The 57,671-nt window shown below is 31.0% G+C and carries 49 protein-coding genes, 9 tRNA genes and 1 rRNA gene (2 of these 59 cut by a window edge); 44 read left to right on the forward strand and 15 right to left on the reverse strand.

Features of this window, described 5'->3' with window-relative positions; translation table 4 throughout:
- Window positions 1–1,773: the 3' portion of an MIP family Ig-specific serine endopeptidase gene (locus tag ACWXVT_RS01135; protein WP_455967726.1), read on the forward strand. 132 nt of this gene lie to the left of the window's left edge; only the last 1,773 of its 1,905 coding nucleotides appear in the window; its start codon lies off the left edge, out of view; it ends in the stop codon at window positions 1,771–1,773.
- A gap of 34 nt (window positions 1,774–1,807) precedes the next feature.
- On the opposite strand, the gene ACWXVT_RS01140 is transcribed toward ACWXVT_RS01135, so the two are convergent.
- Genes ACWXVT_RS01140 through ACWXVT_RS01150 form a run of 3 tightly spaced genes read right to left on the reverse strand, consistent with a single transcriptional unit; the run spans window position 1,808 to window position 3,147 of the window.
- On the reverse strand, window positions 1,808–2,248 hold the full coding sequence (locus ACWXVT_RS01140; protein ID WP_438341388.1) for a hypothetical protein: 441 nt from the start codon (window positions 2,246–2,248) through the stop codon (window positions 1,808–1,810).
- The gene (locus tag ACWXVT_RS01145; RefSeq protein ID WP_455967728.1) at window positions 2,232–2,654 is read right to left on the reverse strand and encodes a hypothetical protein; all 423 of its coding nucleotides are present in this window, start codon (window positions 2,652–2,654) and stop codon (window positions 2,232–2,234) included. Before ACWXVT_RS01145 ends, ACWXVT_RS01140 begins: the two co-directional genes overlap by 17 nt.
- 7 nt (window positions 2,655–2,661) lie before the next feature.
- On the reverse strand, window positions 2,662–3,147 hold the full coding sequence (locus ACWXVT_RS01150; RefSeq protein ID WP_438341386.1) for a hypothetical protein: 486 nt from the start codon (window positions 3,145–3,147) through the stop codon (window positions 2,662–2,664).
- Window positions 3,148–3,238: 91 nt separating this feature from the next.
- Here ACWXVT_RS01150 and hrcA point away from each other — a divergent pair, with 91 nt between their 5' ends.
- From hrcA to ACWXVT_RS01170, 4 genes are all read left to right on the forward strand, one after another.
- Window positions 3,239–4,240 (forward strand): heat-inducible transcriptional repressor HrcA, encoded by a 1,002-nt coding sequence (gene hrcA / locus ACWXVT_RS01155; RefSeq protein ID WP_438341385.1) that lies wholly within the window; start codon window positions 3,239–3,241, stop codon window positions 4,238–4,240.
- A gap of 1 nt (window position 4,241) precedes the next feature.
- Entirely contained in the window at window positions 4,242–5,105 is an 864-nt protein-coding gene (gene grpE, locus ACWXVT_RS01160) for a nucleotide exchange factor GrpE (RefSeq protein WP_455967729.1), read from the forward strand.
- Window positions 5,106–5,243: 138 nt separating this feature from the next.
- Window positions 5,244–7,046, forward strand: a complete 1,803-nt coding sequence (gene dnaK / locus ACWXVT_RS01165; RefSeq protein WP_455967730.1) for a molecular chaperone DnaK — start codon at window positions 5,244–5,246, stop codon at window positions 7,044–7,046.
- A gap of 93 nt (window positions 7,047–7,139) precedes the next feature.
- A complete protein-coding gene (locus ACWXVT_RS01170) occupies window positions 7,140–8,009 on the forward strand; it encodes a Cof-type HAD-IIB family hydrolase (RefSeq protein WP_455967732.1) in 870 nt (289 codons plus the stop codon).
- A 168-nt stretch (window positions 8,010–8,177) separates the two neighbouring features.
- On the opposite strand, the gene ACWXVT_RS01175 is transcribed toward ACWXVT_RS01170, so the two are convergent.
- Window positions 8,178–9,542, reverse strand: a complete 1,365-nt coding sequence (locus ACWXVT_RS01175; protein WP_455967734.1) for a phosphotransferase — start codon at window positions 9,540–9,542, stop codon at window positions 8,178–8,180.
- Between the two features lie 101 nt (window positions 9,543–9,643).
- Complete coding sequence (locus ACWXVT_RS01180; RefSeq protein WP_455967735.1) at window positions 9,644–10,942, reverse strand: CNNM domain-containing protein; 1,299 nt, start codon at window positions 10,940–10,942, stop codon at window positions 9,644–9,646.
- Between the two features lie 205 nt (window positions 10,943–11,147).
- Between ACWXVT_RS01180 and ACWXVT_RS01185 the strand changes: the two genes are divergently transcribed.
- The 4 genes from ACWXVT_RS01185 (at window position 11,148) to ACWXVT_RS01200 (ending at window position 19,724) form a co-directional block, all read left to right on the forward strand.
- On the forward strand, window positions 11,148–13,100 hold the full coding sequence (locus tag ACWXVT_RS01185; protein WP_455967736.1) for a ribonuclease J: 1,953 nt from the start codon (window positions 11,148–11,150) through the stop codon (window positions 13,098–13,100).
- A 96-nt stretch (window positions 13,101–13,196) separates the two neighbouring features.
- A complete protein-coding gene (locus ACWXVT_RS01190; protein ID WP_455967738.1) occupies window positions 13,197–14,771 on the forward strand; it encodes a M28 family metallopeptidase in 1,575 nt (524 codons plus the stop codon).
- Between the two features lie 310 nt (window positions 14,772–15,081).
- The gene (locus ACWXVT_RS01195) at window positions 15,082–18,954 is read left to right on the forward strand and encodes a hypothetical protein (RefSeq protein ID WP_455967739.1); all 3,873 of its coding nucleotides are present in this window, start codon (window positions 15,082–15,084) and stop codon (window positions 18,952–18,954) included.
- A 17-nt stretch (window positions 18,955–18,971) separates the two neighbouring features.
- Window positions 18,972–19,724: a hypothetical protein gene (locus ACWXVT_RS01200; protein ID WP_455967741.1), complete on the forward strand. Its 753-nt coding sequence runs from the start codon at window positions 18,972–18,974 to the stop codon at window positions 19,722–19,724.
- Between the two features lie 137 nt (window positions 19,725–19,861).
- Here the strand turns inward: ACWXVT_RS01200 and ACWXVT_RS01205 are convergent, their stop codons facing one another.
- Window positions 19,862–21,055, reverse strand: coding sequence for a phosphopentomutase (locus ACWXVT_RS01205; RefSeq protein WP_455967743.1), 1,194 nt, complete (start codon window positions 21,053–21,055; stop codon window positions 19,862–19,864).
- A 111-nt stretch (window positions 21,056–21,166) separates the two neighbouring features.
- Here ACWXVT_RS01205 and pyk point away from each other — a divergent pair, with 111 nt between their 5' ends.
- A complete protein-coding gene (pyk, locus tag ACWXVT_RS01210; RefSeq protein ID WP_455967745.1) occupies window positions 21,167–22,549 on the forward strand; it encodes a pyruvate kinase in 1,383 nt (460 codons plus the stop codon).
- Window positions 22,550–22,749: 200 nt separating this feature from the next.
- Here pyk and ACWXVT_RS01215 read toward each other — a convergent pair whose 3' ends face one another.
- On the reverse strand, window positions 22,750–23,118 hold the full coding sequence (locus ACWXVT_RS01215; RefSeq protein ID WP_438341373.1) for a YigZ family protein: 369 nt from the start codon (window positions 23,116–23,118) through the stop codon (window positions 22,750–22,752).
- 53 nt (window positions 23,119–23,171) lie between these two features.
- Here ACWXVT_RS01215 and ACWXVT_RS01220 point away from each other — a divergent pair, with 53 nt between their 5' ends.
- From ACWXVT_RS01220 to ACWXVT_RS01265, 10 genes are all read left to right on the forward strand, one after another.
- Window positions 23,172–24,077 carry an RluA family pseudouridine synthase gene (locus ACWXVT_RS01220; protein WP_455967747.1) on the forward strand — a complete coding sequence of 302 codons (906 nt, stop codon included), beginning with the start codon at window positions 23,172–23,174 and terminating at the stop codon, window positions 24,075–24,077.
- Window positions 24,078–24,152: 75 nt separating this feature from the next.
- Entirely contained in the window at window positions 24,153–25,097 is a 945-nt protein-coding gene (locus ACWXVT_RS01225) for a hypothetical protein (protein WP_455967749.1), read from the forward strand.
- Entirely contained in the window at window positions 25,097–26,152 is a 1,056-nt protein-coding gene (locus tag ACWXVT_RS01230) for a hypothetical protein (protein ID WP_455967750.1), read from the forward strand. The genes ACWXVT_RS01225 and ACWXVT_RS01230 overlap by 1 nt, the downstream gene beginning before the upstream one ends.
- 148 nt (window positions 26,153–26,300) lie before the next feature.
- On the forward strand, window positions 26,301–26,720 hold the full coding sequence (gene rpsL, locus ACWXVT_RS01235) for a 30S ribosomal protein S12 (protein WP_438341369.1): 420 nt from the start codon (window positions 26,301–26,303) through the stop codon (window positions 26,718–26,720).
- 57 nt (window positions 26,721–26,777) lie between these two features.
- The gene (gene rpsG, locus ACWXVT_RS01240) at window positions 26,778–27,248 is read left to right on the forward strand and encodes a 30S ribosomal protein S7 (RefSeq protein ID WP_438341368.1); all 471 of its coding nucleotides are present in this window, start codon (window positions 26,778–26,780) and stop codon (window positions 27,246–27,248) included.
- A gap of 20 nt (window positions 27,249–27,268) precedes the next feature.
- Window positions 27,269–29,362 (forward strand): elongation factor G, encoded by a 2,094-nt coding sequence (gene fusA, locus ACWXVT_RS01245; RefSeq protein ID WP_455967752.1) that lies wholly within the window; start codon window positions 27,269–27,271, stop codon window positions 29,360–29,362.
- 68 nt (window positions 29,363–29,430) lie between these two features.
- On the forward strand, window positions 29,431–30,492 hold the full coding sequence (locus ACWXVT_RS01250) for a hypothetical protein (RefSeq protein WP_455967754.1): 1,062 nt from the start codon (window positions 29,431–29,433) through the stop codon (window positions 30,490–30,492).
- Window positions 30,493–30,636: 144 nt separating this feature from the next.
- A complete protein-coding gene (locus ACWXVT_RS01255; RefSeq protein ID WP_455967756.1) occupies window positions 30,637–31,671 on the forward strand; it encodes a hypothetical protein in 1,035 nt (344 codons plus the stop codon).
- Between the two features lie 2 nt (window positions 31,672–31,673).
- Window positions 31,674–32,537: an MAGa7180 family putative nuclease gene (locus ACWXVT_RS01260; RefSeq protein ID WP_455967758.1), complete on the forward strand. Its 864-nt coding sequence runs from the start codon at window positions 31,674–31,676 to the stop codon at window positions 32,535–32,537.
- Window positions 32,527–34,383 (forward strand): DUF2779 domain-containing protein, encoded by a 1,857-nt coding sequence (locus ACWXVT_RS01265; RefSeq protein WP_455967759.1) that lies wholly within the window; start codon window positions 32,527–32,529, stop codon window positions 34,381–34,383. The genes ACWXVT_RS01260 and ACWXVT_RS01265 overlap by 11 nt, the downstream gene beginning before the upstream one ends.
- A 54-nt stretch (window positions 34,384–34,437) precedes the next feature.
- Here the strand turns inward: ACWXVT_RS01265 and ACWXVT_RS01270 are convergent.
- From ACWXVT_RS01270 to ACWXVT_RS01280, 3 genes are all read right to left on the reverse strand, one after another.
- Window positions 34,438–34,513 (reverse strand) — tRNA-Lys (locus ACWXVT_RS01270).
- Between the two features lie 49 nt (window positions 34,514–34,562).
- Window positions 34,563–36,032, reverse strand: coding sequence for a cardiolipin synthase (gene cls, locus ACWXVT_RS01275; RefSeq protein WP_455967761.1), 1,470 nt, complete (start codon window positions 36,030–36,032; stop codon window positions 34,563–34,565).
- A 104-nt stretch (window positions 36,033–36,136) separates the two neighbouring features.
- Window positions 36,137–36,227, reverse strand: a tRNA-Ser gene (locus ACWXVT_RS01280).
- A 192-nt stretch (window positions 36,228–36,419) separates the two neighbouring features.
- Between ACWXVT_RS01280 and ACWXVT_RS01285 the strand changes: the two genes are divergently transcribed.
- The 10 genes from ACWXVT_RS01285 to ACWXVT_RS01330 all read left to right on the forward strand — a co-directional run bounded on the left by ACWXVT_RS01285 (window position 36,420) and on the right by ACWXVT_RS01330 (window position 40,406).
- Window positions 36,420–36,494: transfer RNA gene (locus ACWXVT_RS01285), tRNA-Asn, on the forward strand.
- A 3-nt stretch (window positions 36,495–36,497) separates the two neighbouring features.
- A tRNA-Glu gene (locus tag ACWXVT_RS01290) sits at window positions 36,498–36,573 on the forward strand.
- Window positions 36,574–36,582: 9 nt separating this feature from the next.
- Window positions 36,583–36,658 (forward strand) — tRNA-Val (locus tag ACWXVT_RS01295).
- 66 nt (window positions 36,659–36,724) lie between these two features.
- Window positions 36,725–37,168 (forward strand): GNAT family N-acetyltransferase, encoded by a 444-nt coding sequence (locus ACWXVT_RS01300; RefSeq protein ID WP_455967763.1) that lies wholly within the window; start codon window positions 36,725–36,727, stop codon window positions 37,166–37,168.
- A 53-nt stretch (window positions 37,169–37,221) separates the two neighbouring features.
- Window positions 37,222–37,297, forward strand: a tRNA-Thr gene (locus ACWXVT_RS01305).
- A gap of 3 nt (window positions 37,298–37,300) precedes the next feature.
- Window positions 37,301–37,385, forward strand: a tRNA-Leu gene (locus ACWXVT_RS01310).
- 101 nt (window positions 37,386–37,486) lie between these two features.
- Entirely contained in the window at window positions 37,487–38,323 is an 837-nt protein-coding gene (locus ACWXVT_RS01315) for a DNA adenine methylase (RefSeq protein WP_455967764.1), read from the forward strand.
- Window positions 38,316–39,587, forward strand: coding sequence for a type II restriction enzyme (locus ACWXVT_RS01320; protein WP_455967766.1), 1,272 nt, complete (start codon window positions 38,316–38,318; stop codon window positions 39,585–39,587). The genes ACWXVT_RS01315 and ACWXVT_RS01320 overlap by 8 nt, the downstream gene beginning before the upstream one ends.
- 128 nt (window positions 39,588–39,715) lie before the next feature.
- Window positions 39,716–40,186, forward strand: a complete 471-nt coding sequence (locus ACWXVT_RS01325) for a hypothetical protein (RefSeq protein ID WP_438341359.1) — start codon at window positions 39,716–39,718, stop codon at window positions 40,184–40,186.
- A 1-nt stretch (window position 40,187) separates the two neighbouring features.
- Window positions 40,188–40,406: an NINE protein gene (locus ACWXVT_RS01330; protein WP_438341358.1), complete on the forward strand. Its 219-nt coding sequence runs from the start codon at window positions 40,188–40,190 to the stop codon at window positions 40,404–40,406.
- Between the two features lie 43 nt (window positions 40,407–40,449).
- Here the strand turns inward: ACWXVT_RS01330 and rpmE are convergent, their stop codons facing one another.
- The 3 genes from rpmE to ACWXVT_RS01345 all read right to left on the reverse strand — a co-directional run bounded on the left by rpmE (window position 40,450) and on the right by ACWXVT_RS01345 (window position 41,717).
- Window positions 40,450–40,659, reverse strand: coding sequence for a 50S ribosomal protein L31 (rpmE, locus tag ACWXVT_RS01335; protein WP_438341357.1), 210 nt, complete (start codon window positions 40,657–40,659; stop codon window positions 40,450–40,452).
- Window positions 40,660–40,727: 68 nt separating this feature from the next.
- The gene (locus ACWXVT_RS01340; RefSeq protein WP_455967768.1) at window positions 40,728–41,366 is read right to left on the reverse strand and encodes a thermonuclease family protein; all 639 of its coding nucleotides are present in this window, start codon (window positions 41,364–41,366) and stop codon (window positions 40,728–40,730) included.
- 72 nt (window positions 41,367–41,438) lie between these two features.
- Window positions 41,439–41,717, reverse strand: a complete 279-nt coding sequence (locus tag ACWXVT_RS01345; protein ID WP_455967769.1) for a hypothetical protein — start codon at window positions 41,715–41,717, stop codon at window positions 41,439–41,441.
- Window positions 41,718–42,119: 402 nt separating this feature from the next.
- Here ACWXVT_RS01345 and arcA point away from each other — a divergent pair, with 402 nt between their 5' ends.
- Together arcA and ACWXVT_RS01355 are read left to right on the forward strand one after the other, a co-directional pair.
- Window positions 42,120–43,340, forward strand: coding sequence for an arginine deiminase (gene arcA / locus ACWXVT_RS01350; protein ID WP_438341354.1), 1,221 nt, complete (start codon window positions 42,120–42,122; stop codon window positions 43,338–43,340).
- Between the two features lie 160 nt (window positions 43,341–43,500).
- Window positions 43,501–45,291, forward strand: coding sequence for an APC family permease (locus ACWXVT_RS01355; RefSeq protein WP_455967770.1), 1,791 nt, complete (start codon window positions 43,501–43,503; stop codon window positions 45,289–45,291).
- 100 nt (window positions 45,292–45,391) lie between these two features.
- Here ACWXVT_RS01355 and plsY read toward each other — a convergent pair whose 3' ends face one another.
- Window positions 45,392–46,063, reverse strand: coding sequence for a glycerol-3-phosphate 1-O-acyltransferase PlsY (plsY, locus tag ACWXVT_RS01360; RefSeq protein ID WP_455967772.1), 672 nt, complete (start codon window positions 46,061–46,063; stop codon window positions 45,392–45,394).
- A gap of 120 nt (window positions 46,064–46,183) precedes the next feature.
- Between plsY and ACWXVT_RS01365 the strand changes: the two genes are divergently transcribed.
- The 10 genes from ACWXVT_RS01365 (at window position 46,184) to ACWXVT_RS01410 (ending at window position 56,809) form a co-directional block, all read left to right on the forward strand.
- Window positions 46,184–46,260, forward strand: a tRNA-Arg gene (locus tag ACWXVT_RS01365).
- Between the two features lie 235 nt (window positions 46,261–46,495).
- Window positions 46,496–46,978: a hypothetical protein gene (locus tag ACWXVT_RS01370; RefSeq protein WP_455967773.1), complete on the forward strand. Its 483-nt coding sequence runs from the start codon at window positions 46,496–46,498 to the stop codon at window positions 46,976–46,978.
- 69 nt (window positions 46,979–47,047) lie between these two features.
- Window positions 47,048–47,572: an adenine phosphoribosyltransferase gene (locus ACWXVT_RS01375; protein ID WP_455967774.1), complete on the forward strand. Its 525-nt coding sequence runs from the start codon at window positions 47,048–47,050 to the stop codon at window positions 47,570–47,572.
- Window positions 47,572–49,398: an oligoendopeptidase F gene (gene pepF / locus ACWXVT_RS01380; protein ID WP_455967775.1), complete on the forward strand. Its 1,827-nt coding sequence runs from the start codon at window positions 47,572–47,574 to the stop codon at window positions 49,396–49,398. Before ACWXVT_RS01375 ends, pepF begins: the two co-directional genes overlap by 1 nt.
- A gap of 60 nt (window positions 49,399–49,458) precedes the next feature.
- Entirely contained in the window at window positions 49,459–51,204 is a 1,746-nt protein-coding gene (locus ACWXVT_RS01385; protein WP_455967777.1) for a hypothetical protein, read from the forward strand.
- Window positions 51,194–52,888 carry a GIY-YIG nuclease family protein gene (locus tag ACWXVT_RS01390; RefSeq protein ID WP_438341347.1) on the forward strand — a complete coding sequence of 565 codons (1,695 nt, stop codon included), beginning with the start codon at window positions 51,194–51,196 and terminating at the stop codon, window positions 52,886–52,888. Before ACWXVT_RS01385 ends, ACWXVT_RS01390 begins: the two co-directional genes overlap by 11 nt.
- Before the next feature lie 189 nt (window positions 52,889–53,077).
- Window positions 53,078–54,874 (forward strand): translation elongation factor 4, encoded by a 1,797-nt coding sequence (gene lepA, locus ACWXVT_RS01395; protein ID WP_438341346.1) that lies wholly within the window; start codon window positions 53,078–53,080, stop codon window positions 54,872–54,874.
- An 8-nt stretch (window positions 54,875–54,882) separates the two neighbouring features.
- A complete protein-coding gene (locus ACWXVT_RS01400; protein ID WP_455967779.1) occupies window positions 54,883–55,830 on the forward strand; it encodes an MSC_0882 family membrane protein in 948 nt (315 codons plus the stop codon).
- A gap of 15 nt (window positions 55,831–55,845) precedes the next feature.
- Window positions 55,846–56,073 carry a YneF family protein gene (locus ACWXVT_RS01405; RefSeq protein ID WP_438341344.1) on the forward strand — a complete coding sequence of 76 codons (228 nt, stop codon included), beginning with the start codon at window positions 55,846–55,848 and terminating at the stop codon, window positions 56,071–56,073.
- Window positions 56,074–56,662: 589 nt separating this feature from the next.
- Entirely contained in the window at window positions 56,663–56,809 is a 147-nt protein-coding gene (locus ACWXVT_RS01410) for a hypothetical protein (protein ID WP_438341343.1), read from the forward strand.
- 34 nt (window positions 56,810–56,843) lie between these two features.
- Here the strand turns inward: ACWXVT_RS01410 and ACWXVT_RS01415 are convergent, their stop codons facing one another.
- On the reverse strand, window positions 56,844–57,395 hold the full coding sequence (locus ACWXVT_RS01415; RefSeq protein WP_438341342.1) for an NUDIX domain-containing protein: 552 nt from the start codon (window positions 57,393–57,395) through the stop codon (window positions 56,844–56,846).
- Between the two features lie 83 nt (window positions 57,396–57,478).
- Between ACWXVT_RS01415 and rrf the strand changes: the two genes are divergently transcribed.
- Window positions 57,479–57,583, forward strand: a 5S ribosomal RNA gene (gene rrf, locus ACWXVT_RS01420).
- Between the two features lie 46 nt (window positions 57,584–57,629).
- Window positions 57,630–57,671, forward strand: a tRNA-Ser gene (locus ACWXVT_RS01425) (it continues 48 nt past the right edge of the window).

Here is a 57,671-nt window from a genome sequence, read left to right on the forward strand (position 1 = left end):
CAATTAACTCAACAACTAAATAACAACAAAGATATAATTACACAACTAAATAAACAGAGCCAAGACCAACTTAGTCAAATTCAACAACTAACTCAGTCATTGAGTAGTGAAAAGACTGAAAAAGAGTCAGCACAAACACAACTAGAGCAAAAAATTAAAGAATTAAATGATACAAATAGTCAAATTCTTGCTCGCAACGAACAAATAAGTTCTTTAGAAAAACAGCTTAATTCTTTACAAGACTCATTAAAAACTCTTAGTCAAAACTATCAGGACATTCAAAAACAGAATCAAGATCTGACTAAAGCAGTCGAAGATATTCAAAAAGATAATGATGACTTAAAGCAAAGTAATGAAAAGTTGCTTAATGAATTTAAATACTACTCATTTGACAAAGATAAATACTATAGTCAAAACCCACAACTAACATCTTTTTCAACAACTACTGAGTCAAAAAATAGTCAGTTAGTAACAAATCAAGACTATTTAAATTCAATTGCTAATCGTACATTTTCATTCACTATTTACACTCCTTCAAAAGATCCAAACAAGATTACTGCTAATGTTGGAACTACTTGACTTTTAGATTATAAAAACATTGCCGAAAACAAATGGCGTTTATATCTTGCAACTAATTATCACGTTGCTTTGCTATTTAGTCAATTAGATAGAGATTTTGCTGAGTATAAACAACCTGATGTAACTAGACCAATAACAAGTATAAGTGTAAACTTCATAAACCCAGCAACTGGCAAAATAGTAGTAAACCAACTAGCTAAAAATGCTTGACCAAAAATATTTTATATGGCAAGAAACTTCATGGATAAATCAGCACTATCGTATCCTGATCCAGACAATGTTGATCACTATGCTGACTTTGCAGTTCTTGAATGAAACATTAACACTGACGAATTTCTAGATAATTGACTTTCGGATAATAAAAGATCTTTAAATGTCTTACTATTGAATCATATTCTTGATGCCAAGCAAGAATTTGATAGTTTAAAAAAATATGGACAAGAACATACTTTGACAAATATTAGTAAAGAATCAGCACCATATATGAACTTAGATTATGCAACAGTTCAAAGCATAGCTGATACGAATTTTTTAAACAGACAATACACAAAAGACAATATAACTTCAATCCAAAGAGCAAATGAGGCTTCGGAAGATGCAAAACAATATTTATCTTCTTGAACTAAATACACCGCCATTCCAAATGCAGTCTATTGAAATGGATTCTTTTTAGATAATAAGGCTAAGAATTTAGTTTCGCAAATTTACAACATCGATGACGAAAACTTGGAAGATATTGATTTTTCTAACTCGAAACCTGCCAACAAACTACTTTTTCAAGTAAAAAGTACTCTTAACAATCGCATTATCAGTGAAAAAACTTCATTCAATGGACGTGGCGGAGCAAGATATTACGGAATTCATTATCAAACCCAAGCCTTAAAAGGTTCAAGGGGTGGAACCAGCGGAACTATGGTAACTAATAGTGAGGGAATGACTATCGGCTTAGTGTTTGGCAACATGGTTGAACCTGTTTCATACACTGGTTCTGATGGCACTAAGTATGAACTAAAAAGCACACTTATCCAACCTCTGACAGTAACAAAACCAATTATTAAAGACAATATAAGAGTGGAAGCCTACAATTTAATTGATAATACTGATAAACAAAAATACCCTTATCAAAAAACTTCTTATCGTCAACAATTAATAGCGAAATATGGACCAAGCTACAAAACAGCATTATTTAGTTAACAAAAAAAATCAGCCAAATTTTACAGGCTGATTTTTAATTGTTGTCTTTTTTAGAAATATCGTAAATTTGATTAGCAACTTTTGAAACTTTGATACTTTCGGGATTTGCAATGTACTCATCTTTTAGTTTTTGCAAGTTTCTTAGTTTTGCCATTTCAACTTCTTTTGAACCTTTAAAGTCAAAGAATAATAAAATTGATTGCACGAATGCTACAATTGCACTAAGAATTGCTACTGCCAAAAACAAATCTTTCAAAAGTTGTGTTTCATTTCATCGAATAGCAAACAAGTTTAGAAGAATTTGCAGTGAAGAAATGATCATAATAACTAGTGAAATCATGATGTAAGTAAGACGCGAAATGATGTATTTTTTGCGGTAAATTAAGTAGTTAGTTTTGCTGTTTTTAAGAACTGATAAGTCTTTATTGTGTGGGTTTTCAACTATTCAATCTTCATTATTATTTTTCTTCTTCATATTTTATCTCCCAGCTCATACTGCAAATATCACACACATTTTTATAGAATTTCAAATCACGATCTTTTGAAAAATACTCACCTATTTTTTGTTCATAAAGTACTCATTGAACTTTTAATTTTTCAATCCGTGATTGATATTTAGAAATTTTTACTCGTAGGGCGAAAAATGACATGATTGAAGTACAAAAAGTGGTGATTGCTGTGATTGCATTAGTGTATAACAAATAATCATTTCAAGAATTAGGACCGAACAGCTTACTTCCTGAATAAATTTGTAAAGTACTTAATATTGACAGCACTAAAGCAACTAAAAGCACAATAATATTTAAAGAAACAAATCAAAAACTTCAAATAATGAGTCTTTTTTTCATTTTGCTTTCATAGTCTTTGATTATTTTTATCAATAGAGAATTATTCACCTTTTTCTCCCCTCAGTGTTTTAATAACTATATTTTTAACTCTTTCATTGCTTTTGTTTTTTTCTAATGCCATTATTTCTTCAATGTTGTATTGATATTGTTTTTGTTCAAAGTTAGCATCATAAATGTATACATTTTTCATAAACTCGATCGACTCATACATCTTTTTATATGTATAAGTTTTAGCATATGTTTTGTAAATACTTTGTACTATAGCAAGAATGAAAATCAAAATTGTGAAACTAGCAACAATAATTGAAATGGTTACATTAACTTCAGCTGCTTTATTAGTTTTAAGAATTTGTTGTCCTTTGTAAATTGCAAAAGAACAAATGGCAATAATTGTTAAGTTAATTAAAATTATTAAAAAGTTAAAAAAAGACTGAAAAAAACTCTGAAATTTGATTCTTTTTGAAATTTGTTTGATTTCACTATCAAAGTAAGCAATCAGTTTTTCATTGATTTCTGGTTTGTTCATGCCTTAATTATAACAACTAATAATTTAGCACTAAGCAATTTTGACTGCTAAAATGGTGCTATTTTTTGTTATAATAACTTTCAGAGGTTATATGAACAGGTTAAAAGAAACAGAAGAAAATATTTTCAAATACATTGTTGAAGCCTACATCGAAACTGGTCAACCGGTAGGTTCTAAATTTTTATGTGAAAGATATTCTCTAGATTGATCGCCAGCAACAATTAGAAATATCATGGCTAAGTTGGAGCAAATCAATTTCTTAGCAAAAAACCATACATCAAGTGGAAGAATTCCTTCAACTGAAGGTTTAGAATATTACGCCAAGTTTCTAGCCTACAATCCAGAAAAATATTTCAAAGATCATTTAGAAGATTTACTAGCAAAAAGAAGATTGTCAATCGATTGTACTGTTGAACAAGCAGCAAATGCAATTAGTGAGCTTGCAGGACTTACTTTAGTAACAGTATCAAACAATGCAAACGAAGTCTTGAAATCAATTCAGTTAACTGTTTTGAGCGAAAATAGTGCAATCATTGTTTTGGTAACATCAACAGGAAGAGTGGAATCGAAATTATTTAATTTTGATAACGAATTAATTGACATTAATGATGTTAGAGTAGCGGTGCGCTTATTTAAAGATCGTTTAATAGATGTACCTTTAATTGAGCTAAATCAAAGAGCAAAATTACTAGCACCAATCTTAGCGGAGCAAGTTAAAAATTACGAGCAATTGCTGCAACAATTTGTTCGCGAAGTCTTGACATTTGAAGAAACTATCAAATCGCGTGTTTACAACAAGAATCAAATTATCCTTTCGCGTGACATAAGTCGTGAACAAATTACTGAAATTTTTGATCTTATTGAAAATCACTCAATATGAGAAGCGCTAGAACGTGATTTAGACGAAGAAAATTCAATTAAATTCAATATCAATGACCAAAACGTAAGTGTTATATCAAAAAAAATTAATTTCAACAACAGCGAAAATATTCGTGAAATTTCTATTGTTGGTTCAAATAGAATGAATTATGGTGAAGCAATAGAGGCTATGACCTTAGTAGAAAAATTATTGATGTATAAAAAGGAAAAATAATATGGAAATGAAACAAAAAGAGCAAAAAATACACAAAAAATCACACGAAAAATTGCCTTTAGAAAAATTTGACTCTCTTAATGTTGAGTTTGAAGTTGAAACAACTAAGGATAAAAACATTGAAAAACATACCAAAACAATTGTTTTTGGTTTTTATGAATTAGGCCAAAAAGTTGAAGAATTACTGCAAAGAGAAGCAAAGCACATCAAGTTAGATAAAATTTATAAAACAGAAGAGGATAACAAGGAAACAAAATATAAATTAGTTGTAAAAAAAATTTACAAAGCCAATTCACACACTAAAAAAGATCGTGAGCAAATCGAACAATTACGTCAAGCCTTATTAAAAAAACATCAAGAATTAACCTTGGCGAATTTGCAAGTTTTAGAGCAAAAGAATATTAATGAAAAAAATGTTGAAGATTTTAAACGAAAAATAGAAGAATTTCAACAAAAAGCTAGTGAAGAATTAGTGGCTTTTAAAGCTAAAAATTATGATCATATGCAAAATGAAATGGCAGAAAATAAAAAATATGCTATTCAAGGCTTTGTTGAAGATATTCTATTACCTTTAGATAATATTGAAAAAGCGGCCTCAGCAGGATTAAATAGTCAAAATCCTGAAGTTCAAGCATACACGAAAGGTTTTGCAATGCTGCTAGGGCAAGTGGAAAATGTAATGCAAAATTATGGAATTAGTAAAATTATTCCACAAGTAGGTACTGATTTTGATCCTTATACACAACAAGTTTTTGAAACTCAAGATGCGGGACTGGAAAAAGAAAAAATCATCGCAGTTAAAAGCATTGGTTACAAACTACACGATAGAGTTATCAAGCCAGCATTAGTTGTTGTACAAAAATAATATCTATTCATTAGGCAAGGTTAATTTCTTGCCTAAAAATTTAAAAAAGAAAATTTAGCACTCTAATGTTGCAAGTGCTAAAAATATGGTAAAATATAGTTAGCTTATTGAATTAACAAAAAATTTAAGGAGTTTATTATGGCAAAAGAAATTATTTTAGGAATTGACTTAGGAACTACAAACTCAGTTGCAGCAATTATTGAAAACAAACAACCTAAAGTTTTAGAAAATCCTAATGGAAAAAGAACTACACCTTCAGTAGTAAGTTTTAAAAACGATGAAATTATTGTAGGAGAAGTGGCAAAAAGACAACTTGAAACTAACCCTAATGCAATTGCTTCTATTAAAAGATTAATGGGAACAAGTCAAAAAGTAAAAGCAAATGGAAAAGAATACACACCAGAACAAATTAGTGCAATGATTTTAAGTTACATTAAAGACTATGCAGAAAAAAAAGCTGGACAAACAATTAAAAAAGCAATTATTACTGTTCCCGCATACTTTGACAACGCACAACGTGAAGCAACTAAAAACGCAGGAAAAATTGCTGGTTTAGACGTTATCCGTATCATTAACGAACCAACTGCAGCAGCCTTAGCTTTCGGTCTTGATAAAGATAAACAAGAAAATCAAAAAGTTTTAGTATTCGACCTTGGAGGTGGAACATTTGACGTTAGTGTTCTAGAAATGGAAGAAGGAACATTTGAAGTTCTTTCAACATCAGGAGACAACCACTTAGGGGGAGACGATTGAGACCACAAAATTGTTAATTGAATGGTTGAAAAAATCAAATCAGAATACAACTATGATCCTTCAAATGACAAAATGGCTATGGCCCGCTTGAAAGAAGAAGCTGAAAAAGCAAAAATCACATTATCAGCATCACTAGTTGCTAACATCTCATTACCATTTTTAGCAGTTACATCAGAAGGGCCAATCAACGTTGAATTAGAACTAAGTAGATCAGAATTTGAAAAAATGACTCAAGATCTACTAGATAGAGTAAAAAAACCTATTTTAGATGCTCTAAAAGAAGCAAAAATTGAAGCCAAGGATCTTGATGAAGTTCTTTTAGTTGGTGGTTCAACTAGAATGCCAGCTGTGCAAGAATTAGTTGAAAGAGTTTTAGGCAAAAAACCTAATCATTCAGTTAACCCAGATGAAGTTGTTGCAATGGGTGCAGCAATCCAAGGTGGAGTTCTAGCTGGAGACATTGATGACATTCTATTATTAGATGTTACTCCGCTAACTTTAGGAATTGAAACCGAAGGTGGAATTGTTGCTCCTTTAATCCCACGTAACTCAAAAATTCCTGTTACAAAATCACAAGTTTTCTCAACTGCATCAGACAATCAAACTGCTGTTTCTATTGTTATCGTGCAAGGTGAAAGACAAATGGCTTATGACAACAAGATTTTAGGGCAATTTAATCTTGAGGGTATTGACCCAGCTCCTCGTGGAGTTCCGCAAATCGAAGTAAGCTTTACAATTGATGTTAATGGAATTACCACTGTTACTGCTAAAGATAAGAAAACTAATAAAGAACAAACTATTACTATTCAAAATGCAAGTCAATTATCAAACGATGAAGTTGAAAAAATGGTTAAAGATGCTGAAGAACATCGTGAAGCTGACCAAAAACGTCGTGAAGAAGTTGAAACAAAAGTCCGTGCTGAATCAATGATTAATCAATTAGAAAAATCATTAGCAGAACAAGGTGACAAATTAAATAGTGATCAAAAAATCAAAGCAGAAGCAGAACTAAAAGAATTAAAAGATTTATATGAAGCAGGAAAATGAGCAGAATTAAAATCAAAAATTGATTTATTTGAAACACAAATGCGTCACTTCCAAGAACAAATGCAAGCAAGTGGAATGAAACCAGAAGACTTGGAAAATATGATGAATAACCAAAACAATGAACCTAAGGAAGAAAACTAATCCTTCAAGTTTATTAAATTATCTAAATGTGGCACTTGCCACATTTTTTTCAACAAATAATGTTATAAAATAACTAATTAGTAAGGAGTAAAAATGAGTAAAATTATCAAACCAGTTATTTTTAGCGACATGGATGGAACTTTATATGGCAAAGATTTTGTAATAAGTAAGGATACAAAACAAGATATTAATTTTGCAATTCATAGCTCGGAAGAAAACCTTAACCCAGGAGACTTCAATCTGGCAACAGGAAATCCTTATTTTGAACGGGTAGCAGAAGTGTGCCAACAATTAGGAGTAAGGTTTGCAATATGTTCATCCGGAGCGCAGATTTTTGATGTTCAAAATCAAGAATTTGTGTCTGAAAGATACATAGATGTTGATAAAGTAAAACGAATTATCAATGTTATTAAAGAAAATAAGTGACCTACAACTTTTTTTAATTCTAACAAGTATTATTACTTGAATATATCGGATAATAATTTTCTTGATTATGTTACTGATTTTCACTTTACTAATAAAGAACAAAAAAGTATCATTTCAGAGTATAAAGATGAATCGCTAGAAGAGATTGTTAAAATTGAAATTTGAGCCGAAAGCGCTCAAGAACGTAACCAAATTGCTGAGTTATTGAGACCTATTTCTGAAGATGTAGTTGTTGGTAATTTTGTAGTAGAAGTAACACCAAATAATGTTTCAAAAGCTAGTGGTATTGAGTTTTTACAAAGCACCATTTATACGCAACATTCATTTGAAGATTTTATGGCTGTAGGCGACAGTGGAAACGATGTATCTATGCTTTCATTATGTGGTTTTTCTTATGCCATGGCGAATGGTGATAGTAAGATTAAAAAACTTGCTCATTTTCACACATCATCAGTTGAACAAAACGGACTTGGTGAAGCAATTATTGATTACTTGTACCGTTTTGATAACATAGTTAAAAAATTCTTACTCCACTAAAATAAAGCAATTTGACATCTGTAAGAGAATATTTTCTCTTGCTTTTTTTATATAAAAAATGCAGTTTTACTTAATGTTTGACGCATAAAACACTCTTTTCGGGAAAATTACAAGTCGTTAAGACAATATAAAAATCTACTCAGCCATTGACTGAGTAGTCTGCAATTTTTATTTTAAATATTCTTTATATTTATTTATATTGTTGATATTAACACACAAATTGAATTCATCATTGATATCAAGAGATCACAATAAACCGTAGAAATTAACTAAACATTTCAATCGATAGTATTCACTTCAATCAGTTACTTCTTCATAACAAGACAGTAAATATTTTTCTTGTTCGTCAGTCAAAAAAGCGTTGCTTGAAAAATATGCAAGGTCGAAATATTTTGTGTTAAAACACACATATTCTAAATCAATAAATTTTATTATTTCATCTTTTGTATAAATAATGTTTAAAGGATTTAGATCATTGTGGCTTACAACATTGCTATCAAGTAAATGAAAATTTTCTAATAATTTTTTCTTTAAGTTTTCATCTAATTCTTCAATTTTGGGATGATAATGATACTCGTGAAACCAAGTTTCAACCCTATCTGACACATTGTTATGTTCAACATTGATATTCGAGTAATGCATTTGTTTTAAAGCTAAGGCTATCTTTTTCAATATCGTTGGACTGCTAATTTCAAAGATGGTATTTTTTATGAAATCACGAACTACAATTTTGTCATCTTCATAGACAACACTTACGTTTCAAGGTTGATTGTTAAAAATCATATGATTGTTAAGATGATTGTATCCGTTGTATTTTTTAAACTGAATGAATTTATCATTTAGAACATAACTTTCGTTTGTTAGTCCGCCTTTTATCTGTTTTAAATTCGCATTGTTTTGTAACAAATTAACATATGTTTGTTTGTAAGCATAAAATCTAAACTGCTCACATAAATACTCGAAATCAGTGAAATATTCTTCACTCATTCCAAAGCTTTCTTTTAAAAGTTCTTTGTCAAAACCATTTTGATACAAACTTAGTACATCAAAAGCTTCATTACATTTGCGCACTCATTCAAAATCCAGTAACACTATTTCATTGTTGTTTGTTAGCAAAATATTTTTGAGCGCAAGGTCACCATGTGATGTAACAAGTGTTTGGTCTTGATATTTTTTAACCAATCTTTTATATTTAGGATCTTCAATGTGATACACATCTCAGTCAAAAGCAGCAACATCAATGTTTTTGGTGTGAAATTGTTTGACTTTTTCAATTACCTTTTGTTGAATTTCAGTTGTTACTCTTACTTTGTCTAGCGTTTTACCTTCATATCATTTTTTTATTAGTATTCCTTCGTTGTAGTACAAAACGTCTTCCAGTTGACTGAAAACTTTGTTTTCATTTTCTCAATTAACAAAATCATTGCTAGGAATTCTTAACTGTACTGTTTGTCCGTTAAATATTGCTTTAAATGTTACATTATGAAAGCCTTGATAGAAAAATTCAATATTGTCTAATTGCCTTTTATTCATGAATTGTTTGAGAATTCCTTGATATTTAGGTGCTATTTGATACTCATTCAATAAATTATCCATGTAATAATTTTAACAACAAAAAAGTTGCTGCCGCAACTTTATAAAATGTATACCTCTATCAATCCTGGACTCTTTTCACTCTTTGATGTTTCCAATACTTTGAAGCTTACGTATTCTTCTCATTCATATCTATCATTTTTTCTAAGCTTGTGTTCTAATTTTGTTTCTAGTCACTGTTCTAATGAAAGATTCAGTTCATCATCCGACATTTCGTTGTCAATTTCCAATTGTTTGAACAGTTGTTTCATTGTGATGTTTGCTTTAGCTCGAGAACGCTGTAAAGAAATTTCATAAATGTCTTCATCGTTGTCATACTCATCATATATTTCTCCAACTAATTCTTCCAAGATATCTTCTATTGTGATGATTCCTATCACTTCACTTGATGAATTGTTGGCAGTAACAAAGGCCATTTGTGCTCTATTTAGACGCATTTTTTCAAGCGCACTTGACAGCGACATGTTAGCAGTAACATTAGGCACTATTTTTAGATAATTAATTACTTTTCCACTTTTTTTATTGAAAATATCTTTTAAGTGAACAATTCCAATTAATTCACCATTTTTAACTACTGGTAAACGTGAATACTGAGTTTCTGCAAATAATTCAAAAGCATCAACAAGTGAAGCACTTGATTTGATAGTTTGTACGTTTTTCAGTCTGATGTAGTGAGTCGAAACTTTAGTTGAATCCAAGTCAAGTGCTTTTTGAGTAAGAATTGATTCTTTAGTTTCTAAAACCCCTTCCTCGCTGGCAATATCTAAAATAGATTTAATTTCTTCTTCTGAATTTGTTATCAGTGCTTTTTTACCGATTTTAGAAATTAAGAAAGTTAGTGGATAAGAAATGATGTATAAAAATTCAATGAAATAACAGAATATTTTTAAGTATCCAATAGGGTGTGATTTAGCAACAATTTTTGGTGTTATTTCACTAAAAACGACAATTAATGGGGTCATAACAGCAGTAGAAATTACTGGAATTAAGTTATTACCTGCCCCCATTCATATTCCTAAAATGAATGAGGTTAGTGTTGAGGCGCCAATGTTAACAGCATTGTTAAATAATAACAAGGTACTCAATGTTTGGTTGAATTTATGATAGTGTTTTTGAATAATTTTTGCACCACGCACTTTCTTTTCCACTAACATATTAACTTTTGCTAAATTCAGTGATGTATAAGAAGTTTCTGCTCCTGAAATAATCCCTGAAATAGTCAACAATAATAACAAAATAACAAATAAAACGATTTGGATTGGTGTGGCAATAGTAGTACTTGTAGTAACACTTGTACTATTTGCTAAATTTACCAAAATCTGCTGGGAGTCTTCTAACATATATTTTCCTTTTTATATATAAATGTACTTAAAATTTTACTAAATTTCCTTTTAAATGTTTGAAGATAACTTACAAGAGATCCCACAATGATTTAAAGAAGCAAAAACTATGGGAAGAAAAATGCTTTTGAGTTATAATTGTATAAGTTTTTATTTTGAAAAATACTATAGATTCGCAAAAATAATGGACATTTAGGAGAAAAAAATGACACCGACTAAATTATGAGGGCTAGGTGGAATGCAAGAGATTGGAAAATCCACTTTAGCAATCGAACATGAAGATGTAATTTTCATTCTTGATTCAGGAATTAAATTCCATGATTCTTTCACTACAGGAATAAAGGGTTCAATTCCTGACTATACATATTTACACGATAACAACAAAAAAGTTCAAGGACTTTTCATTACCCATGGACATGAAGATCACATTGGGGGAGTTCCTTACTTAGTACAGCAAGTAGACGTTAAAAGAATTTTTGCACCAAGAATAGCTATTCAATACTTAAAACTAAAATTTAAAGATTTAAAACTAAAAGTAAACGTTGAATTCATTGAACTTACCGCAGATTTTGAATTAAAAATAGGCAATGTCAAAGTTGATACTTGAACAGCACAACACTCAATTCCAGATGCTTTCGGAATAAGATTTACTACCCCAAATGGTTCAATAATGTGTACTGGAGATTTCAGAATTGATTACACACCTATTGGTAATTTAACTGATTTCACTAAGCTGCATAAAATGGGTGCAGAAGGGCTAGACATTTTACTAAGTGACTCAACAAATGCAATGCGTCCAAATCACTCACCAAGTGAAAAAGACATTTTAAAAGACATTGAAGAGCATATGTTAAATGCAAAGAAAAAAATTATCGTTACTGCATTTGCTTCAAACCTAACAAGAATAAAAGCAATTATTGAATTAGGTTCGAAAATGAACAAAAAGGTTGTTGCTTTTGGACGCTCAATGGTTCAGGGTATTGATATCGGACGGCGTTTAGGTTATATAAATGCTCCTGATGAAGTTTTTATTGATAAAAAGAATATTTCGAAATATGATGATAATGAATTGTTGATTTTAACAACTGGATCACAAGGTGAAGAAATGGCAGGGCTTGCTAAAATGTCTTACCAAAAACACCCCCAAGTTACTATTAAAAATGGTGATGTAATTATTTTCTCTTCTTCACCAATTCCTGGAAATCGTTCAAAAATCGAGCTTTTGGTCAACCGTTTATATAAACTAGGAGCAATTATTAAAGAAAATGGTCCAGATGGTTACCTACATACATCAGGGCATGCTTACAAAGATGAACATAAAACCATTTTCAATATTGTCAAACCCAAATACTTTATGCCTTACCATGGTGAGTATCGGATGAGTGTAGTACATGGTCACACTGCTATTGAATGTGGAGTTAAGCCAGAAAATGTTGTAGTTGCTAAATTGGGTGAAGTTTATGAACTAGTTAATCATGAACTAAAACTAAGTGACCAACGCATTTATACTGGTCCTGTGTTTATTGATGGTGAAGTTGTTTCAAAAGTTAACACTCAAATTTTAAAAGAAAGAATGGAATTGGCAGCTAACGGATTTGTGCATGTGATTTTAGCTATTAATAAAGAAAAAAATATTATTTTAGGGCGTCCAAGAGTTGTGTCTCGTGGAGCTTTCTATGTTAAAAACTCTGCTGATTTAATTGAAGAAAGTAAAAGGTTAGTTCACAGTGCTGTTTTATACACAATTAGAAACAAAAAAGACTGAACTGTGCCTGAAATTAAACAGTTGATAAAAGATCGTTTGGAACCATTCTTCTACAAAGAAAAACGTCGTAATGTAGTGGTAATTTCAACAATTTTAATAGCTGATGAAACTGTAATGAAAGAAACGAAAAGTCCCGCTAAAAAACAAAGTAGTAAAAAAAGAGTTGAAGAAAAAATTGCTGTCAAAGCTAAAAGTTTAGAAAAAAAAGTGAAATTAGAAACCGTTAAACCGAGAACCAAAAAGCAATTAGCTATTAACCAAGAAACTCAAGACTCAAAAGCATCAACAAAAATTGAGTTGAAAAACCAAAAACCAAAAACCACGAGAAGACCACGCAAAACAAATCAACCAAACACCACTAAAATTGAAAAAAGTACTCAGGAACAGGCATAATTTGACCTGTTCCTTTACTTTTTATTTCTCTTGTTTATAATTTAATTAGGACACTTTTTAAAAGTTTGTCTAATAAACAAAATTTGTAAGGAAGAAATGAAAAAAACACATAAAATGATACTTTCAGGTTTGGCACTTGCGAGTATTTTAAGCCCACTTTCAGCAGTCATGCTGTCTTGCCAAAACATTGAAAAAAGTAAGGATGGTGTTGATATCAATAAATTTGTTACAACTAAAATTTTCAATGATCTTTTAGAACAAACTAAAGGACGTTGAGCTGGAAACAAAAGCAACATTACAAACTACAACAGTGAAACGTTTGCAATTGATCAAGAGCAGTTGACAAATAAAAACTTGAAAAGGTTGTATCCTTTGGGTGCTGATGTAAAAGAAGATAAAAACTATGGTAGTTTGCACGCTTATGAATACATCAAGCAACAAGTTATTAATCTAGGATACACTGACCATACTCCAGAATTTTCATACCCAAATCAAAGCGTAATTTCAGTTTCTAAAGATGAATCAACAAGCAAAGAAGTTGCAACTTGAACATTAGGTCAAGATACAAGTGAATCGCAACTATCTGACAAAACTTGAATTGTTTACAACAACTCTTTAGAGCAAAGAAATAGATATCATGATTTAATGAAAAAAGATGGATTAGTTTCACAAGGTTTCTTGTTCCACACTTCAAAGACATATAACAACCTTGGAACAAATCTTATTGTAACAGTTAACCCAAGTTCTAAAAACTTTGAAGCAGGAACTGAACCAAAAGATTTCTATATTGCTTCACACTATGACTCAACAGCTCAAGGACCTAACAAGAGTTCTTGAGGAGCGACTGATAATGCAACTTCAGTTGCAGTAAATTTAGCGCTTCTGAAATATTACTCAGATGAAAAAAATCGTGAAGACTTAGGAGTTAGATTGCACTTTGTTTTTGTCGATGCTGAGGAATTAGGAAAACTAGGTTCTTATGCATTTGTTAAACAATTTTTAAGTAGTTCAGATAACAACAAAAATAGTATGAAAGATAATTCCGTTGGAATGATAAATCTTGATACTGTTGCCGGTGGAGATGTATTGTATGTTCACTCACCAGATGCTAAAATGTTTTACTCAAATACAGATAGCACAATTAGAGATCAATTACATGCCATTTCAAGAGCAAAAAGCTTACTCGCTAATAGACCAGATTATCTATTAGAAATTCACCCATACTACACTGCAGGTGAATATAAACCAGGACAGACTGGTGATTGATCTGATCATGCTCCGTTTTGTACTGAAGTAGTTATCCCTGTCGCCTACATAGAAGCAACAAACTTCGCTATTAAATCAAATTATGGTTCTTTTGATGGATATTCGCAAGTAACTAATCCGAAAGCCTGAATTACTAAAGACGGAAAGAACATTGAGCTAGTAAAAAGTAAATTAAATGGTTCAATAGTTGATGTTTATGATCTACCAGAAGGAATAAAAAGAGAAGATATGGTAGTTGCTGGTAACATTTGACACTCAGACTTAGACCGTTTAGACTGAGTTCAAGCAAACATTGGTAACAAACTATACGAGCAAATGAATGTTGTTTATGAACTATTGATTGACTACTTTAAAATCATTAGTGTTAAAGATAATGAAGGTAAGGTTGTCAACTTACTAATTTAGCACCAAAATCACTCATGCTACTGACAAAAAATTAGTTAGTCAGCACTGAGTGTTTTTTTTTTTTTTTTAAAAAAAAGTTTCTTGTTCAAATTAATTGAAAGTTATTGTTTTGAGGATTTTTTTGACTTTTGCGTTTAAAAGTTTGTGCAAAAAATCGAGAATAAAAACAAAAAGACTTATTTATGAGAACAAAAAGGACTAAAAAAAAGGCCATATTGCAACTTTTTTGCACCAATTTGTTTTTTTTTTTTTTTTTTGATATACTTCAAAAACTTTTTTACACATCATTTCTAAAAGTCTAAGGAATTTAATGAAGAAAACTAAAAAAATGGCAATCATCCTATCGGTACTAAGCACACTAGTTATAGGAGGTTCTGTCGCTTATGTGATAGCATCACGTTCGCATCAAAAAACAAGTGCTTTAAACACAGAAAATTTAGATAAAACATTGCAAGAAGTTGCAATCTTTTTAACTGAAAATAACTCTAACAATGAATATCAAGAATTAAATCAAAAATATGAATCAGTAATCCAATCAAAGAATAGTTATACAAATCAAAGTCAGATTGAAAAAGATAACAATGATTTAACAGACTTACTAGCCAAGGCAAAAGAGAATCTAGCCTACAGAACAGAGCTAAAAGAAAAACAAAAGCAAACAGTTTTGCAACCTATTGAAGAAAACACAAAAGTAGTGACTGAAATTGACAATTTCATAAAAGATAATCAAAACAATCTTTCAGAAGAAGAAAAACAACAGCTAACTGATTTCATAACAAAAAATAAAAATGACATAGAAAAAGCCAGCGAAAATAATGACGCTGGCAAAATTCAGGAATTAACTAAAGAATTAAACGATAGATTATCCAATGTTAAGTTACAAGTGACTCAAAATAAAGAAGTTGCTAAAGAACAATCACGCAGTAAATCATTAAAAGCAAACGAATTGATTGAAAAATTAGATGAAAATCAAAAAGAACAATATTCTAACTCTATTGAGTCAAATACAGCTTCTGACAATGATAATTTAAAGACTATTATTGAAAAAAATAAAGATTTAGACAAAATTATCAATGACATTAACAATCAAATTATTGAAAATACTCAAACAAAAGAAGCAAACGATGCTTCTCAACAACAAGCAAAAAATTTATTAGAGTCATTATCTAACAACACTGATGTTGATACTCATTCACTAAAACAAAAACTACAAGAAGCTATCGAAAAAAATAATAGTGATTTTGTTAACTCGTCAACTACTGAAAATAAAAAACAAGCTACTAACAATTTAAACGCTGAGATTGAAAAAATTCAAAAAGAATTTGAAAGCTTGAAACATCGAAAAGCTGTTGATGATGCAAACAAACTTATTGATTCATTGAGTAATTCTGATACAGACTCAAATCTAAAGAATAAATTACAAGATATATTGAAAAATAATTCAGTTGCAAGCAATGGTTCAACAAGTAATTTAGAAGACATAACCAAGAAAATTAATAAAGCAATCGAAGAAATTAAAAACATTCAAAACCAAGAGTTACAAGAAGCTAAAAACAATTTAGAAAAGTCACTAGATAAGGCTCAAGAAACGCTTAAATTTTTAGAAGAACTTAATAACCAAAAACCAAGTAACGCACTGAGTGAAAACATCGAAAAACTGAAGAAAGCCTTGCAAGATCAAAACACAGTTGATGCAAAGAACAAGCAATCACTAACAACACTAAACAATGCTATTAATCAAGCTGTTGAAGATGCTAATAACGAAGTCAAAGACTTGCAACAACTAGCAAAATCTAACTATGATAAGCTCCTAACTAGCGTTAAAGAGTTAAGAAAAAATAGCACTGATGAAAATTTAAATGCATACCTAGACAAAGTAATTGAAGACAATTCAAATCTAAATAACCCAACTACATTGACATACAACAAGGCTATTGAAAATCTAGAAAATGCTAGTGCTAGAGCACAACAAGCTAAAGACTTTAATACTGAAAAAGACACCATTTTAGACTGAATTGATGCGAATAGCTCTAGTGTTGATCCTAAACTTATAACTGACCTAAAAGACAGATTAAAAGACATTAGTAAAAATTTTGATAACAATTTCAATAACCAAAACTCAAAAGCTAGTGATTTAAGTAATCAGGTTCAAGCATTAAAAGATGCACTTAACAAAGCAAAACTTGAGAACAAAAAGAATGAGCTGGATGATCTACAGTCAAAAGTAAACAATGAGTTAAAAGATAATGATAATGATCCAAAAATCAAAGCAATAAAAGACGAGTATGACAAGCTGTTAGAAAAAGTGAGAAATTTAAACACTGAGTCACAAATAAGTGATGAAACAGTTAAACAACTTGAAGAAACTACTGACAAATTAAAACAACAATTAGCCAAAAGTTTAGAACAACAAAAAGGTAGTGATCTGATTGCAAAAGCTCAACAACTACTTGATGGCAATAGTAGTCTAAATCAACCAAAAGCAAAAGAAGAACTAAGTCAAAAATTAGGTACTTTAAAACAAAAAATCGAAAACAACGAAATTAGTCAGGAAGACTTAGGAAAAGCAATTGAAGATCTTAATAAAGCCATTGATGATGCACAAAAAACTAACAGTGACTTAAATTTAAAAGACAAGATTGAAGAAACAAACAAAGTATTAGAAAATCTTCCTGAAGAATATAAAACAAAACTAAAAGAAAAAATAAAAGAAGTACAAAATGGTACAAAACTTGAAGATTTAGATAAAGATCAAATTGATAAGTTATTAAATGATTTAGATCAAAGTCTTAACAAAGCAAAAGTTGATAATAGTAAAGAAATTCTTGACAAAGAGTTAGAAAAAATCAACCAGCTGACTGAAAATAACACAGAATTAAATCAAAAAGCGAAAGAATTAGCAGACAAAGCTAAAAAAATGGCTTCACAAGATAGTATAAGCGATGCTGAAATTAAAAAGTTGGAAGAGGAAATAAAAGAATTAGATCACGACATTGATAAGCAAAAAGGCAAAGAACTAATCAAAGATATTGAAGACTTTGTCAACAGCCCTTCAAGTAACCAAAATCCTAAGAATGAAATGACTAAATTGCTAGATGAAGCAAAAAATTCTATTGAAAGTAGTAAAACTTCTCCTGAAGAATTGAAACAAAAACTTCAAGATTTAAAAAATGCATATACTAATGCTCAAAATGAGAATGCCAATATAAATCTAAAACAAAAAATTAGCGATGTTGAAGCGTGACTAAACACAAATTCTGTTGAAAACAATCGTTTAGTAAATAGTCCTTCTAATTCTTCTGGAATTCTAAAATCTTCACTAACTAGCTTAAACAACGCCCTATCGGATGCAAAGTTTAAAAGCAATTCGAACGAACTTAATAAAGATGACTTTGACACAATAACAGAAGATTTAGATGCTAAATTAAAGAGAGTAAGACTTGCAAAAATTACTGAAAGCATTAATGTAGAGAACAATGCTTCATTGAATAAATATGTAGAAAAAGCGAAACAACAAGGTTACTTGACTGAAGTATCTTCAATTTCAGAAAATTCAAAACAATTATTAAATGAAGCGCAAATAGATACATCACAAGTAGTAAATTTGGAAAACCGTTTGGACGCATATAACTTGAATATTGCTAAAGAAGGAATGAAATATTACTTAAATAAAGTACAAAATTTCGCAAATCAACCTTCGACAATGCAAGAAATTAAGTCAAAAGCTAATGCTTTGGTGCAAGAGTTAAACGATGCAATTGGTAAAGAAAATATCAATGTAAGTGAAGCTAAACAGTGAATAGGTGATGCAGATGCAAGACTAAATAATCTTGAAGATGAAAATAAGAACATATTAAAAAATAAGATAACTAACCTAGAAACTCAGGTAAGTAGCTGATTATCACAAAACGCTGCACAACAAAACTTAACAACAACACAAAAAGCACTCAAAGATCAGCTAAATTCTACTCAGTCTGCTAAGAACTCTAATTCAGCAGCAACAATGTTTGAATCACACCAAAATTTAAGTGAGAAATTTGAAGCAGCTAAGATTGAACTTATTAAAAACAATGCTACACTAGTAAAAACTAATTTGGAAACAACATTAAGCGAAACTAATTCGTTACTGGAAAAAGTTAATAATGATTTTGCGTCTCAAGATATACCAGAAAAACAAATCTAGCAAATATTAGAAATGAAGTGACTCAAGCAATAAGTGAAGCAAGTTACTTAATTAACTCAGATTCGCCTTCAAAAGAAAAAGTTGATGTACTAACAGCAAAAGCTAAAAATTTTGCAAATTCTAAACTAAAAGAAGAACAAAGATTAAACAATCGTTTATCGTTAAAAAACACTATTGCAAGTATAGATGGCCCAAATGATCCTAAACTGACTGAATTTGTAAACAATATGTCATCTAAATATACTGAAAAGCTAAATGATCCAAATATGCCTTTAAGCGAATTAAAAGACATAGCTAATAAGCTGAATAATATTAATAATATAGTTTCTGCTAAGAATACATACAATAAACAAGCTAATGCCATTTTATATTATGCAAATAAATATCCTGGTGCTGCTTATGTATCTGATGTTAAATGAATGTTAGCAAAATATAATCCTATGGCTAATGAACAACTAAGAGAAGACGGAAACCCTGGACTCATTTGATCGTACAAGAGCAAATTTTTCCATGCCTTGCCTGCTATAAATTGAGCGAATAAAGAGGGATTCTGAGTAGCAGACGCTTTATTATGAGAGCTAAGACAAAATGGATCACCATATACACAAGAATTAATTGAAGCCATTGAAAATGCAAACCACTTAGATGGAAAAGATATAAATGAAACTAATGTCAAAGAACCGGTAAACAAATTGCAAAGAGAAATCGAAAGAATCAGACAATTAGAACAAAAGCGACAGGAAAAATTGAAAACCAGCAAGCAAAGCTAGATAGCAAAAACATTCAAAAAAACAAATAAACTCTTTTTTACTCCACTAATGTGGAGTTTTTTTATGCTTTTGGCCAGTTTATAACTCTAAACAAGACACAAAAAAAGACAAGAAATTCTTGCCTTTCATTATGGAAATTAGATCAGTTGGTCAAAAATGTCTTCACCGGTTTCTAGTAATGGACAATCAAAGTTACGAGCAACAATGTTTCCGGCTGTTCCTAAACCCATCAGTGGTTGTTTGAAAGCATGTGGTTTTGTGAAAGATTTCGAAAATACTGTCAGTGGTAACGCTTCACGTGTATGATCACTTCCTGGTCAAGTAGGATCATTTCCATGGTCTGAAGTCATAATTAATAAGTCACCTTCTCGCATTGCATTTATTAGTTTTGTTAGTTTAATGTCAAGACGTGAAATGTTTTCACTGTATCCAATAGGATTGCGACGGTGTCCGTAGTGGCTATCAAATTGAACTAAGTTGACAAAAACAAATTGATTAGTCGAATCAGAAGAAGCAATGTCGATAGCGATATCCATATTTTCATCGTCACTTGCAGGTCCATAAATTGTTTGGATTCCTACTCCTGAAAAAATATCTTTAATTTTTCCAACTCCAATAGTTTCAACACCTTTTGCTTGTAAATCCTCTAGTAAAGTCCTCTTCGGTGGCACGTTAGCGTAGTCGTGGCGGTTAAATGTACGAGTAAAGTCACCATTTTGTCCGATGTATGGGCGGCTAATGACTCTTGCTACATTTCATTCTGGTCTAGATGAACAAATTTCTCTTGCTTTTTTAGCATATTCATTTAGTTTGTCTAGTCCTAATGCTTCTTCGTGCCCACAAATTTGCAATGTTGAGTCAGCTGATGTATAAACAATAATCTCTCCAGTTTCCATTGATCTTTGACCTAATTCTTTTAAAATTACTGTTCCACTTTCTGCTCTGTTACCAATAAGCTTACGATTATCTCAAGCTTTTGATAACGCTTCTAGCATTTCTTTTGGAAATCCATTTTCAAGAAACTGAGGACTTGGGGTTTTAGTCAAAATTCCCATCATTTCTCAGTGTCCTGTCAGTGTATCTTTTCCATTTGAAAGTTCATGGATTCTTCCAACATATGCTAGCGGTTTTTTATTTCTTGGCACGTGTCCTGCCATTTTTGCAACTTCAGTAATTCCTAGTTTATATCATGTAGGAATTTTGTAAGGTAAGACTTCTGAGGCGTGTAAAAATGAGTTAGCCCCCTTGTCTCCAAATTCTTCTTGACGTGGTTCAGGACCAATTCCTAGTCCATCAGTTACCAACATAAATATACGTTTAAATTTAGGCATTTTATCTCCTTTGTACTCCTTAATTTTATTACACATTTTTCACAATTATGATATATGGGGTAAAATTTTAATACTAAGCAAAAAGAATGAAATAAGGAGAAATTAAAGACAATGCAAAAAACCAAAATTGTAGCCACAATTGGCCCTTCAAGTGATAATTTAGAAACCATGAAATCGCTGCTTTCAAATGGTATAACTTGTGTCAGAGCAAACTTTAGCCATGGAAGCGGACAAGACCACAAACACAAATTTGATTTAGCTCGTCAAGCAAGTGATGAGTTAGGAGTCAACGTATCTTTAATGCTTGATACTAAAGGTCCTGAAATCAGAATAGGAAAAATGTTAGATGATATTCAACCTATTCAAAAAGATCAAACATTGGAACTTGTGTGTGACCCTAGTCAATACAAAGAAATGGTAGGAAACAGTCAAAGAGTTTGTGTCTCTTATGAAATGCATAAAGACTTAAAAGTGGGTGACACAGTTCTATTAGATGATGGTAAATTACAAACTAAAGTAATTAAAATTGAAAATAGTTCAGTATTTGTCAAAGCAAATAATAGCCACAATCTAAAAACTAACAAGAGAATCAACATTCCTGGAGTTGAATTTTCACTACCATTTATGTCACAAAAAGATCGTGATGACGTCTTATTTGGTATTGAGTATGGTGTTGACATTATCGCTGCAAGTTTTGTTAATAATAAAGAAAACTTGATTGAACTAAGAAATTACATGCACAAACATGGTGGAGATAATATTCAAATTTGTTCAAAAATTGAGTCTCAAAGTGGAGTTAACAACATCGATGAAATAATTGAACACAGTGATTCAATCATGGTTGCACGTGGAGACTTAGGATTAGAAATTCCTTTTTACGAAGTTCCTAGAGTTGAAAAAATGATTATTAAAAAATGTTTAAAAGCGAAAAAACCAGTTATTGTTGCTACTCAGATGCTAGACTCAATGGAAAAAAATCCATTACCTACAAGAGCTGAAGTAACAGATATTTATTGAGCTAATGAACTGGGTGCAGATTCAACAATGTTAAGTGGCGAAACTGCAAGTGGAAACTTTCCATTAGAAGCAGTGAAAGTAATGCATAAAGTAAATCAAACAGCAAATGAAGATATTTTGCACTGTCCTACTAAATTCAAAAATTACATTACTAAAATCTTTAACTATGCTGATGAATCTGAAAAATGAGCTTATGATATGGCTCTAGAACTATTTAACGATGAAAGTAAATACCTTGTTGTTTTCTTACAAAACGATATTAACAAGCTTAAAACCTTAGCTAAATATCGTCCAAAACAAGAAATGATTGTTTTTGTAAATGATGAAAAACTTAAAACAAGATTCGGAATTGATTACAACATCAACATTCAAAAACAACTTCTTTCGTACGATGAGTTCAAAAAGTCAGGATTTTCTTCAGAAAAACTAAAAAATTCAATTTTTACTGAAAAAAATAGCAAAATTTTAACTTTTTAGTTCTATAATGGTTTTATAAAAAAACAAATTAAGGAGCTAATATGGGATCATGCTGTAAAGAAAAAACAGCTTGCAAATGCAAATGTGAAAACAAAGAAACCCAATGCAATTGCAAAGTTGACCAAAAATGTAGCTGCAAAGAAAAATGCAACTGCTAATTGTAGTGAAATAGACAGGTTCTTGCCTGTCTATTTTTCTAATTACTTTTGTGTGTTTAAAAAAGTTTCAATTTCTTCTTTGGCAGCTTTAATATAAGCTCCTGGCAATTTTGAGCGACCTAACAATTTTCCACCAAAGTAACGAACAACAAAAACTGCCAAGTTTTCAACATTTTTAAGCTGTAATAAATTCAATAAAGGCAATCCTGCTGAGTTTTTTGGTTCGCCATCATCAAAACCTTTTTCGCTCATTGAACCATCATTGTTTTTAATTCGATATGCATAACAAACGTGACGACAACGTTTGTGTTCTTTATACAGTTGTGCATAATAGTTGTGAATTTGGTTTTCGTTACTAACAGAATAAACATATGCCAAAAAACGAGATTTTTTTATTTCAATTTCATACATACTCAATCTTTTTAATTATAAAGAAATCAACTTGCTAATTGTATAATTGAAGAATGTTAAAAATTGAAGTTAAATACAGCGACAGAATAGACAAATACATTACAAATAATAGTGAAATTACGCGTAACGATGCGCAAGCTTTAATCAATGAAGGTGCAGTTAGCGTCGATGGTCAAAAAGTGAACAAAAATAAATTCATTGTCAATGAAGGACAAGTAATTGAGATTGAAAAATTGATTGATAAACAGGTAAAAATTGAGCCCCAAAATATTGGGATCAATATTGTTTATGAAGATGACAAATTGTTAGTTATTAATAAAAAAAGTGGGATGGTAACTCACCCCGCACCAGGAAATTACAAAGATACTTTAGTTAATGCTTTAATGTATCATTTCAAAAATAATTTGAGTAATGAAAATGGTTTAAACCGCCTTGGGATTGTACACCGTTTAGATAAAGATACAAGTGGACTTTTGTTAGTTGCTAAGGATAATGAAACTCACCGTTTTTTAGCAAAACAACTAAAAGATCACAAAATAAATCGCCGTTATCTTGCGATTGTCGATGGAATTATTGAAAATAAAATCACAAATATTGATTTACCTATTGGAAGAGATCCTAAAAATCGCCAAAAAATGGCTGTAACCAAAATTAATTCCAAAGAAGCACAAACAAAAGTAACTGTTTTGGACTATGTGAAAATCAAAGATAAAGATAAAACTCTTATTGAATGTGAGCTAAAAACTGGAAGAACACACCAAATTAGAGTTCACCTTTCTTACATCGGACACCCAGTTTATGGTGATCCTGTTTATGGAAAGGATGTAGATGATTTCAAACAAAGATTACATGCCTACAAAATAAGCTTTACTCATCCTAATGGCAACTACATGGAATTTGAAATTGAAATGCCTTGAAAAATGGATAAAGATATTCGCTTAAAAGGATATGATCAGTAATTTAGCAATTTAAGCCTTAGAGTGCTAAATGTGCTATAATTTTATTAATTGATAGGGGGTAAAATGTTTCCACTAATGCCGAAACCACCAACCAAAGAAGAATTGATGCGTGATGAAAAAGCAAAATTCAGACCTTGATTCATTTGAACAGGGATATTGCTATTCTTCTTCTTAGCTTCGACCATTGCCAACTTTGTAATTTCAATCATTCGCAGAAATTTCTATGTAACTGCTTTTGTTAGTCTATTAAGACAAGCGAATGCTGATGCTGACCAAAGTAGAATAACTGCTACTGCAGTTCAAGAAGCAAATGTAATTATTATTTACCAAACTGTATTTTTATTAGTTACCTTAGCTCTATCAACAATATTTGTAATCAACTTTTTTAGAGCTTTAAAAGATAAGGATTATGGCAAATTTAATCCAACAATGATTAGCTATTCAATCCTAGTTATAGGTTTCATTTTCTTTAGTCAGTACTCAATGTATTCACGTTTACAGACTTTGGGATCACAAGACTGAGTAGCCATTATTTCAATTTGCGAAATTATTTACTTTGTTGCTTGATGAATATTCTTCTGAAGAAAATGTCTGAATGTGATTCGTCAATTCAAAATGTATGAATTATGACAAAAACAACAAGAACTACAAGAAACTATGTTGCAAGGAATGAAAAATCAAAATGGACAATTCCCATTTTTCCCATTTGCACCGTCACAAGACAATGGAGAATCTAAACAACCACAATTTGAAAATAACACTGAACCACACACAGTTGCTACTGAAAATAATATGTCAGTAACAATGGATGAAAAAGAAAAAGAAATTTTTGACAAATACCCACAAGTGAAAGATTCAAAATATTGATCTTCATTAAAATCATTAACACGTGAGCAAATGCTAACAATGGCTCACCGCTTAAATATTTTTGAACCAGAAAATTTGTCAGATCTAGAATTAAAAGCAAAAATTACTATGATTTACATTGAAAAAGAAACAACAAAAAGCGAGGCTAACTAATGCTGTTTTTAAGTGAAGAAACTGCTAATACAACTCAAGAAGTAGCAACTAAAGAAAACAATAACAATTTAGCACAATTAGTAGTAGTTTTAGCATTGATAATTTCTGCTTGAATGGCATTTAAAATTGTGTCGTATTTTAAAAAAAGCTTGCAAATTTATCAAGCTGTACAAGGTGAAAAATTAAGAATAAAACACACATATGGACTAAAGAAAAACTTTAATATGTGAGTTTCTCCTGTTATAGCTTTTGCATTATTATTAGCAATTTTCATAGCAGGAATTGTGTTCTTGGCAATCGAATTGACCAAAAAGGAGCATAATTCAACATTATTAATTCTTTATAGTGTGTGAGCAGTAGTTTCAGTTGGAATAATTCTGGCCACTTCGCTATCAATGTTATTAATTTATAGAAAAGTGTACAGTTCTGAACTTTACCAAAATAAAAATTGATCTTCAATATTGAAGGGCGACTTAACAAGAGCATATGGTAATAATGAATATGTTGAAATTACTTTAGATGAAGAAGGGTTGAAAACTAAAAATTCAATGCTTTACAAAGCTCTTAGTCAAAGAATAGATCAATATAGATTGCTAGGTTCTAAATCTGTTCTAGAACAGTACAAAACAGTATTAGACATCAATTTTGTCGCAGAGTATTTACCACACTATGTTTCTGAATACACACTTTATGGAAATGTATTTAACACAGCAAGTGTCGATGACGAACAAAACATAGAGCCGTCAACACAAGATCCAAGCATTAGAGAACAAATCGCGTGAATGAATGCAATTGACAATAAATTTAGTGCTAAGAAAGATTTTGAACAATCAAAAGCAAATTTAGTGTCTGAGCAACCAAGATCGTCGCAAACAAGAAAAATTCAAAAAGCTAATCTTTATTTCATTAATACCAATGAATTTATGTGACTATCGTCAGAACCGTTTACAAAAATTAACGTTTTAGTAAATAATGAAAGACAAGCATTAAGAGTGCATGAATTACTAAAATTAATTAGTACTAATGCTTGAATTAAACTTAAAAACAATCTTTAATTTCTAAGGCAAACTAGCTAGTCTGGTTTGCTTTTAATTTAGCCCAAAAACAAAATAAAAAATTTTTTAGCACACCGGTTAAGTTGTTGTATAATTATGAATATTTTTAATTTCAATCAAAACAAAAATCATATAGAAAGGACACGATATGCCAACAATTAGTCAACTTATCACTAATGGTCGTAAAGATAAAGTTGTTAAACCAAAAGCACCTGCATTGCTATTGTCATACAACTCTTTACTAAAAAAAGATAAGAAAATTCCGGCACCATTCAAACGTGGTGTGTGTACTCGTGTTGGGACAATGACACCTAAAAAACCTAACTCAGCTACACGTAAATATGCTCGGGTAAGACTTTCAAACGGAATGGAAGTTACAGCCTACATCCCAGGAGAAGGACACAACCTACAAGAACACTCTGTAGTACTAATCAGAGGGGGAAAAGTTAAAGACCTACCTGGAGTTCGTTACACAATCGTTCGTGGAACACAAGATACAGCAGGAGTTAACAACCGTAAACAAGGACGTTCAAGATACGGTGCTAAAAGACCTAAAGCAGCAAAATAATTTAGTACATTTTTGAAATAAAGATATTAATACTTACATTTATTAAAAGGAGAAATCATGTCAAGAAAACGCCAAGCGCCAGTTCGTGATGTTTTAGCAGATCCAATTTTTAACTCAAAAATAATTACTAAATTAATTAATGGAATTATGCTTGATGGTAAAAAATCAATCGCTGAAAATATCTTGTACTCTGCATTTGAAATTGTTAAAGAAAAAACTCAAAAAGACCCAATGGAAGTTTTCAACCAAGCTATTGAAAACATTACTCCACAATTAGAAATTAGATCACGTAGAATTGGTGGAAGTAACTACCAAGTTCCAGTTGAAGTTAGTGCACGTAGAAAACAAACTTTAGCACTACGTTGATTAATCCAATATTCTCGTCTAAGAAGTGAAAAAACAATGGATTTACGTTTAGCAAATGAAATTATTGATGCATCAAACAAAGTTGGTGGATCAATCAAAAAACGTGAAGACACACACAAAATGGCAGAGTCAAACAAAGCCTTTGCTCACTTTAGATGATAATTTTTTAAGGTTAAGTTACTATGGGAAGATCAGTTCGCTTAGAAGACTACCGTAATATTGGAATCATGGCTCACATTGATGCCGGAAAAACAACAACAACAGAACGTATTCTATTCCACACAGGAAAAATTCACAAAATTGGTGAAACTCACGAAGGGGAAAGCCAAATGGACTGAATGATCCAAGAACAAGAACGTGGAATTACCATTACATCAGCTGCTACAACAGCTTTCTGAAAAGGAAAAAGAATTAACATCATTGATACACCAGGACACGTTGACTTTACAGTCGAAGTTGAACGTTCACTTCGTGTACTTGATGGTGCCGTAGCTGTTCTAGATGCTCAAAGTGGGGTTGAACCTCAAACTGAAACAGTATGAAGACAAGCTACAACATACAAAGTTCCTCGTATCGTTTTCGTTAACAAAATGGATAAAGCTGGAGCAAGTTTCAAAGATTCAGTTGCCTCAGTTAGAAGTCGTTTAAACGGAAACTGTCACGCAATCCAATTGAACATTGGAGAAGAGTCACAATTCAATGGAATCGTTGACTTAGTAGAAATGCGTGCTTATGAATTCGATGGGCAACCTGAAGAAAACATGAAGGATATTGCTATTCCTGAACACCTAGTTGAAGAAGCACAAATCATGCGTCAAGAATTAGTTGAAGCTGTTAGTGACTTCGATGAAGAATTAATGATGATGGCGCTAGAAGGAGAAGAAATTAGTGCTGAAAGATTGAAACAAGGTATTCGTAAAGCTACCTTAACATCAGAATTCTTCCCAGCAGTTTGTGGAACCGCTTTCAAAAACAAAGGTGTTAAATTAATGATTGATGCTGCTGTTGATTATCTACCTTCACCAGTAGATATTCCAGCAATCAAAGGTCACCTAGGGGATGAAGAAATTTCAGTGCACCCTTCAGATGATGAACCTTTTGCAGCACTAGCATTTAAAGTTATGAACGACCCTTGTGTTGGAAACTTAACTTTCTTCCGTGTTTATGCCGGAGTTCTAGAAAAAGGAAGTTACGTTAAAAACTCAACAAAAGATCAAAAAGAAAGAATTAGCCGTATTCTACAAATGCATGCTAACTCTCGTGAAGACATCAATGAAGTTAGAACAGGAGACATTGCAGCTGCTGTTGGTCTAAAATCGACAACAACTGGAGATACTCTAATCGCTGAAAAATCAGCCGACATTGTTCTAGAAAAAATGGAATTCCCAGAACCAGTTATTTCTCAAGCTCTAGAACCTGCTTCAAAAGCTGCTACTGAAAAACTTTCACTATCATTGCAAAGACTTTCAGCAGAAGACCCAACCTTCAGAACATATACTGATGAAGAAACAGGACAAACAATTATCGCTGGAATGGGAGAATTGCACCTAGATATCATTGTTGACCGTCTAAGAAGAGAATTTGGAGTAGACGTAAACGTTGGAGCACCTCAAGTTTCATACCGTGAAACAATTACTAAAACAGCAGATGTTGAAGGAATTCACAAGAAACAATCTGGAGGAAAAGGACAATACGGACACGTATGAATTAAATATGAACCTAACCCAGATGGTGGATTTGAATTTGTTGACAAAATTGTTGGAGGAAAAATTCCAAAAGAATACATCAAATCAATCCAAAAAGGTCTTGTTGAAAAAATGGAAATTGGTATTCTTGCAGGATACCCAATGATTGACATTAAAGCAACACTATTTGATGGATCATACCATGAAGTCGACTCTTCAGAATTAGCTTACAAAATTGCTGCATCTAAATCACTAACCAAAGGAAAAGAATTATTAGGAACTGTTCTACTAGAACCAATCATGGACGTTGCTGTTACTGTTCCTGAAGATTACTTTGGAGACATCATGGGAGATATTTCACGTCGTCGTGGACAAGTTCGTGGAGACGAAACACGTAGTGATGGGGTTCACATCATTAAAGCATTCATTCCACTAAGTGAAATGTTTGGTTATGCAACCGACTTGCGTTCAATGACAGCTGGACGTGGAAACTACCAAATGTGATTTGACCACTACGAAAAAATGCCTAAAAACTTATCTGATGAAATCATCAAAAAACGTGGTGGAAAAGTTAAAGTTGAAGAAGACTAATTATCTAAAAAAGCAAGCCAATAATAAGCTTGCTTTTATTTTGTTAAAATTTCTTAAGGTATTACATCATGAAATTACTTAAAATTCTTAGATTTAAAAAAAACATTTCTCGTGTCAAAAATCACTCTGAATGTAAGAGACTTTTATACGATAATATTAATTTAATAACCTTTGTTTATACGAACACGAGAAGAAACAAACCACAATTCAAAAATGCATTTTATGCTTTATTTGAAGTTGTTTTACTGGCTACATTTATTGGTGTCATTGCGTTGCCTTTTTTCAGTATTTATAATCTAGCTGTAAAACAAGAACCTAATAAAATGTATTATTTATGGATTTTTGTGGCTGCAAGTATATTGGCATTTGTTTCACTGCTGATAGTAAAAATAATCCAGATTATTTTCATCAATCATATGCACAAATTGTCCGAAATTATTCGTACCTTTTTGAAAAATGAAAAATTAGATAACAATGAAAATGTTATTCTAAACCAAATTGTTAATGAAAGATTAAACGTCTTTAAACTGGATTTTGCTCCTTACGCAAAACATTTTAATCTAAACAAATTGGATAAGTTTTTAGAAATGGTCGAAGATACTTTAGAAGTTGCAACTAAAGATAAACGTAAAAACATTTCAACCTGAGTATTGGAAAAGTTATCAATTTTAGCTATTTATTGCTTAGCTTTATTCTTACTGTTAGACTTTTTAATTGAATTGCAACTGAAATTGAGTAATAATCATCAAGAAATTTCGTCAGGTGGTTTTGTTTCGCTTGTTTCTAGTCCTTTGGTTTTGATTATTTTTCTTGTAACACATCATAGTAAAGTAAAAGTCACTAAAAAGATTTTTAAAGTTGCAATAGGTGCATTAGTTGCAAAACAATCAGATATTTATTTAAATCTTCAAGTTGAAAAAACCCTTGAAAAAATCAAGTACTATCGTTATTTATTAGAGAAAAATGAATTCAAGCAAAAATACATTTTTATGATTTTGCAGCAAATTAATATTTTTGCAAATAAAGACGTTGTACATGGAATGAACAAAAATTATAGTTACATAAAAATTGATATTATCAGTCAAAATTTGATGGCAATTCAGTCTTTTTTAGAAAAAACACAACAATAGAAAAATGGATTTTGCAGAAAATGTCGAACTTTTCGACATTTTTTTATCTACTTTTTACAACTTTTTTGTGTCAAAAAAATGAACAAAATCATACTTTTTTGTTTTTGTTGCATATAATTATTACTATGTAATAAAGGAGCATAAATGTCAGAAATACCAACCATCGATCAGTTCGAGAGTTTTAGTGATGAAATTAAATTCTTACTTGATAAAAACGAAATGAGTCAAAAAGAACTTGCTTTGCGACTGGGTTTGAGTTTAAAACATGTTAATAGTTTTTTAAATGAAGATAGCAATGTGATAACAACAGGAATAATTGAAGGTTTAGAATTTGTTTTTCAACTTCCTAACGGTTCACTTTGAAGGCATTATCAACTATATCGCAACCGTAAACAAGGTCTTGATATGGGGGATGACCTAAAAATTCATCTAGAAAGTTATGGAGTAAAATTTCTAATTAAAAATCCACAACTTTTAATTAAACAAAACATTCAGATTCGTGAAGAAATGGAAGACTGAAGAAAACTGATGTTATTAAAAGAATTTTATGGGGTCAATAAATTAGAAAATTACAAAGAATATTTGGAAAAACACATTTTGGCAGAATCTAAAAAATATTACAACAAGCCTAATACATATGTTTGAATTCGTTTTTGTGAATTGGGTATTGATCACAACCTAGAAGTTGGAAACTTTAGAAATAGTCAATTTAAAGTAACTCTAAAAAAAGTGCTGAACATTATGTCAAGCAGCGTAACTTTTAGTGAAAAGATCGAACTTTTAAAACATTTTCTAGCAAGCAAAGGGATAGTTTTAGTAACAAAAAAATATATAACAGGAGCAAAAATAAGAGGTATTACTCTTAAAAAACGTGCTAAACGCTACATTTTCTTGAATGACATTTACAATCGTGAAAGTTTTATTTTCTTCAACTTATTGCACGAAATTATTCATTGTTACCTACCAGATTTAAAAGAAGAAGAAATTGACAAAAAAGTTTTTGAAGAATATGACAATTGAGAAAGTCATGCTCATACAAACTATAAAGCAATTTATGATGCAATCATTTCTATCAAACAAATCACAAGCCTAAGAGAAAAAAGCCCAAAAGCAGACATTTCACACATTTGAGAAACTATTCAACAAAAATATGAAAGTGTTAGTTTTGAAGAGGAATAATAATGGAAACCACAGAATTAAGAGAAAAGCTTTTGGCATCATTTCCAAGAAAATACTACAATGATTGCCACTACACACTTGACGAAGAAAAAAGAATAGTAATATTAGAACCTTTTTTTCATAATATGCTTTTTAAAAATGAACCAGGTTCATTCGCGGGATTTAAAAAAATTGGGGGTTCATCAATAGCTAAGGTTTTAAATACTGACGTTTTTAACAATCATTTTCAAGCCTTTTGCCATATAAGTCGTTTAGCGTTGCCAATGTTAGATCCTAAATATGTTAATGCAGGGGTTATTTTAGAACCTAAAATAATTGCAAAATTAGCAAGAGAAGCGAAAGTTGAAGTGCAAACATTTAATGCCCGTGAGTACAAGTATGACTATTTTGCTGACAAAAATAAATATGTCGGTGGTATTCCTGATGGTTTCATTGAGTCAAAAAATACAGTAGTTGAAATTAAAACTGCTGGTGTTAAAAAATGGGAAGAATGAAAGAAAAATGGCCCAAGTCTCGCTTATATCAAGCAAGCTCAGTTATATGCTTACTTGATGGGAGCTGAAAAATTTGGTATTTTTGCACTCTTTTTAGAAGAAGAAGACTATCAAGATCCAAATAAAGTTGATGTCAATAAAAGACATGCTTTAGCCAATATATACCCATTAGACGAAAAGCAAGCACGTGACGATTTAGAATACGTAATAAACTGATTTAAAAAAACAACTATTAATGGTTTTTCTGAACATTATGATCCAGTTATTGATGCTGATCAAGTCGACTATCTGCGCTGTCGTAATGAAAATGACTGAGCAAAATTGCTGCTTAAGTGATATGAAAATGGAAAGGTTGTAATTCGTGACAAATAAAAAATACATTCAATATAAAGACTATTTTACATACAATGTTTCATCAGAGTACTGATTAACACACACTGAAGAAGATTTTTTACTAGAACATAATGTACAAAATGCAAGTTATTGTGATGAAGACGATGACGAATTAGAAGACGATGATGAAAATAAAGAGTGAGCTAACTTCATAGGTCTTTTTGAAACTACTGAAGAATTCAACTACTCAGACAAATTTGGTCTTGATTTGTATCGCGCTCATGCTGACAACAAGGCTTTTAATTTAGTAAATAAATCTATCAACTTGTATATCAATAAATATTTTCAAAATTTCAAATCAGTAATAATTCCTCTTTCAACCAAACTGGAACAAAAAATTGAATTGACTAAAAAGCATTTAGATGACCCGGAAATAGAGGTAATTATTGGTCCAGTTTTTGAGTATAAAGATGCTTTGGCTAAACCTGCTGCATACAACAAAAAAACAGGTTTAATGTTAGACAAAAAACCAGTAGCTAAAAGCTCACTTGACAATCTTTTAAAAGGTTATTGAAATTGCCAGATAGCAAAACTTTCTGGTGTCAAAAATTTGACAAGTTATCGACTTCTTGTTTTTAATAAAGACGCAAACAACACTCAAAAAAATACTTTAGATTTCTACTTGGCAAGTGAAGTGGCAAGCACGAAAAGTCAAAAAGAATTCATTGCCTGGTTAGATGACAGCAAAAAGTTTTCTTTCGATAAAGTAATTTTTGAAAATGACGGAAAAGTAAAAAAAGATTTACGATGTGCTGATGTTGAATACTTTATAAAAATAATTAAAGAGTTAAGAAGTAAAAAAGAAAAAACTTCTTATGTTCTAAGTGAGAAGGATGATTCAAGCAAATGATGCAAAAAATACAAGACAAAAACAAATCTTGTCTTCAACACCCTATATCCAACTTTTTCACATATTCATGGTTCATTTGTATCTAAAATAGCCGAAAAAATTTTTCACGACCAGCCATATGATGATATATTGCAAAGAACCACTTCTCAAGCTAATGCTCTCAACAAGATTTTAAGAAAAGAATCTACACTAAATGAGCAAGTGGTTGAAAATATAATTAAGCCATTAAGACAAAAAGATAAAGTGGTTGTTTGATACGATTTTGAAGGTTTTTCTATGCCTTATCCAATTTTTGATTACACTTTGCCATATCGACAAATAGTTTTCCAAGTAAGTGTAATTAAAACAATAAACAATCAAATAATAAGCAAGGAAAATGTTGTCTTAGATCCTAGAAATCTTGAACTATCACAATATTTGGATTTTATTAAAACAATTTATGATCCTAATGCCTGTGCGTATGTAGTCTTTAACAAATCTTACGAAAATACTCGTTTAAGAGAAATGGTTGAACTTTACGAAATAACTAATTTAAAAACAGGTGGTAAAGCAATTTCACAAGAGCAAATTGATGAATTGAAAAAAATGGTTGACAAAATTATAAGTGAGGAATTGTGTGTAGATCTCGAAAATGTTTTCAATTACTCAAAAAATGCTATCTATTTCCACCAGCTAAGAGGTTTTTCTTCAATTAAAAAGATTGAAAAATTAATAACTAAATCAAAACTACAACTTCCTGTAATGATTACTCCTTATAGTGAGTTAGAAGTGCAAAACGGAACAATGGCAATGACATATGCTATCTGCCGTTATGCTGACACAATTCAAGATAATAAATGAGAAGAAGTAGTCAATAATTTAAAAATATACTGTGAAAATGACGTTATGGCAATGATTATGGCATACCAGTTCATTGAATTAGTACTGGAAAAAGGTGTTAATATCATTGATAGGGACCTAAATATTTTTAAATAAAAAATCAGACCTTGCTAAAAAAGTCTGATTTTTTTTGTGGTCAAAATGATGATATGGTACACCGTACAGGGTTCGAACCTGTGACCCGAAGATTAAGAGTCTCCTGCTCTACCAGCTGAGCTAACGATGCATATACTTAAAATGATAGCACTTTTAAACAAAAAAGCACCAAAAGTGCTCTATAAAACCGGTTTAAAAATTCTCAATAAGTACTTAGCTATCAAACCGTTTTTCTTGTTCAACAACTTTTTAAGTTGCTTTTCATCATGTAAACGATCGTAAGTTTCAAAAATATATTTTATATCTTTTGTTGCTTCACCACTGTAAAAATTGGTCACTTCAAATTGAGTATAGAAACTGCGATGGTCAAGATTTAAAGTTCCCAAATATGCTAATTCATCATCAACTAAAGCAATTTTTGAGTGTAAAAAGCAATTTTTTACTAATTTAACTTTTAGTCCTAGTTTAATCAGAGGTTTTAAACAAGAGATAGTTGCAAAATATACATATGCTTTATCTCACAGACCAGGAATGTAAAGAGTAATATCAATTCCTTGTGCTAAAGCATCACTTAACGCCATCGAAAGTCTTTTACTTGGTATGAAGTACGGTGTCGATAATTTTATTGATTTGTCCGCTTCGCTTAGCATTTTAATCATTGTTGATTCTATAAATGGAAAATCACATGCTGGCCCGTCTTCAATGGTTGTGATAGCATTTTCATATTCATTATGTTCGTTATTTGATGCCAAAAAATAGCTTTCAATATTGCCTAATTTTTTACCCGATTGTTTGTATCAATCATAGCTAAAAAGTCTTGTGTAATACTCAACTATTGGTCCTTGTAAGCTGATATTTGCGTCTTTTCAAATTCCATATTTTTTTGAAAAGTTAGCATATTCATCACTAATATTACATCCACCTGTAAAAACGTAATTGCCATCAATAATAACAAATTTACGGTGACTGCGGTAGTTGGCATTTCCAGTAATAAAAGGAAAAGGGATTTTTTCAAACCGAACAATTTTTATTCCAAGATTTTCAAGTTCTTTAAATGTGCTACGTGGTAAGTCTCAAGAACCAAAATCGTCAACAATGATTTTGACTTCTAAACCTTCAGAAACTTTTGAAATTAGAATTTGCTTCAGTTCTTCAAAGATTTCTCCTGGCTTAATAATGTAAGTTTCTAAAAAGATAAATTTTTTAGCCTTTTTTAATTGGTTAAAAAGTTCTTGAAAAAAGAAATGTCCATTATCAAAAGTTATTATTTTAGCTGGATATATGTTTTTAGCATTCATTTTGGCAATTTTTTGTAACTTTTCGCAGTTGATGGACTCATTCAATTCACATGTTTTATTGTTTTGTAAAAATGAATTTCTTTCTTTTACATAATCTTCAAAGGACAAAACTTTTGAATATTTTTGCCCAAAGATAATATAAAGAATATGTCCAATTAAAGGCAATGAGATAAAAACAATAATTCAGCTTTGCCTTGTTTCGTTTGGCCGATCTTGAGTAAAAACAATGATATTAAAAATTAAATTTAGAAAATAGATAGCAGCAAGAGTTGAAATTAAGGCAATATTGTTGCTGTTTTGAATTATTAAATATATGACTCCAAAGAGTCCTAGAATTAATATTAATAACAAAATATAATAGCAAACCAACTTTAATTTACGCTTATCCATAAGTAAAATTTTACAATTTTGTGCCATTTTTGTCTACTTTTAGGTCAAAAAAGTTATAAAAAAAATGGCGGGCTGGAGAGGATTCGAACCTCCGCGGGAATTGCTTCCCCTACAGTCTTAGCAGGACCGCCTCTTCGGCCTCTTGAGTACCAACCCAAATTTTGTATATCTATTATAACATGTTTTATGTATTTTGTTTTGTCTTTAATTGCTGACCAACTAATCCAATTGTTGAGTAAACTTAAAAAATTTGTTATAATATTCAAGCGAAACAGCCAAACAAACAATAAAAATATTTTTTGAAAAGAAATTTATTTTTATGTATAATTATTAAGCAATTTAAAAGTTGCCGACATAGCTCAGCGGTAGAGCAGTTGGCTGTTAACCAATTGGTCACAGGTTCAATCCCTGTTGTCGGCGCCAGTTGGCCCTATGGTGAAGCGGTTAACACACATGGTTTTCATCCATGCATTCGCGGGTTCGAGCCCCGCTAGGGTCACCATTTTTTATCGGACGATTAGCTCAGTTGGGAGAGCATCGCCCTTACAAGGCGAGGGTCGTGGGTTCGAGCCCCTCATCGTCCACCATATGTTAAATCACCAAGCACGCAAGTGCTTTTTTTATTTGCTTTTTTGTTATTATATTTGTGTATTATGGATATCAAAATTAAAAAACTTAGTGAAATGACAGGTTTGGAAGCAATGCATATCTTTGCTTTGCGTCAAAATGTTTTTATGATAGAACAGCAGTGTTTATATCAGGATATCGATGAAATTGATGCTACTGCCAGCCATACCTTTTACTATATTGGAAATGAAATTGCTTGTTATTTGAGATATTTTGAAAGTGATGGAAAATACAAAATAGGTAGAGTTATAACTAACCCACGTTATAGACGCCAGGGATTGATGCAAAAGTTTCTGTCTGAAGTGTTGCAAATTGTAAAGAATGTAGCACAACAAAAAGGGTTACAAATATGACTATCGGCGCAAGTTTATGCATTAGGTCTATATGAAAAATGTGGCTTTGTAACAGTAGGTTTTGAGTATTTAGAAGATGATATTCCCCACATCGATATGTGTCTTGCTGAAAAATAAAAAATTTTAAAAATTTGTTCTTTAAATTGTTATAATATTAAAGCAAATTAAAAGCCTCCTTAGCTCAGTTGGTAGAGCAACTGACTTGTAATCAGTAGGTCGTAGGTTCGAGTCCTATAGGTGGCACCATTTGCGCGAGTGGTGAAATTGGCAGACACGCTAGTTTTAGGCACTAGTGCTTCACGGCGTGAGGGTTCAAGTCCCTCCTCGCGCACCATATCAAGAAATTGACCAGAAAGCCCAAAGGGGCTTTTTTTGTTTCAAATCCGATGTTATTTTGGAGTTAAATATATAATATTTAAAAAGGAAATTTGAAAAATGAATAGCAAGAAATTACAACCAATCATAAAGTGGGTAGGAGGTAAAAGACAACTTCTTCCTGAAATTTCAAGATTAGTACCTAAAAATTTCAATAATTACATTGAGCCATTTATTGGGGGAGCCGCAGTATTATTGGAATTAATGCCTAAACAAGCGTTAATCAATGATCTTAATGAAAGTTTAATAAAAACATACAAATGTGTTAAGGATAAGCCTGAAGAATTAATTGAGCTTCTTAAAGAACACAAGAAGTTAAATTCAAAAGAATATTTCTATCTTGTTCGTTCGCAGGACAGAGACCCTAATTACAAAGAATGAAATGATTTATTAAAGGCTTCAAGACTTATTTACTTAAACAAAACTTGTTTTAATGGTCTATTTAGAGTAAATCAGGCTGGTTTTTTTAATACCCCATATGGAGCATATAAAAATCCAAATATAGTCAATGAAGAGGCTATACGGAATTTGTCTGATTATTTTAACAAAAACAAAATTATTTTTATGTCAGGTGATTATAAAGAAGTGCTTAAAAAGGCAAAAAAGGACGATTTTGTTTATTTAGATCCTCCCTATATGCCAGTTTCTAGTTCTGCCTCTTTTACCGGCTACACAGAAAATGGTTTTAGTAAGGAGCAGCAAGTGGAACTAAAGAAAGAATGTGACAAATTGAACAAAAAAGGAGTGAAATTTTTACTTTCCAACTCTGAACACGAATTTATAAAAGAGTTATATAAAGACTACAAAATAACAATTGTTACAGCTAAAAGAACAATTAATAGTGATGCCGCTAAACGCCGAAATGTTAATGAGGTTTTAGTAAGAAACTATGACTAACAAAATAACTTTAAGCGAAGCTTGAGAAAAAATATTCGAGAAGTATGACATTTTAAACGAAATAGAAAGGCATGGTTACTATTTTATAACTGTTGAACAAATCAAGGAATACAAAGAACCACGACTAATGGCAAAATGAGATACTCACAAGTCATTGCCCAAAATATTTAAAGATAATCAGATAAACATTTTACCTGTTGATAAAACTCATTACATACTTGGAAAATTTAAACTATACAATAACATATTGCCAATTGTAACAAAACCCACAATTATAGACAGAACAATACTGGACAAATATGAATCCTTGCAACTTGATAACATAAGCTCAGAAACGCGAATGTTAAATATTTTGTTTATATCTAAAATTTTGGATGATTTTTTGGGCGTGACAGGTAACATACAAACGTTTAATGGGAGAATGTGAACTAATAATTTTGATTTTGTAGTAAACACAAACGATGATAAAAAGGCAAAAATATCGGTAATTAAGGCACAATGTGAGATTGATGCTGGCGCTGAAAACGAAGAATCGATTGTAATAATAGAAGCCAAAAATATACCATTGTTAGATTTTAATATTAGACAACTTTATTATCCATATAGATTCTGAACCACAAAAGTCAAAAAGCCAATTAGGTTAGTATTCTGTGTGTACGTTAATAGGATAATCAATCTATATGAGTATAAATTTAATGATATTAATGATTACTCATCAGTGAATCTAGTTAAATCAAAAAGATATTCATTTGAAGATGTAAATTTATCTTTGTTCGATATTTATACTACTTATGCAAATTTAAACTCTAACGAAATATATAGTAGTAAAAATATTTCTCTAGATATTAATATTGATTTGTTTATTTCAATAATAGAAATGCTCACAATCCGCCCTTTGTCGTTCGCAGAAATAATGGATAAAACTAATCTAGACGACCTATCTATTATAGAAATACTGAATTTTGGTCTAAATATAGAGGCAGTGTACAAAAATGAAAATGGAAAAATAACTCTTTCAAGAGCGTGAAAGAAAAATGTGTATAAACCATACAAGGAAAGACAACTTTTCTTTGTGCGAGAGTTTTTAAAATTAGACAAAATAAACGAGTTGTTTGTAGAATGCTTAGATAAGATAAAAGACAAAGAAGAGAACGAAAGTTCATTAATTTTTATCAATGACAACGTTCAAGAATTAGATAATCACCTTTCACCAAATAACGGGTACTCAATAATAAGATGAATTCTTTCATTGATCAGTAACTAATGGCAGCAAAAGCTGCTTTTTGTTTTCAAAAAGCTAAAAAATCAAAAAGACAGCCAAAAAATAAGCAAATTATGCAATTTTTTAAAAATTGTTATAATTTAAAATATATATTTTAAATAAGGAAATTTATGTACGAACAACGTGAAGAAGTAGAAATAGTGGATGGAGTGAAAACAGGGAAAGCAATTTATTACTTTCGTTGTGGTTCAACCGAAACTTACTCATATGTTAATGGACAAAAAAATGGTCCTGCCAAAATGGTAGTTCCAAATGGCGATATTGCTGAATACACATATGTTGATGGTTTAGCACAAGGTCCTGGTTATTTACAATATGCTAATGGTGATCGTGAAGAATTTATTTATGTTGACAATCTAAAACACGGGAAAGCAACATTTTACAAAGCTAATGGTGATCGTGAAGAATGCAATTACAAAAACGACATGCTAAATGGGGATGCAACAACATACTATGCAAATGGTGATGTTGAACGTTACAAATACTCAACAGGTAAAAGACAGGGGGACGCTGTCTACATCACTAAGGATGGTAAAGAAAGCCACTATAAATACTTCTGAGGAAAGAAATACGAGGAATAAAATGAACGCAGTTTCAGATAAAAGTAGATTAGTATTAGTTTTATTATCTTGATTTTTAGGTGGACTAGGAATTGACCGTTTTTACGCCGGAAGAACAATGTTGGGCATTTTTAAATTATTAACTTTAGGACTTTGCGGAATTTGATGATTTATTGATTTTGTTCTAGCTTTATTAGGATCACAAAAAGATTCAAATGGAAAACTAATCGCTAATTGATAAAAAAGGCATAATAAAAAACTCTCAACACGAGAGTTTTTTATTATTATTTTGAATTTTTACCGAATCTACGGTTGAATTTTTCAACTTGACCAGTAGCTTTAGCACTTGTACGGTTACCTGTATAGAAGGCGTGACAACTTGAGCAAACATCTAAAGAGATTTTACTTGCAGTTGTTCCGAATTCGTGTTCTGCACCACATGATGAGCAAGTTATTTTAATTTGTTGATATTGTGGGTGAATATCTTTTTTCATAATATGTTGCTCCTTTTAATGTTGTATTGCTTTATAATTCTACCAAAAAATTAACTTTTTTTGCTTTATTAATATAGAAGGCCGATAACGTATGCTTTAGTTCCAAGCGACCACATACCGATTTTATTTAAGATTGCTTGGTTTTCAGCATTTTCTAGCTCCATGTAAAATGTTGTGTCACTTGTGTAATATTTATTTTTTCTTTCCAAACTAATATAACGCTTAATTGCTAAACCCTTTGTTACTAAGTCTATGTTCAGCATATGTTGCTCGCTAAGATAAATTTTTCCCAAAGATCGAGAGTATTTATCCTTTTTAGGATTTTTTGGCACTCACACGAAGTCTTTATTTTCAGTTATTAGTCTTTTTAATTCTTCTTTAGCTTTTGTTCCCCATAAATGTTGGTCTCCAGTAGTCAGTTCTCAACTTCCGTCAGGTGCATGTTTTCTTGTTTCCGGAGTGTCAATTCCACTGAATCTTCACTTAGTAAAATCATTGTTATTCTCAGTCACGATAGTATCACCATCGATAACTTCCGTCACTTTTGCTTTGTAATACTCACTTAAAAATTGCTGACTAAATTTTGCTTCTTCTTGTGGCTGTTTTGTTTCAACATTATTACATTTTTGGGCCGAAAGTAAAACAGTTGGAATCATCAAACTAGTTAGCATTAAAGGTAAAAATCATTTTTTAATTTTTGTCGCCATATACGAAATTATTTCACTTTCTCTTCCATTAATATAAAAATGAAAAAAATCAGGGAATGAAGCCCCTGATTATTAACGATTTGTATTCTCAATTGGTCGGTTAATGGTTCATCTTCCATCTGCTAAGCGGAAAAATTTACCATCAATAGTCAACAATTTATACAATTGCCCTCTTTTTAATTCATCAATTTCATCTTCACTAAAATTATTATCGTTTTGTGAGAATTGTTCGATTCAAGATTGAATAAATTTTTCACGAACGTATTGATAAATTTGCTCAAAAGTAAGATTTTCTTTGTTCATTGTTTTAAAAGCTTCTAGAGAAGTTGAAAGCATTGTTTCATTTTGCATTGTTATACTCCTTAATCCCCAAAGCACCTGTGTTTCTAAATTTAAACATTAATAAGAATTATAAAAATTAATTAAGAAAGAATGAGAAAAGTTTATTTAAAGAAAGAAAAAAACAAAATGTTGAATATTAAAATACACAAGAAGGTATACAAAACACAGTGTGGGGTCTTGAATATTTATGTTAATAAACTATAATATTATTGTATAAATATTTTTTTGCGTGTAGCTGTTGTTTATACCACCAAATTGAGTTAGTGGTTTTTATCACAAAAATAAATTTGCAAATAAAAACAGTGTAATTTTACCATAAAATTTCGAATTACACAAAAAAATTTATTTATGCAAACAACAAAATTTATTAATTTAAAGATCTATTAAAAAACTATTTAAGGAAGGCAATAAATGTCAGTTTTTAATGAAAAATTCAAGGGAATCAACGTCTACAGTGAAGTTGGTGAACTTGAATCTGTATTAGTACATGAACCAGGGCGAGAAATTGATTACATTACCCCTGCTCGACTAGATGAACTATTGTTCTCTGCTATCTTGGAAAGCCATGAAGCAAGAAAAGAACATAGATCATTCGTTGAATCACTAAAAGGACATGGAATCAATGTAGTTGAACTACTAGATTTAGTAACAGAAACCTACGAACTAGCTAGTCCGGAAGCTCGTAAACAATTTATCGAAGACTTCTTAGAAGATTCAAACCCAATTCTAAGTGAAGAAAAGAAAGCTCTTATTAGAGAATTCTTCAGCAAACTTTCACCAAGAAAAATGGTTGAATACATGATGTCAGGAATCACAAAATATGATTTAAACATTGAATCAAAACACGAATTAGTTGTAGATCCAATGCCAAACTTATATTTCACACGTGACCCATTTGCATCAGTAGGTAATGGAGTTACAATTCACTTCATGCGTTACAAAGTGCGTCAAAGAGAAACACTGTTCTCATTATTCGTTTTCAAAAACCACCCAAAACTAGTTAATACTCCTATTTATTACGAACCAAGTCTAAAACTTTCAATCGAAGGTGGAGATGTATTCGTATACAACGAAAAAACACTAGTTATTGGAGTTTCAGAAAGAACAGACCTAGATACAATTGAATTATTAGCTAAAAATATTAAAGCTAACCCAGAAGCAAAATTCACACGTATTGTTGGGGTTAATGTTCCTAAATGAACAAACTTAATGCACCTAGACACATGATTGACAATGTTAGATAGAAACAAATTCTTATACTCACCAATCATGTTAGATGTTCTAAAATTCTGAGAATTTGATTTAACAGAAGATGAACCAAAACGTAAAGAAAGCGGAGCATCTCTATCAGACTTATTAGAATCAATTATCGGTGAAAAACCAGTTCTAATTCCTATTGCAGGAAAAGGTGCAACTTTAATGGAAATTGAAAGAGAAACACACTTCGACGGAACAAACTACTTAGCTTTAGCTCCAGGAGTTGTAATTGGTTACTCACGTAACGAAAAAACAAACAAAGCTTTAGAAGCTGCTGGAATTAAAGTTATTCCATTCCACGGAAACCAATTATCACTTGGAATGGGAAATGCTCGTTGCATGTCAATGCCTTTATCAAGAAAAGACCTTAAATAAAAATTAATAAATTTATATTTGTGAACATTCATAAAATTATTAGCGTTTATAAAAAAACAACTTAAACCCATTTAAATTCATTCTTTTTCTTAATTTTTATAAACAAACAACAAAACAGTAATAAGAAAAACTTATTACACAACATACGAAAGGATAAACAATGTCTGACGAACAATTAGTTGTGACTGCTGACAAGAAAAAGAAAATTAGTTTCTTTTCAGCAATTTTAATTGTTATCGGTTCATCAGTCGGAGCAGGAATTTTCCTACGGGCAGATAAAGTACTTGCAGAATCTGCTGGAAACATTTTCTGATCTATCTTAGCTTGGGGACTAGCAGCATTTGCGGTTATTGCCATGGCAATAGCACTTGTTGAAGTTGCTTCAGGTCGTAATGATAACCTTGGTATGATTGGGTGAAATAAAGCGTTCAACAGTCTTTACATCTATAAAGCATGTAAAAACTTCATGACTTTTATTTACTTACCTTTCACTTACTACTTTATGCCACTATATGTAATTATTCAAATGCAAGACGCTGCTGGAGGATTTGTCACAGATGGTGGTTTACTAATCAATAAAGCATTCGGAAATAATGACTGAATTATTATGATGCTTTTTGCTTTAGGAATTTCATTCTGATTCTTATTTACATCAGGATTAAGTTCAAAAGCAGGAAACATTCAAAACTTAGTTGTTACTGCTATTAAATTCTTCCCACTTATCGTAGTAACCATTATTGGATTAGTATTTGCTGGTCAAAAACTATCTGAACAAGTCAGTGATGGAAGCACAGTCACTGTCGGTCAACAAATGACACAAATTAAATGATGAAATCCACAATCAACAAGCCTAGCAAAACTATCACCAATCTTTGGTATCTTCACAAGTATGGCTGCTATCTTCTTTGCATATGATGGATTTTATGTAACAGCCGGAGTTCAATCAGAAATGGCTGAACCTAAGAAAACACCACTTGCTCTAGTTATTGGACTAGTAACTGTAACTATTATTTACTTGATTCTTGCTGTTACAATGACAATTGGTGCTGCTAGTGGAGGATTCTATGGATTCTCGGATCAACTAAAATCAATTAAAGCAAGTTGATTATTTGGATTAATTAACTTTGCTATTGCAATCGGAATCTTAGGAATCATTAACGGATTCACAATGTGATGTACTCGTTTCATTGAAGACTTAATAAACGAAGGTGAGTTGTGAGTTCCACTTAAAGTTCATGCAAAAATGCAAAAAGCAAAAACTCCAATCGTCGGAACTATCTATGCAATCATTCTAACAATTCCTGTTACTCTAATCTTTAATGTTGTTGGATCACTTGCTTACTTCCCAGGTGGATATGACGGTTTATATGGTTCAAGAAACTTCAATTCAAATATGAACTTCTCTGACTTAATGGCTAACTGAATGGCTGTTATCTCGTTCGCGTTCATTATTGTTGCTATTTTTGGAACAATCAGAAACCGTAAATTGAACTTTATTAAAGTTGAAAAAGGAAAACACACAGTTTGAGCAGGTTGAGTTGGTATTGTATTAGTTGCTTTAGCATTAGTTACTTATGCAATTAATCCATATGTATCAATTGCTTTAACTGAAAAACAAATCGAAAACTACTTTGACCCTAAAGTAGGACTAATTACAACAGTAGAAAAAACAAAAGACATGACTGATGCTGCTTTTGTTAAAGCTCAATGAAAATTATTAGAGAATTTACACTATGAATGAATCGGAAACATCGTAACAGCAATTCTTCTTCCTTCATTTGTATTAATTATGTTCGGACTTGTTCCTATTGAAAAAGCAGTAGTTTACAAGAGAGCTAAAAAATACGAAAAAAGACTTGCTAAAACTTCTGATCCAGTTCTAAAAGAAAAATTAGAAAAATTAATCAGCTTCAACAATCTAAGAATTCAAACTTTTGAAACTGCACGTTAATTAGCATATATTGAACACAGGATAAGCCAAGTGCTTATCTTGTTTTTTATTCTTGCTTTTGCTATATAAAAAGCTTAGTCTTTTTGACTAAGCTTTAAAACTATTTTTTAAGTCTTAACTTATTTTCTGTTTTATTTACCAATCTTTTAATATTGGTGCGATGCATAAAAATAACTATCAAGTCAGCAACAAGTAAGACAATACCTGGAATATAAAACCAATCTTTATTAATTGAGCAAACACCAAGAGGTCCAGAAGCAATTCAAGGAATAAATGCTAATAAAACTAGTATGAATGGAACAACTATTGAACCAAGTGAAACATATTTTGTTATTAATACAACACTTAAAAATAAAACAATACCAATGAATAGTAAGATGATGTTGGTTGCAATAACCATTCCTAAGAAACAAGCAGCTCCTTTACCACCTTTAAATTTAAAGTAAATAGGTCACACATGTCCAACCAAGGCACCTAGACCAGCAATCAACGGTATCAATGAAATACTGATGCTTAAGTCTCTGATTACTCATCTTTGCAAAATAACAACGAAAAAACAAGGTAACATCGCTTTTAAAACATCAAAGCAAAAGACAACTAAAGCAAATTTCTTGCCGTAGACTCTTAAAGCATTTGTTGAACCCGCATTGTTTGAACCTTGTGATCTGATATCTTCTTTTTTAAGTTTTTTAGACATGATAATTGACAGATTTATTGAACCAATAAAATATCCTGCAATAAAAATAAAAATGTTAATTCATCAATATGGCATTACTCTATTATATAAGGTTTAAAAATGGCAAACAAAAAACAAAATATTTTTTGTACTTTTTCAGTTAAAAATAGTAAAATTACAAATGTAGCCAAAAGCACTTGACTACGAAAAAAAAGTGGTCGCGTAGCTCAGCTGGATAGAGTACGTGCCTTCTAAGCATGTGGTCGTGGGTTCGAGTCCCGCCGCGATCGCCATTTTTTTTATTCTTTTTTTCAAATTTAATTTATATAACAGTTTTTAAAATCAAATAATTCTCATTTTTTCGTTTAAAAGCAGCCGGGTTTGGCTGCTGCTTTTTTAAAACTAAAAAACGACTAAAAACAATACCAAATTAAGTAAAAAAAATACTAGAAACAACTTTGTTTTCGAATTACAATATTTGTGAAAAAAAGAAGTATATTCACTTTAAACTTCAATAAGGAGCAAATAATGAATTATTTTAGTCCCAACAAATTGATTAGTTATCTACAAACAGCAGCATTTTTGTATTTTTTCTCGTGATTCTTTAGTATGTTTATTTATGTTGGTATTTACATGGGTACATGAGACAAAACATTTATTGTTGCTAGAAATGCAATGATTATTTGCGGGATTTTGCTAAATTTACTGGTTTTAGGATTAGGTTATTTGATGTATTGAAAATATGAAAATGAATACAACACCAAAATCAAAATATCAGCTACTGAAGTGCTTGTAGCAAAACATAAGAGTCTACAAAAACACAAAATTTGACTCATTTTGTCAGTCTTTTTACCTGGTTTTGCAAATTTAATATTGATTTGAATTTTTTGAGCAAGAGCTAACAGAGTTATTGCTGTTTTGCATAATAATTCAATAAGCAAAACTGATTTGGATTCATTTGATAATGTTAATAATCAAAATGATGATTCAAGAATAAAAGGAGATTTTTAGAATACTGCTTAGCAGTATTTTTTATTGCTTTGTCAAGTAAAGTAAGCCAAAAGGTATAATTTTAGTGTTATGGATAAGAAAGAACTAAAAGATTTGATTCGTACAGTGTACGATTTTCCTGAAAAAGGAATTGTTTTTAAAGATATTTCATACTTGTTAGCTAATGGAGAAGCTTTACATTACACAATTGATGAAATAGCTAAATTTACCAATGATGCCGATATTATCGTTGGACCTGATGCACGTGGTTTTTTGTTTGGGACACCAGTAGCTGCTAAAACAAAAAAACCGTTTATTATGGTGCGTAAAAAAGGTAAATTGCCTGGCCCTGTGTTGTCTTGTGACTATGGTCTTGAGTATGGGCGCAATGTTTTAGAAATTCAAGATGGAATCACTAAACCAGGACAAAAAGCAGTAATTATAGATGACGTTTTGGCAACTGGAGGAACATTAGAAGCAATCATTAAACTTCTAGAAAGAGAAAAAGTGGAAGTTTTAAGAGTAGTTGTTTTGATGGAATTAGATGGATTTGATGCAAGAAATAGACTAAAAGTTCCAGTTGAATCACTAATCAAAATTAACAAAGGAGAATAATGAAAAAATACAATTCATACAATGAAGTTCCTAAAGATTACAAGTGAGATTTAGAAGATATTCTTAAAGGGACAACACTAGAAAAATTACAAAAAGAGTATTTTGATTTATACGAAAAAATTATTGAACTTAAAGACTCCAAATACAGCTCTAAACAAGCTTATTTAGATTATTTAAAAATTTATGACAAAAAGCTTGAAGTAGATTTTAAAATCGGAAACTATTTATCAAATAAAAGAAACATCAACGTTGTTGATCCTGAAATTAATAAATTGATTGCTGATTTTTCAAATAAAGATGATGATTGTGCAGCAAGATTAGGTTCTGAATTAAACAGAGTAAAACAACACAGAGCAAAAATTGAAAAATGAGTAAATGATAAAGATTTTGCAGCAGTTAAAAAAGACTTTGAAGAAGCCTTAAGTGCACTAGATCACAAGTTAAGTGATGAAGTTGAAAATTACTTAACAGAGGCAAATAGTGGTCACCCTTCAGTGCATGCTGTTTTTAGCATCTTAGAATCAAGTGAAGTTGATTTCGGTTATGCTATTTCTTCAAAAGGTTACAAACAAAAAATTACTCGTGGAACTAGAATTAAACTAGCGAAGTCAAAAGATGAGCAAACCCGTAAAACAGCTTATCAAAACTACTTAGCAGGTTTCTATAAACACAAAGAAAGTTTTGCTAACTTGCTAATTCAACACTTTAAAGAATACTCAACTAGTGCAAAACTAAGAAAACACAACTCATCAATTGAAGCTTTGCTTTCGGATGACAATATCGACCCAAAACTTTTAGAAATTATCTATAACAATGTTGCTAATAATATGGCAATGTTTAAGCGTTTCAATAAAGCCAATAAAGAATTCTTCAAAATTAAATATAAAAAAGAACGTAAAGTTTGAGATAGTGCTTTAGATTTAGTGGATATTAAAAATGAATATTCTGTTGAAGAAGCAAAGCAAATTTTTGTTGACTTGATGTCGGTGATGCCTACTCGTTATGCACAAGTTGCAACAAAAGCAATGCAAGAAAACTGAGTTGATTTTGTTAATGTGCCAAACAAACGTAGTGGTGCTTATTCAATTGGTGCTTCATACGGTCTAGACAAAAAATACATTTTGATGAATTTTAATGGTTCACTAGATTCAGTGGGAACACTATGCCACGAAATGGGTCACTCAATGCACTCATACTTTTCAGACATTACACAGGACATTAAAAGAAGTCAATATCCAATCTTTTTAGCAGAAATAGCATCCATTTTTAATGAATTAATGCTAAACGATTACTTAATTTCTAAAGCTAAAAGCGACAAGGAAAAGTTTTATTTATTAGGTGAAAGCATTAATGATTTTGTCGGAACTGTTATTCGTCAAACTCAATGATCTAATTATGAGTACAATCTTTATCAAGCAATGGATCAAAAACAACCTATTGCGTCATACAAGGACTTAGAATCAATCTACATTGATATTGCTAACAAGTATGCAATGAGTGATAAAAAATCAAAACCTGGCGATCATATAAATATTTATTCAGTTACTGTGCCACACTTTTACTACAATTTCTATGTTTACAAATATGCTCTAGGCTACATTGTAGCAAATGTTTTCTACAACAAGTACAAAAAAGAAGGCAAAAAAGCACTGAACGAATACATTGACAAGTTTCTTTCAGCCGGAGATAGAGATTGACCTGCACAAATTTTAAAAGATGCCGGAGTCGACATTTATTCAGACGAAGTTTACAAAATGGCATTTGAAAATGTAGAACAAAAAATTAATACTTACATTAAATTAGGTAACAAAATTTTCAAAAAATAACACATAAAAGCTGCTTTTGCAGTCTTTTTTACTTTAAACGCAACAAGATAGGAGTTTTTGATGACAACAAATGAAGAAAATAATAAAACAGAAGACAAGGCAAAAAAACTAGTTGTATACAAATATATTCATTTTGATAGCTGTGACTATATAAAATTGAAAGAAGACAAAGAATCTGAGTATAAAGTGCACGATCTTCAAGATAATATTTATTATTTAACTAATTCACTGCGAAAGTTTATTACAGACAATGGAGACAACAAGGAATTCTTTAAAAGAACTAAAGTTATTAATGTGCTAAAAGGTGAAAATAGCTACAATGGAACTGAATATACTTATCACTATGAATTTAGGCTAGAACGATATATAACTGATGTAAATTTCATAGTGATAAAGGCTACTTTTGACTTCCCAAATTATAAAATCGACGAAAGCATCGAAGAAGCACAAAAATCGATTCTTAATGATTTAAGTCCTTCTGCAACGCGTGAATTTCTATTTGATGAAGAGAATCATGATTACATAAACTTTCAAAATTTTCTTATAAATAATGTTTTTGCAAAAAACTTTTTGTTTAGAAACAGCCTAAAAGAAGAGTTTCAGGAATGAGTTGCTGATAAAAAAAATAAAAAAAAACAAAATGAACATAATAATCAATTAAATACCATATTAACTTATGTGAGAAATGCTTTTACTTATGCATTTGTGTATGTCAATAAAAATGTAACAAAAGATATAGAGTCAATTAATGATCACAATAATGAAGATGCTCGTATGATGGCATGAAATTTTTGAAATTATGATCCAGGAAATACAGAAGTTTTAGCGAACACAAAAGAGGCGATAATTACTAAGGCTCATTCAATCATTACATATTTTTATTCTTTGGATGAGACAAAATATTCGACGCACTACAACATATTTGAAAGTGATTATAAAATTTTGTTTATCATTGCTTTAGTGCAAAAATGAGGCTACACTCAAGCGCTAAATATTTTAGACGATCTTATATCTTCATTTAAGAAAGTGAAATCCTCTAACCTTGGTAAAAACAAAAATGCAAATAATAAATTGGTTGATAAAACACGTAGTTTTGATGCTCTAAAAATTCACAAAACACTAAGCACTCTTGAATTTGGATTTGTGTCTAATGACAATCGCGAACAGCATTTTTATGAAAGACTTTATAGTGACTTCTATATTGAAAAAATAAAGAAAGAAATTCACGATGTTTTAGAAAGAGAATCAATAATCGATAGTTTAGAATCAAGAATCACAGTAAACCATGACAAAATAGATCAAATTCTTCGAGACAATAATCGTTTTATTAGAGATATTCGTAGTTCAAGAGCAGTTTCAACACTTTCAATTTTGACAAACGTTGCTGTAGGTGCAACTTTTACTCAGGTGTCACAATCTTTCATTGATGATAATTACCCAAATTTAAGTTATTTAAAATGAGTAATTTCATGCAGCATTTTTGCTTTTTTCATTTTACTTGCATTAATAATTTTCTTCATCATGGATAGGGGTAATGCAAAAGTACTTTTAAGCGATCTAAAAGAATCTTCTAAAAAAGCTGTTGAATTACTCTTAAAAAATGAGTGATTAATCTCAGATAATGACTCAGAATCTCACAAACAAAAAAATGAGCTAGTAGAACAATATAAGAATTATTTAGACAAAACTAAACGAAAAAGAAAGATTATTAAAGCTGCCAAATGTTTAAATGTTGACTATGATAAATTTAAAGCTAGTTGTGAAAAATCATTGTTAATTTTATTAAAGAGACAACATGACAATTAGCGACCTAAACGACATTCCGCATTTGCCTGGGGTTTATTTTTGAAAAAATTCTAATGACGAAATAATATACATTGGTAAAGCAAAAAATCTTTACAAAAGAATGCGTCAGTATTTTTTAGGTGCTCTTAATTCTTATAAAACTACTAAATTAGTTGAAGAAATTGCTTCTTTTGAATTTGTTACCTTTCAAAATGAAAAAGAAGCCCTATTATATGAACAATTATCAATTACCAAGTTCAGACCGCGTTATAACATCTTGCTTTTAGATGATAAAAAATATCCATATCTTAAAATATCTTTAACTAATAAGATTAATATTCAAATCGCCTGAAAATACAAAAAAGAACCAAACACAATTTATTATGGACCATTACCACCGGGATATGGTTCTAGTGATTTAAGAAAATATTTAGAAAGTCAAGTTTTGTATCGAAACGGTTTTTTGATTGAAAATGAAAGTTATGAATATTGAAAAAATGCTTTTAATAAAATAAAATCGATTTTACTTTTTAAAGAGAAGAATTTTTTAAAGCAATTAGAATCTAATATGCAAGAAAGTGCATATAATTTTCGTTTTGAAGAAGCCGCTAGCTACAAAAGACTGATTGAAACTGTTAAAAAAATTCAAGATAAACAGTTGGTTGAATTGCAAAATTATGAAGATGTTGATATTTTCTATTTCGCAAGAAAAAATGAGTATGCAGTTTGAGGAATTCAAGTATATCGCTTCGGAACATTATTAAATAGCGAAACTGGTGCTCTTAACATAGTTTTTGATTTCGAAGAAACCATCAATGCATTTTTAAATGCTTTTTATGCCAAAAACCAAAAACCAAAAACAATATTTTTTAATCCTGAACTTAAAGATTTTGATTTTGACATAAGCCATGAAATCAAAAGTCAATATCCACAAAAAGGTCAGTTTGAAAAAATTATGGAAAATGTCAAAACTAATGTCGAAATAAAAGCTGACAATGAAATTCAAAAATTAAACAAATATGAAACTAAAACTGTTGCTAACGTTGAAAAATTACAAAAACTACTCAACATCAAATCAGCGAGAGACATCGTAGTTTTTGACAACTCTCATTTTGGCAATCAAAATCCTATTAGTGCAATGATTAGAATTATTGATGGAAACGTTTACAAAAGTGAGTATCGTAAGTTTAATTTGGAAGTGGTCGACTATCGCAAGGCAGATGTTGAGTATATGAAACAAGGGGTTCAAAAATTTGTTGATATGACAAAAGATGGCCCTAAACCAAATTTATTGATTGTAGATGGCGGCGTTGCCCAAATTAATGAGGCTAAAAAGGTGCTAGCCAAAAACAATTGACAAGATGTCGATTTGATAGGTTTAGTAAAAAACGACAAACACAAAACTGACCACATAATAAATGCCAACAAGTTAGCGATAAAAATAGATGATATCGATTTGTACAATTTCCTTGCCAACATTCAGGAAGAAGTTGACAGATATGCCAAAGCAAATCAGTGAAAAAAATCCATTTCTTCAAGTTTAGAAGTAAGTTTATTAAAAATACCTGGTGTAGGTTTTAAAACTGAAGAAAAGCTTTTGACTCATTTCGGTTCTTATTCAGCAATTTACAATGCTTCGATTGAAGAATTGAAAAAAGTTGTTTCTGAGTCAGTAGCTTTCAAAATCAAAGAAATTTTTGAGTAATCAATAAATGATAGAAGGCTAAAAACAAGCCTTCTTTTTAATTCATATTTTGAATTAAAAAAGACTGAAAAAAAGCACTCAAAATAAGTATCTTTTTATATTAAGATGTTTGCTAAAAAATATTACTTCTTTTTTATGTGTTTTATAAACACACAAAAAAATGGCGCTCTTTGATAAAATTAATAAACTATGACTAATAACAAAATAAGAAATTTTGCAATTATTGCCCACATCGACCATGGAAAAAGTACTTTAGCTGACAGAATTCTTGAAATAACTGAGACTATTGAAAAAAGAGATCTTGAAGCACAACACTTAGACACAATGGACTTGGAAAGAGAAAGAGGAATTACAATCAAACTCAATGCAGTCCAAATTAAGTACAAGGATTACATTTTTCACTTAATCGACACTCCAGGCCACGTTGACTTTACATATGAAGTTTCTCGCTCGCTAGCAGCTTGCGAGGGTGTTTTGTTATTAGTTGATGCAACCCAAGGTATTGAAGCTCAAACACTTGCCAACGTTTATTTAGCACTTGAACACAATTTAGAAATTATTCCTGTTATTAACAAAATTGATTTACCTTCAGCTGATCCGGAAATGGTAAAAAAAGAAATTGAGAATGTTATTGGCATCGATGCTAGTGATGCTATATTAGTTTCAGCAAAAACTGGACTAGGGATTGAAAATATTATTGATGCCATTATTAGTCGCATTCCCGCTCCAAAAGAAGCAGATCCTGAAAAGGAACTTACTGCCTTAATTTTTGATTCATACTTTGACCCATATCGTGGAGTTGTCTTGCTAGTTCGTTTGTTTAACGGAACTTTAAAAGTCGGTGATGAAATCTTACTAATGCATAATGACAAAAAATTCCACGTGACTGAATTAGGAATTAGAACTCCAAAGGAAATTAAAAAGGAACATTTAGAAGCTGGGGAAGTAGGATGAATTGCTGCTTCTATTCGTGACGCTAAAGATATTCAAGTTGGAGACACAATAACACTGGCTAAAAGACCTTCTCCATTGCCTTTGCCGGGATATAAAAAACTGAAACCGGTAGTTTACACTGGTTTTTACCCAGTTGATACTCGTGATTTTAATGATTTAAAAGATGCCTTAGAAAAAATTTCTCTATCTGACTCAAGTATTAGCTATCAACCTGAAACATCAAAAGCCTTGGGTTTTGGATTTAGAATTGGATTCTTAGGAATGCTTCATATGGAAATTTTGCAAGAACGTTTAGAAAGAGAATTCGGTCTAGATATTATCGCGACAGCTCCTAGCGTTGAATTCTATGTAACTAAGACTGATGGTGAAACCTTAAATATTACTAACCCATCATTATTGCCGGACAGAAACTATATTGAAACGATTGAAGAACCCTATATAAAAGCAAGTATTTTTCTACCACAAGATTACTTAGGTGCAATTATGGAATTGTGTCAAGACAAAAGAGGAAAATATATTGACCTTGAATATATTGATGATAATCGCCGTAGATTAATTTATGAATTGCCGCTAAATGAAATAATTTTTGACTTTTTTGATTTACTGAAATCTTATTCAAAAGGGTATGCATCATTTGAATATGAATTCATCGGATTAAGAGAAAGTGATTTAGTAAAAGTTGACATTTTATTAAACGGTGAAAAAATTGATGCCTTGGCTATGATTGTGCACCGTGATTCAGCATATGTGCGTAGTCGTGAGTTGTGTGAAAAACTTAAAGATGTAATTCCACGCCAAAACTTCGAAGTTCCAATTCAAGCTGCTATCGGTGGTAAAATTATTGCAAGAGAAACTGTTAAGGCATATCGTAAAGACGTTACTGCTAAATTGTATGGTGGAGATGTTACTAGACGTCAGAAACTACTGAAAAAACAAAAAGCAGGTAAGAAAAGAATGAAAGCAATCGGAAGTGTTGAAGTACCACAAGAAGCATTCTTAGCAATATTGAAAACAGACACATCGAAAAAATAGGAGAAAGAATGGGATTAAAACCTTTTGGGCAAAATTCGAACAACAATATTAAGACCGAAAATGCACTACCTAACAATAGTGCTTCATTACAAAACACTCAGTCAATATTACTAAACACAACAATTGAAGAAAAATCAAAGAGAATTGATAAAAAAGGTGTCATACCTAATGGAATAATGCGTGTTTTCAATTCTCAAATCAGAGTTAAAACTTTTAATATCATCTGTGTATCTTTGCTTTTATTTGTTGCTTTTATCTTGTGCTTATTGTTTGCGTTTAAGCCAACACTTTTCATCGAGGCAACAGAGAAAAATCCAAATCCTTCTTCACCTTGAATTTGATACGTTTTACTAGCAATTGCTTCAATACTATTGACCTGAAAATTAATAATTGATGCAATTAGTTTAGTGAATTTAAAAAGAAGCATCAATGAGTATCGTGATGCCATTAATAAAGGTACACAAGAAGTTCCGGCATTTGTTTTGTTACTATACCGCAAACTAATGTTTAACCAAGTAACACATAATTGAATTACAATCGCCTTTGTATTTTATTTTGGTATTTTCACTCTTATTTTCTGAGCTTTGAAGGATGCTCAATGAATCAAATTTGATGGTGCAACTAGGGCTGATGGTTCGCAGGTATATGTCTTGGATTTCAAAACTTGAATTCACAACTCATTCCCTAACACTAATTTATGAATTGGACTGTTCTCTGCAATTATCGCAGTAGTTGTTTTAATCCATATTGTTTTTTCAATCTTAAGAAAAATAAAAATATCTTCTATTCAATCTTTTATGGGTTTAGGGGCCTTTAATTTCAATGAAATTGCAAAAGAAAAACGTAAATATAACATTACGTTAATGAAGATATTTATAATTTCAATATTAGTGGTTCTAATATTACCATTTATAATATATTTTATTGCTACACGTATTATTAGAAGAAAGAAGTAGCGAAAAGGAGTTTATATGTCAACAGGAGCAATCATTGCACTAGCACTAGGAATGGTGGCATTAGGAATTTTAATTGGTGGTTTTTTGGGTATGTGAATATCACAAAGAAAAATTAAAAAACAATTAGAAGAAAATCCGCCAATTAGTGAAAAACAAATTCGTGCTATGTTTATGCAAATGGGAAGAAAACCATCTGAAGCACAAATTAAGGCAGTAATGCGTTCAATGAAACAAGCAAAATAATAATAACTTTTCACAAGCACTTAGAAATTGGGTGCTTTTATTTTGCTAATTTTGAGTCAAATTTTGAATTTCTTATTGAACTATGACTGGCTTTTGTTTGGAAAAATCTTTTACTTCCTTGCAACCATTAAAATTTTGGATGTAAGAAAAAGACACAAATTAGAGTGAATTATTTGCTGCTTTGAATGTTTTCTATTATTTGTTTTCGAGCAGTGGTTTCACTTATTTCTTTGTTGCAAAGGCCTATTTAAAACCAGTACTACACTTATTTTTAGTTGTATTTTCGTATATTATAGAGAGATAACAAACAAGTAAAATAGTTCTAAATCTTACTAAATTCAAGTATTACACTTGTTGTATTATCAATAACGATTGAATGCGTGGCCAAAATTTTGAGCTTTAAACTTTACAAACAAAAGGTGAGTGAATCACAACTGTCACTTGAACAACATTAGCACATGCAATACTAATAGTACTGAAATTTCGACTCCATGACTGAGAAAGAATCAAAAAATTTGCTACAAGTTATAAATAGCTAATAAAAAAGCATTTCATTAAAAATGAATTTTCTAGATCCAGTACTCATGTGATGAGAGTATTGTTTTTGATAGCTTTAATAGTTGAAATAAATAACTTCACTACTTTAATAAAAGTTTCAATCATTACATTAATTCTTACTGTTTCATTAATAGCAAATGAAACTGTGGCAATACATAAATTCAGAAACAAAATGTAAAAAACCTCAGTTGTTATGACTGAGGCCTTTTTTATTATATTAAGTTCATTTTTTGTTTGAAGAAATAATAGCAGTGCACTAATGCAGTAAGAACCATTCCACTATTAATTATGTTTTGTAATTCTTGTTCGCTAGCTCAACGGTTGTAACTTATTTGTTCGAAAATACTTCCATCCCCTAAAGCTTCATGCTGCTGTAAGCCGGTAACATCAAAAATGTAACCAAAAACAATTTCATTTGCTTGTGTTGAAGCTAAAAACTTAAAAGTTTCAAAAACATTATTTTTGTTAACAACAAATCCCGCTTCTTCTTCAACTTCACGAATAGCAACTTTCAAACTATCAGTTTCATTGTTTTCAAATCCACCAGTTATTGGGCAAGGGAAGCAATCATCTCATTTTTGTTTTTCAACAATTTCAGGCAAAGGTTGATAACGAATTAAAAATTCAAATTCGTTATTTCCTTTTCTTCTAAATAATAAAACCGCTACTGAATTAACATTACGACGTTGGGCATAAACAAAACCTTTGTCAGTTTGGTATAAGGATAATCAATAGGCATCATGCAATAATTTATCTTTTTTCATATCCATTAATTATGAACTAAATAGAATACGAAAAACAAAAAATAAAAAATTGCAAATAATATTTTTTTGTGCTAGAATATAAACATAGCGACCAAAGCGAAGGTGTCCACCTGAACCCATTCCGAACTCAGCAGTTAAGCCCTTCAGCGCCGACGATACCTCCAAGGGAAAATAGGGCGTCGCTTTTTTTATTATCTTTTTTTAAGTATTGAACTATAATTTACAAATATATGTCGGTAGTTGCTCGAGTGGCTGAAGAGGTTTGTCTCGAAAACA

The sequence above is a fragment of the Mycoplasma sp. 1573 genome, from assembly GCF_053851775.1.